Here is a 55,558-nt window from a genome sequence, read left to right as displayed (position 1 = left end):
GCGACATCCGGCCGGCCGAGATCATCGCCCCGCCGACGATGAGCGGCACCGCGACGGCACCGGCGTACATCGCGAGGACGTGCTGCAACCCGAGAGGGGCGAGTCTCCGCAGCGGCGGCACCTCGTCGACCGGGTGGACGCCGTGCTGAACCCGCAGTTCGCTCGCCATCACAGCACGCTGGCACGCGAACACCGGCGGCGGAACAGGCTGCACGGAACTCGCGTGTGAAGAGTGTGTTACACGGACCGTGTTCCGGGTGGGAGGTCCTCGGGGTGGTCGACGTCCGCAGCCGCCCCCGGAACCTCGACGGCCGTCCACGGGATCTCGCCGAACAGCGCGTTCAGACCGGACCCGGTGTCCGCGAGTTCCAGGGCGCGGGCCACGTGCTCGCGGCCGATCAGCACGGGGTGACCGGGACGTCCGCGCTCGACCCCCCGCGCGAGCACGGTCGGCGAGGCGAGTCCGAGCACGGCCCGCACCCCGGCCACGTCGATCCCGGGCAGGTCGACGAGGGTGATCAGCACCGTGTCCGCCTGCTGGGCCGATGGGTGCCGCAGCGCCCGGGCCAACCCCGCCCCCGGCCCGCGGGAGGCGTCCGGGACCTCGACCGCGACGACCCCGGAGGGCAGTTCCTGCCCGGCGCCCAGGGTGACCAGGACGGAGGAGCATCCCGCCGCCACCAGCAGCTCGGCGGTCGCCGCCGCGAACGTCCGGCCGTCGGGGTGACGCAGCAGGGCCTTGGGCGCACCCATCCGCCGGCCCGCCCCCGCGGCCAGCACGATCCCCACCACACCCACCCGCGGATCGAACCATGTTTCGGTCAGGTTTCCCCGCGCGGGTGGTCGGGGTCGGTTCTGGAGGTTCGTCCAAACCCGTGTGCCGGTGGACTGGGAACGTTGGTGCCCCGGAGGCTGCGCGCCGGGCGTCGCGCAGGTGACACTGGTCGCAGGAACGTGGAGAGAGGGAGGGTCCGTGGGCATCGGTGAGCTCGACGACGCCGGGACGGCGCGCTGCGAGGAGTTGCTGCGCACCTGCTGCGACGCGCCGGCCTGGGCGGCGCGGACGGCCGCGCGCCGCCCCTTCGGATCGCTGGTGAGCCTGCTGGAGATCGCCGACGAGGAACTCGCCGCGACCTCCGAGGCCGATGTCGACGTCGCCCTGGCCGCGCACCCCCGGATCGGGGAACGCTCCGAGAGCGCCGACTCCCGACGTGAACAGGCGGGCGCGCTGGCCGCCGGCTCCGAGGTGCTGGACGCGCTCGCGACGGGGAACCGGGCCTACGAGGAGAAGTTCGGGCACGTCTACCTGGTCTGCGCGTCGGGCAGGAGCGCCGAGGAACTCCTCGCGGTCCTGGACTCCCGCCTCGGCAACGACCCGGACACCGAGCGGAAGGTCCTGCGCGAGGAACTCGCCGCGATCACCCGGCTCCGGCTGACCCGGCTGGTGGCGTCGTGACCAGCCTCTCGACGCACGTCCTGGACGCCGTCACCGGAACCCCGTCCGCGGGGATGTCGGTGGTGCTGGCCGACGCCGACGGAACCCCCGTCGCGAGCGGGTCCACCGACGACGACGGCCGTGCCCGCCTGGCCGAGGAACTCGCGCCGGGGACCTACCGGCTCCTGTTCCAGACCGGGCCCTGGTTCGCCGCGGCCGGTCGTGAGACGTTCTACCCCGAGGTCGTCGTCGCCTTCTCCGTCGGTGCCGACCGGGCGCACCTGCACGTCCCCCTGCTGCTCTCACCGTTCGCCTACTCCACCTACCGAGGGAGCTGACACGATGGCCGTCTACCTGGCGGGTCACCAGTACGGCAAGGCGGAGAACCGCGTCGTGCGGTTCCAGCGCGACACCCCGCGCCACGAGATCGTCGACCTCAACGTCACCTCCACCCTGCGCGGCGACTTCGCCGACGCGTACCTCACGGGTGACCAGACGAAGGTCCTGCCCACGGACACGCAGAAGAACACGATGTACTCCTACGCCAAGGAGAAGGGCATCGCCAGCGTCGAGGGGTACGCCCTCGACCTGGCCCGGCACTTCGTCGACGACGTGGAACCCGTCAGCGGCGCCCGCATCGACGTCGACTCCTACCTGTGGACCCGCGCCACGGTGAACGGCGCGGAGCACGACCACAGCTGGACGCGCTCCGGCAGCGAGGTCCGTACGGCCGCGATCACGGTGTCCGGCAAGGGCTCAGAGCAGGAGACCCACGTCGTCGCCGGGCTCAAGGAGTTCACGCTGCTCAAGTCCACGGGGTCGACGTTCAAGGACTTCATGGTCGACGAGTACACGACGCTGGAACCCACCGAGGATCGCGTGATGGCGACCTCGCTGGTCGCGACCTGGCGCTACGACGCGACCTGCCTGCAGGAGGGGTTCGACTTCGACGCCGCCTACGACGCCGTCAAGTCCGCGATGGTCACCCAGTTCGCGACGGTTCACTCCAAGGCCCTCCAGCAGACGTTGTGGCTCATGGGCAAGGCCGCGATCGAGACCGTCCCGGCCGTCGCGGAGGTCCGGCTGGTGGCGCCGAACAAGCACCACTTCCTCTACGACCTGGCCCGTTTCGGCGTCCAGAACTCCGGTGAGGTGTTCCACGCCGACGACCGCCCCTACGGCCTGATCCAGGCCGTCGTGGCCCGCGACGACGCACCGCCCGCACCGATCGCGTGGGAACGGTGATGGACGACCAGAAGTTCCTCGACCTGGCGGTCGACCTCGCCGTGCAGAACGTCGCCGACGGGGGTGGCCCCTTCGGGGCGGTCGTCGTCCGCGACGGAGTCGTCATCGCGCAGGGCCAGAACCGCGTCACCCGTGACAACGACCCGACCGCGCACGCCGAGGTCCAGGCGATCCGCGCGGCCTGCCAGGAACTCGGCTCGTTCAGCCTCGCCGGCTGCACGCTGTACTCCAGCTGCGAACCGTGCCCCATGTGCCTGGCGTCCGCGTTGTGGTCGCGCGTGGACCGCGTGCTCTTCGCCGCCGACCGGGACGACGCGGCCCGCGGGGGTTTCGACGACCGTGCGTTCTACGAGTTGTTCGACACCCCGCGCTCCGCGTGGGCGGTCCCCGTCGTCCAGCAGCGCGACGGGAACTCACCCGCGCCCTTCGACGCCTGGCTCGCGAGCGTCGAACGTGTCGACTACTGACTCAGCTCCGGTCCAGCAGTCGCAGCGCGACCTGCAGGTCCACCACGTCGTCGACGTCGCGCAGGTCGCGGTCGAGCAACGACTCGACACGGCTGAGCCGGTAGCGCACGGTGTTCTGGTGGACGTGCAGCAGTGCGGCGGTGCGGGTGGGCGAGCGGCCCTCCCGCAACAGCGTCCGCAACGTCAGCAGCAGGTCGGGATCGTCCAGCACCCCGGCCAGGACGCGTTCGGCGAACCGCCGTCGCTCCTCGGCCGGGACGGAACGCAACAGGTCCTCGACGCCGCCGGTGTCGCGGTCGTGCTCCACGACGAGGCCCGGTCGGCTCCGGGCGGCCCGCAGTGCCCGCCGGGCTCCGGCAACCGCTTCGGCCGGGTCGTCGACGGGACGGCTGACCCCCACGACCAGGGGACGTCCCGTCCGGTGCAGCCGTCGTTCGAGCAGAGCGACGTCCTGCGTGAGCACGACGCCGTCCACGACCGCGTGCGGTCCGTCGGCGAGGGCGTCGAGGACGAGGTCGAGTTCCTCGGCCCCGACCCCCAGCACGGTTCCGGACGGGGCTGCGGGGTTCTCCGGCAGCCGCCGGTGCAGGGCGAGCACCCCGGCCAGCGCCGTCAGGGTCACCTCCGGCAGGCCGTCGGCGACCAGCCGCCACGGCGCGGGTCCCTCGCCGACGGGCCGCCCCGGTGGAGCCAGGGCGAAGAGGACGTCGACGTCGTCCTCGGTGAGCGCCCCGCCCGCGAGCAGTCGCCCGGTCGCGGACAGCACCCGCACCCCGGGCAGCCCCCCCACGACCTCCGGCAGCCCGCGGCCCGCGGCCAGCGCGGCGAGCAGGCGCTGCACGGTGTCGTCGCGCGGGCCCACGGCGGCGTCGACGAACGCGTTCACCCGGTGGAACGCGGTCTCGGCCGGGACCGCGAACACCGGCAGCCCCACGGCCTCCGCCGCGGCGACGACGTCCGCGGGCACCTCGCCGAGCAGTCCCTCGCCCACGGCCAGGGCGCACGCGCCCGCCGCCTCGACGGACGCGACGAAGGCCGGGCTGTCGTCGGCGTCGCGGCGCCAGGCCAGGCCGGTCAGCACGAGGTGGCCGACGGCCACGTAGCGGCCCGGGTCGCGCAGGTCGACGGTCGTCGTCCCCGTCACCGGGCGGTCCAGGGACGCCTGCGACCCGCCCAGCCACCGCAGCCCGAGGTCACCCCGGGAGAGGTCGGCCACCCGCACGCCAGCACCTCCGGAAGCAGCTCATGGACCTGAACACGATCGAGACCATCATCCCGGTCCGGGACCGGGACGCCCTCCGGCGGGCCCACGACGGCGATCCGACGACGTCGGTCCTGGCCGGTGGCACGTGGTTGTTCTCGCTCCCGCAGCCGCACCTGCGGACCCTCGTCGACCTGACGACGCTGGACTGGGAACCCTTCACGGTCACCGACGCGGGGCTGCGACTGGCCGCGACCTGCCCCATCGGGGCCCTGGAGTCGATCCCCGTCCCGACCGACTGGACCGCGCGGGCGCTGTTCCGGCAGTGCACCCGGGCGCTGCTGGCCTCGTACAAGGTGCGTTCGGTCGCGACCGTCGGCGGGAACGTCTGCGCCGCCCTCCCGGCCGGGGCGATGACGTCGCTGACCGCCGCCCTCGACGGGGTCGCGGAACTCTGGGTGGCCGACGGCGGGATCCGCCGGGTGCCGGTCGCGGAGTTCGTGACCGGCGACAACCGCACCGCGCTGGAACCCGGCGAGGTGCTGCGGGCGATCGACCTTCCCGTCACCGCGTTGCGCGCGACGACGTCGTTCCGCCGGGTGGCGCTGGCCCGGCTCGGCCGTTCGGCGTCGTTGGTCGTGGGACGGCGGGAGGAGGACGGCGGTTTCACCCTCACGGTGACGGCGTCCACCCCGTACCCGCTGGTGTTCTCCCACCCCTCCGTCCCGGACCCGCGGACCCTCGTCGCCGAGGTCGAGGAGCGGGTCGAGGCCGGGCCGGGTTGGTTCGACGACGTCCACGGCGCCCCCGACTGGCGCCGGGCGACGACGTTGCGCTTCGCCGCCGAGATCGTGGAGGAACTCTCGTGAAGATCGTGGTCAACGGGGAGACCCGCGACGTCCAACCCCGGGCGGGACAGTGCCTGCGGACGCTCCTGCGGGAGAGTTCGCACGTCGAGGTGAAGAAGGGCTGTGACTCCGGCGACTGCGGCGCCTGCACCGTCCTGGTCGAGGGGAACCCGGTCCACTCCTGCCTCTACCCCGCGCTGCGCGCGGCCGACCGGGAGATCACCACCGTCGCCGGACTGGGAACGCCGGAGGCGCTCAGCCCCGTGCAGCAGCGGTTCGTCGACGCCGCGGGTTTCCAGTGCGGTTTCTGCACCGCGGGCATGGTGGTGACGGCCTCGGCGTTCGACGACACCCAGCGCGCCGACCTCGCCGAGCACCTCAAGGGGAACCTCTGCAGGTGCACCGGATACCGCGCGATCCGCGAGGCGATCACCGGCGGCGACCTGGAACCGCTGCCCGCCAGCGGGAAGGTGGGGGAGCGGGTGGGTGCCCCCGCGGGTCGCCGCGTCGTCACGGGCCGCGAGCGCTACACCCTCGACCACGGCCCGGACGAGGTGCCCGGTGACGTCCTGCACGTCGCCGTTCTGCGCAGTCCGCACGCGCACGCCCGGATCACCCGCATCGACCCCGCGGCCGCCGAGGCCCTCGCGGGCGTCCACCTCGTACTGACCCACGAGAACGTCCCGCAGACGCTGTTCTCGACGGGCCGGCACGAGAACCGCCTCGACGACCCGGACGACACGCTGATCCTCGACCCGGTACTCCGCCACGTCGGGCAACGCGTCGCGGTCGCGGTCGCCGAGGACCTGGCCACCGCCGAGGAGGCGTTGCGCCGCATCGTCGTGGAGTACGAGGAACTCCCCGCCGTGTTCGACCCGGCCCTCGCCCGCGAACCCGGTGCCCCCCTGGTCCACGGCGACAAGGACGCCGCGGCCTCCCGCATCGGCGACCCGCAGCGCAACGTCGTCGCGGAACTGCACGGCGGGGTCGGCGACGTGGACCTGGCCCTCGCCCGGGCCGACGTGACGGTGTCGGGGACCTGGCAGACCCAGCGCGTCTCCCACGTCGCCCTCGAGACCCACGCGGCGGTGTCGTGGCTGGACGAGGACGGCCGGTTGGTCGTCCGGGCCAGCACCCAGGTGCCGTTCCTGGTGCGCGACGAACTCGCCCGCATCCTCGGGGTGGAGCCCGACCGGGTCCGGGTCCTCGCCGCCCGGGTCGGCGGGGGTTTCGGCGGCAAGCAGGAACTCCTCGTCGAGGACCTGGTCGGGTTGGCGACCCTGCGGACCGGACGCGCCGTCCAGTACGAGACGACCCGCGGCGACACCCTCTCGGCGATGCCGACCCGCCACCCGTTCCGGGTGTCCGTGCGGTTGGGGGCCACCCTGGACGGAACCCTCACCGCCCTGGCGTTGGAGGTGCTGTCCAACGCCGGCGCCTACGGCAACCACTCGCCCGGGGTGATGTTCCACGGCTGCCACGAGACGGTGGCGACCTACCGGTGCGAGAACAAGCGGGTCGACGCGCAGGCCGTCTACACGAACACCGTCCCCTCCGGTGCGTTCCGCGGTTACGGACTCGGGCAGGTCGTGTTCGGCCTCGAGTCGGCCATGGACGACCTCGCCCGCGAGCTCGGGATGGACCCCTACGAGTTGCGGCGACGCAACGTCGTGGTGCCCGGCGACCCGTTCGTGGTGACGTCCTACCCCTCCGACGGTTCCGAGGCCGACGACGGTCTGCGCTACGGCAGCTACGGACTCGACCAGTGCCTCGACCTGGTCGAGGAGGGCATGAGCCGGGACGGTGAACCCGCCCCGGAGGGTCCGCAGTGGCGGACGGGGTCCGGGATGGCGCTGTCGATGATCGCGACCACCCCGCCCCGGGGGCACTTCGCCGACACGAGCGTGCGGTTGCTGGCGGACGGGACGTGGGAGCTGAACGTCGGCACGGCCGAGTTCGGCAACGGGACGAGCACCGTCCACCAGCAGATCGCGGTCTCCGCCCTCGGGACGACCGCCGACCGTCTCCGCCTGCGCCAGAGCGACACCGACGTCACGCGGCACGACACGGGTGCGTTCGGCTCGGCCGGCTCCGTCGTCGCCGGCAAGGCGTTGCTGTCGGCGTGCGAGCAGGTCGCGGACCAGGTGCGGACGCTCGCCGCCGACCTGCTCGGGGTGGGGGTGCGGCAGGTGGAACTCGGCCCCGCCGAGGCGAGCGGCGGAGGCCGGTCGGTGACCCTGCCGGAACTCCACGCGGAAGGTCTGCGCCGCAACGGTTCAGCGCCCGGGGCTCACGGCGACGAGGACGCGGCGCTGCGCTCCGTCGCGTTCAACGTCCAGGGTTTCCGCGTCGCGGTGGACGTCGACTCCGGGGAGGTGCGGATCCTCCGCTCCGTCCACGCCGTCGACGCGGGAACCGTCCTGAACCCGGTGCAGCTGCGGGGCCAGGTCGAGGGCGGTGTCGCGCAGGCCATCGGGTCCTCGCTGTTCGAGGAGGTCCGCGTCGGGCCGGACGGTGTCAGCCCGACGGTGTCGTTGCGGGAGTACTACGTCCCCCGGATCGACGACCTGCCCGACACCGAGGTCCGCTACGCCGACACCTACGACACGATCGGCCCGCTCGGGGCGAAGTCGATGAGCGAGGCGCCCTACAACCCCGTCGCCCCCGCTCTGGCGAACGCGATCCGGGACGCGATCGGTGTCCGGTTGTTCGAGCTCCCGATGTCCGCCGACCGCGTCTGGCGAGCCATCCCCGACGCGTGATCCCGCTGGTGGTCCCAGCGGGATCACGGGTCGGTGGGGGTCAGGAGTGGACGGTGGTCCCGCCGAGGTGCAGGTCGGCGTCGGCGGGCAGTCCGTCGTCGACCCGGACGTCGCGGGTGGCGGGTTCCCAGCTCGAGGCCGTCACGGTGTAGTTCCCGCCGGCGACGTCGCTGAACTCGTAGCGGCCGTCGACGTCGGTGGTGGTGACCTCCGCGACCCGGCCGGTCGCGTCGACGAGGGTCACCGTCGCGCCGGCGTGGGCGGTGGAACCCGCGCCGGCGGTCACGGTCCCGGTCACCCGGCCGCCGCTGCTGAGGAGCAGCTCTACGACGAGCGCCTCGTCGTCCCCGACCTCGGTGGAACGGGCGGTCGGTCGGCTCCGACCGGAGCGGGTCGTGAGCACGTAGGTACCGCCGGACAACCCGTCGAACGTGTACCCACCCTCCGCGTCGGTCGTGGTGGAACCCACGACCCGGCCGGTGACGTCGGTCAGGGTGACGAGGGCGCCGGGGACCCCGGACCTCTCCTGCTGCACCCGGCCGGTGAGCGCGGAACGCCCGGCGAGGGTGACGTCGTGGGTCAGCGCGGAACTCCCGACGGCGACCAGCGTCGCGTGCGGGGACAGGTGCCCGGCCGCCGTGATGAGGAGGTAGGTGCCACCGGTGGGGACGGGGAGTTCGTAGGCGCCGTTCTCGCTGGAGGTTCCGCGCGCGACCTGGCGGCCGGCGGAGTCGGTGAGGGTCAGGACGGCCCCGGCCAACGGTCGGGAACCCCCGGTCGTGACGTTGCCGCGCACCACGAGGGCCGGGCTGGGCCGCTGCTGCGGGACCGAGGACGGTTCCGGGAGCGCGGGTTTCGTCGGAGTGGTGTCCACGGCGGCCGGAGCCTCCGTCGCCGGCTGGGCGCGCGGGATGAGCGCGGCGATGACCACGGCCAGCAGCGCGGCACCCGACGCGACGATCAGGATGGTCTTGAAACCCCGTTCCGCCGGGATGGCCACGCCCCCGGCGACGACGGCCGAGGAGGCCAGCACCGCGCCGGACACCGCACTGGCGACGGAGGAACCGATCGAGCGGACCAGGGTGTTGAAGCTGTTCGCGGAGGCCGTCTCGCGCACCGGGACGGCGGACATGATGAGCGCGGGCATCGAGCCGTAGGCGAAACCGACGCCGGCGCCGATGATCCCGGTCACGATCGAGAGCTGCCAGACCGCGTCCGTGAAGAACACGCCGACGGCGTAGCCGATCGCGACGACGAGACCGCCGATCATCAGGCTGACCTTGGGTCCGTGGCGACGGGTCACGTTCGCCGAGATCGGCGCGGTCACCATCATGACGAGGCCGGCGGGCAGCATCGCGAGGCCGGCGGTGAGCATCGACTTCCCCAGACCGTAACCGGTCTGCGTCGGCAGCTGGATGATCTGCGGGATGACCAGCGACATCGCGAACATGGCGAAACCGAGGGCGACGGAGGCGAGGTTCGTCAGCAGGACCTGCGGACGGGCGGTGGTGCGCAGGTCGACGAGGGGTTCGCGGCTGCGCAGTTCCCAGATCCCCCAGAGCACGGCGAGGACGGCACCGCCGATGAGGCAGCCCAGCGTCTCGCCGCTCGCCCAGCCCCAGTCCCTGCCCTTGGAGACACCGAGCAGGATCGCGACGAGGGTCACGGACAGGCCGACCGCGCCCAGCAGGTCGATCCGTCCGCCGTGGGCACCGGCCGCGGACGGGATGAGGGTCAGGACGAGCACGAACACGATCGCGCCGAGCCCGCCCGCGACCCAGAACAGCCAGTGCCAGTCGAGGTTGTCGGCGATGAGCGCGGCGCCCGGCAGACCGAGGGCGCCACCGACACCGAGCGAGGCGCTCATGAGCGCGGTGGCCGGCCCCAGCTTCTCGACGGGCAGGATGTCACGCATCAGGCTGATGCCGAGCGGGATCACGCCGGCGGCGAAACCCTGGAGGGCCCGGCCGACGATCATCGGCGTGAGGCTGTCGGAGAGGGCGCAGACGACGGAACCGATGACCATCGCGGCGAGGCTCGCGAGCAGCAGTGGCCGCTTGCCGAACATGTCGCCGAGGCGGCCGGCGATCGGGGTGGCGACCGCGCCGGCGAGCAGCGTGGCGGTGATCGCCCAGGAGGCGTTGGACGCCGAGGTCCCGAGGTAGACCGGGAGCTGACCCACGATCGGGATGACCAGGGTCTGCATGAGGGCGACGGAGATGCCGCCGAGGGCGAGGATCGCGACGATCACGCCGACGGGGCGTTCGGCGTGCCCGGGGGAGGCGGGGGCGGGTGCTGCTGCGGACATCGGGGTCCTTCAGTCGTCGAGTTAAGTCAAATGCTTGACTTAGTTGAGCACAGGGACAATGGTCGGTGCAAGGGGCGACCAGAGGGGGAGACGGTGGGATCAGCGGTGCGGAACGCTCCGAGGGGCGAGGCCACGCGGACGGCGATCATCGAGGCCGCCGAGCGGCTCTTCGCCGAGCACGGCCTGGACGGGGTGTCGCACCGCCAGATCAGCGCGGAGGCAGGACAGGGCAACAACGCCGCCGTCGGCTACCACTTCGGGACGACCCACGACCTCGTCACCGCCATCGTCGAGCGCCACAGCACGCCGATCGACGCCCTCCGAGGTGCCATGGCCGACCGCGTCGCGGGATCCACGGACATCCGGGACTGGGTGGACTGCCTCTTCCGGCCGATGGCCGAGCACCTGGAGTCCCTCGGCTCCCCCACGTGGTGGGCCCGGTTGTCCGCCCAGCTCGCCGCCGACCCCCGCCGGCACGCGCTCTACGTCGAGCACGTCCTGCGCTCGGAGGCGTTGAGGCGCACGGTCGCCGGTTTCACGGCCTGCCTGCCCGACCTGCCGGAACCCGTCCGGGAGGAACGCGCGGCCATGTCGCGGCTGCTCTCGGTGCACGTCTTCGCCGACCGCGAGACCGCGCTCGCCGAGGGGAGCCCCACCCCCCGGGCGAGCTGGTCCGAGACCGCCGACGGTGTCGTCGACGCGATGGTCGGGTTGTGGACGGCCCCGGTCACCCACCCCTCCTGAGCGCCCCCTCCCCCGCGGAAACAACACTTTCCGCCCTCGGTCGCCCCTCCGCGAGGGCGGAAAGTGTTGTTTCCGCGGGGACCGCGGTGGGCAGGCAGGATGGACGCGTGAGATACCTCGCCTCCTCCTCGCGCGTCTGGCACGCGGTGCTCGCCCTCGTCGTGCTCGCGGCGCTGGTCGCGCAGGTCGTCCTCCTGATCGGCGGCGGCCGGGACGCGAACTCCGGGCAGGCCACCGCTTCCACGGCGACCAGCCTGGTCCGCTTCGTCAGCTACTTCACGGTCCAGAGCAACCTGCTGGTCCTGGTCGCGGCGGTCTCGCTGGTCCTGGACCCGGCGCGCGACGGCCGGTTCTGGCGCGTCCTGCGGTTGACGGGGCTGCTCGGGATCACGGTCACGGGGCTGGTGTTCGGTGCGGTCCTCGCCCCGTTCGTGCACCACACCGGCATCGGCTGGTGGATCAACGCCGGGTTCCACTACGTCTCGCCGTTCATGGCGTTCCTCGGCTGGGCGGTGTTCGGGCCGCGACCGCGCGTCGACGGACGCACGGTGGCGTGGGCGGTGGCCTGGCCCATCGCCTGGGTCGTCTACACGCTGGTGCGCGGGGCGGTCGTCGGCTGGTACCCGTACCCGTTCCTGGACGTCGACGCCGTCGGGTACCTGATCGCCCTGCGCAACACCGGGTTCGTCGTGGTGCTGGCCCTGGTCCTGCTGACGGTCTTCCGCTGGCTCGACGGCCGGCTCCCCGCCCGCCGTGGAGAACCGCTCCCGCGCTGATCGAGGTCCCTCACGTCGGTCCGGGCCGGTCGAGGTGTTCCTGCGCCCACAACGCCGCGGCCGTGCGACCGCTGACCCCCAGTTCCCGCAGGACCCGGCCGACGTGGACCTTCACGGTGTGCTCGCTGATCCCCAGGCTCCGGGCGATCTGCTTGTTGGCCAAACCCTGGGCGATGAGGCGCAGCACGTCCCGTTCGCGCTCGCTCAGACCGGCGCCGAGGGGGGCGGCCGCCGGCCGTGCCGGCGCCGACCCCGGTAGCAGGGCCCGGGCCACCCTCGGGTCGAGCGGTGCGTGTCCGGCGGCGGCGGCGCGCACCCCGGCCAGGACGTCGCGCGGCTCGCTGTCCTTGAGCAGGTACCCCACGGCCCCGGCGGCCAGCGCCTGCTGCACCTGCGACTGGTCGATGAAGGACGTCAGGACCACCACGGCGGTGGTGGGAACTGCCGCCAGCACCGCGGTCGTCGCGGCGACCCCGTCCATCACGGGCATGGACAGGTCCATCAGGACGACGTCGGGTTCCGCCTCGCTCGCGCGCCGGACCGCCTCCGCCCCGTCGGCGGCTTCCGCGACGACGTCGATGTCGTCGGCGGCCTGCAACAGGGCGGCCAGCCCGGCCCGCACGAGACGGTGGTCGTCGACCACGAGGACACGGATCACGAGCGGGGAACCTCCAGGAGCCACCGGGTACCGGACCCGGGTGCGGTGGACAGGAACAGGTGCGCGCCGCCGTCCCGGGCGAGGTCGGGCAGCAGGCGCAGCCCGAAGTGCCCGTGTTCCGCGGCCTCCTGCGCCACCGTCGAGTCGAAACCCGCCCCGTCGTCGACGACCTCCAGCTGCACCGACCGCTCGTCGTAGCGCAGGTGGACGGCGAGGCTGCGCGCATCGGCGTGCGCCACGGCGTTGCGGACGGTCTCCTGGGCCACCTGGAACACGAGGCGCTCACCGGTGGTGTCGAGACCGCTCTCCTCGCCCGGACCGGGCAGGCGCAGGTCCAGCGTCAGGCCGTGCGAGCGCGCCGCGCCGGCCAGGTCCCCCACGGCGGTGGCCAACCCGGCGCTGCTCAGGCTCGGCGGGTAGATGTCGACCAGCAGCGACCGGAGGCCGGCGATGCTGCCGCGGACCGTGGCGGCCGCCTGCTCCAACCGGTGCGCCATCGGGGTCGCCCGGTCCCGTTCGGCCTCCTGGGCGGCGGCGGCCACCGAGTAGGACGCCGCCACGAGTTCCTGCACGACACCGTCGTGCAGCCTGGCGGCGATCCGCTGGCGTTCACGGGCCGAGGCGTCCACGGCGTCCTGGAGCAGGGCTTCGCGCTGGTCCTGGCTGCGGCGCAGCCGGTCCAGCAGCGCCCAGATCACGGGGACCAGCAGGACGACCAGCAGCAGCAGGCTCGACGCGAGGAGACCGGCGAAACTGCTCCACAACTGACCGGTGCGGTTGCTCACCTGCGAGTAGCGCGTGTACGTCTCGAAGAGCAACGGTTGCCCCGAGGGGGTCCAGACCGGGCGGTACACCTCCAGGAGCTTCCCCTGGTCCCGTTCGAGCTCGTTCTCGGGGCGGGTCAGGTCCGTGACCTCCGCCTCCAGGCGCGGGCTGTCCAGAGCCTCGAGCTCCTCCGCCTCCAACGGGTAGGAACGTCCGACGAGGCGGTCCTCGTCGGAGTACACGATGCGACCGTCGGAGGTCCACAACTTCACCCGCACGAGCGCTGCGGAGCTCAGCACGCGGTCGCCGACGCCGTCGCGCACCCGCGCTCGTGCCGCTGCGGCGGCGACCGGGTCGGCGGAGAGCAGGTCGTCGTCCAGGGCGCCCTGGACGACCGATTCGGCCAGGAGGTCGCTGACCTGGGCCGCGGCGCTGACCGCCTCGCGTTCCGCGATCTGACGGGCCAGCAGCAGGCTGGCCCCGACGACGGCCACGATGACGACGACGACCGCGGCGCCGACCTGCAGCAGCAGTCGTCGGCGACTGGGCCCGTCGGTCGCCGCGGCCCGTCGGGTGCCGTCGGCCAGCACCCGCCACGGCGGTGACGGGGTGACGTCTCGAACCACTGGATCCTCTCCTGACCGCTCCCGCCCATGGTCTCCTGCTGCGCCGCTGCCGGTCAGCGGAACGGGCGGAGTCCCCGCCTCCGGCCTAGTGGTGGTCGTCACCGCCGCCGCGGCCGCTCCGGTCGTCCCGGCCCCCGTGATCGCCGTCGTGCCCGGTCCGGTCCTCACGACCGCGCCCGTGACCGCCGTGGTCGTCGCCCGTCGTGGGTCGCGCCGTCGCCGTCGCTGCGCCGGAGGGGGTGGTGCGGTGGTCGGCCGGGGTGCCGTCGTCGCGGCCCTGACCGCCGCGTCGACCGCCCCGGTCGTCGCCGGGTTCGGCGTTGCGCGACGGCTGCGGGGTCACCGCCGGCGTCGACGTGGTGGGGATGCTCGTCGGGGAGGTGCCCGGGGTGGTGGCGTCGTCGCCGCCACGTCCCCGGCCGCCGTGGTCGTCGCCGGGCTCCGCGCCACGACTCGGTGCGGTGGCCGGAACGTTCGGGGAGGAGGTGCTCGGGGAGGTGCTCGGGGAAGAGGTCGCGGTGGGGACCTCGAGGGGCACGCTGTGGCTGAGCGCGGGGTTGCCGGTCAGGCCGATGACGGCGGGCACGAGGGCAGCACCTGCGGCGGTGGCCACGATGAGGAGGCGTCGCACGGGGTTTCCTTTCGTCGGTGGGACCTCCATTGGCGCTCGTGGCCGGTACGACCCGCAATCAGCTCTCCGAGCTACTACCTCCCGCGCCGTGCGAGGTGTGGTCGTCGCACACCAGCAGGACCCTCGCCGGGGTCGAGTCCTCGTTGCGCCAGCGGTGCGCACGGCTCGGGTCGATGGTCAGCGAGTCGCCGACGGGAACGCGGACTGCGCGCCGGCCCCGGCGCAGGCACTGCACCGCGCCCTCGAGCACGACGGCGACCTCCTCTCCCGGGTGGGTGAAGAACTCCTCGTCGCCACCGCCGGGCGGGACGCGGAGTTCGTAGACGTGCAGCGAGCGACCGGGGCCACCGGCGAGCAGTCGGATCGTGGTGGCGCCCGGGTCGCCCGGCATCTCCAGACCCCCCGAGGGGGCGGTGTCGGGGATCGTCGGCAGCAGCGCCGACGGGGGGATCTCGAAGGCCGCGGCCAGGTCGTACAACGTGGGGATGCTCGGCAGTTGGTCCCCGCGTTCGAGCTTGGTGATGAAGGGCTGCGACACCCCGGCACGACGGGCGAGTTCACGCATCGACCACCCCTTGGCGGTGCGGTGCGCGCGCACGGCGGCACCCACCTGACCCTGCGGTCCCTCCACGAGATCCTCCGTCCGCAACACGTTCGTAATAACCACTGGTTATCGTAGGCGACGTGACCAAGCAGATCGTCCTCGGGGCCTTCGAGGAGTTCACCCCCAACTTCATCAGCAACGCGTGGAGCCACGAGCTCAGCGACACGTCCGGTTTCGCGACCCTGCCCTACTGGCAGGAGATGGCGCGGGAACTCGACGAGGGCGGATTCGACTTCCTGTTCCTCGCCGAGGCCATCGGGTACCCGATGCGTGAGGACGGCAGCGTGCCCGAGGCCGTCGTCCGCGAGGCGGTGCAGATCCCCGTGCACGACCCGATGCTGCTCGTCAGCGGGCTCGCGGCGAGCACCGAGCGGCTGGGTTTCGTCGTCACGACCTCGACGACGGCCCACCACCCCAACCTCAACGCCCGCGCGTTCACCACCCTGGACCACCTGACGAACGGGCGCATCGCCTGGAACATCGTCACCTCCGACAACCAGATGGCGTTGACGCGGTTGCTCGGCTACCACGGGGTGACCCCGCACGACGAGCGGTACCGCAGGGCGACGGAGTTCCTCGAACTCTCCCTGAAGCTCTGGGAGGGCGGCTGGGAGGACGACGCCGTCGTGCACGACAAGGCCACCCGGACCTACGCCGACCCGTCGAAGGTGCACCGCATCACCCACCACGGCGAGTACTTCGACCTCGACGGGTACTTCACCGCGATCCCCTCGCCACAGCGCACCCCGTTCCTGCTGCAGGCCGGCACGTCACCGGCGGGTCGTGCGTTCGCGGGGCGGTTCGCCGAGTGCGTGTTCATCCAGGACCGCGACCTGCCCAGCGCCGCGAAGAACGTCGCCGACCTGCGCGCCAAGGCCCGCGCGAACGGCCGGGACGGCGACGACCTCAAGGTGCTCGTGTCGACCTCCGTGGTCGTCGGTTCCACCGAGGAGGAGGCCGCCCGGTTGCGGGCGAGCGTCGACGCGTCCGTCTCCCGCGCGTCGGCCGCCGCGCTGTTCCTCGGGTGGAGCGGGGTCGACCTCATGGCCTTCCCCCTCGACGCCACCCTGCAGGAGGTCCAGACCGAGATCGGGCAGTCGATGCTCGGGGTGTTCCAGCGGGTCGACGCGAGTCCGACGGTCGCGGAGATCCTCGACCAGCTCACCACCACGATCCCCGGTCTGCGCATCACCGGAACCCCGGAGTCGTGCGCAGACCGGCTGCAGGAGATCGTCGAGCGGACCGACCTCGACGGTTTCCTCGTCGAGCACACCCACGGCGGGCCGGGGGCGTACCGCGCGTTCATCGAGCACGTCGTGCCGCTGCTGCGTCAGCGCGGCCTGCTGCCCGAGGAACCCCGGACGGGATCGATGCGCCGCCGGGTGCTGGGTCACGACAGCGACCGGCTACCGCCCGGGCACCCGGGGCACACCTTCCGCCCGTGGTGACCCCGCCACGGGCCCGAGGAGGCGGCGGGTACTGCCAGGGCCTCCCGCCACCGCGCGCGCGGGCCTACCGTGGGGACATGGCCAGCCCCGACCCGTCGACCGACCCCCGGCTCGCCCACCGCGCGCAGGTGCGGGAGTTCCTCAGCAGCCGCCGGGCCCGGATCACGCCGGAACGGGCGGGTCTGCCCGCCTACGGTGGCAACCGCCGGGTCGCGGGACTGCGTCGCGAGGAGGTGGCGATGCTCGCCGGGGTGTCCGTCGACTACTACGTGCGGATGGAACGCGGCGACCTCGCGGGCGCCTCCGACGGCGTCCTCGACGCCCTCGCCAACGCGTTGCAGCTCGACGAGGCCGAACGCGAACACCTCGTCGCCCTCGCGCACGCCGGGCAGATCACCGCGAAGGCCCGTCGCCGCCGGCCCGGCCCGCTCACCGTCCGCCCCGCCGTGCAGCAGGTGCTGGACGCCATCACCGCGGCCCCCGCCTGGGTGCGCAACGCACGGCACGACATCCTCGCGATGAACTTCACGGCCCGGGCGCTCTACTCCCCGGTCCTGGCCTCGCCCGAGGCCGGGGTGGCGGGGAAGCGGCCGGCGAACACCACCCGTTTCGTCTACCTCGACCCCGCGGCCCGGGACTTCTTCGTGGACTACGACCGGATCGCCCGCGACGCCGCGGCGATGCTGCGCCTGGAGGCCGGGGCGAACCCGCACGACACCGACCTCATCGCCCTCGTGGGGGAACTCTCCACCCGCAGCGAGCTGTTCCGTCAGCACTGGGCCGCCCACGACGTGAAGTTCCACCGCAGCGGGAAGAAGCGGCTGAACCACCCCGCCGTCGGGATGCTCGACCTCGACTTCGAGAGCGTGGAACTCCCGTCCGAACCGGGGCTGCGGGTCAACATCTACACCGCCGCCGCGGACACCCCGACCGCGGACGGCCTGAAACTCCTCGTCAGCTGGGCGGCGAGCCGGGAGCCCGCGGCCAGGACCGGGATCCTCGAGGGGTAACGCTGGGGCCTGTCTCCCGGGACGCCACCTGCGTAGCGTCGGAGCATGGACGCAGAACTCATCCTCAACAACGGGGTCCGCATGCCGGCCCTGGGCCTCGGTGTCTTCCAGAGTTCCGCCGAGGACACCGCGGACGCCGTCGCGACGGCCCTGGAGGTCGGCTACCGCCACATCGACACGGCCGCCGCCTACCTCAACGAACGCCAGGTGGGGGAGGGTTTCCGTCGATCCGGGCTCGCCCGCGACGAGGTGTTCCTCGAGACCAAGGTCTGGGTCACCGACTACGGGCACGACGAGACGCTGCACGCCTTCGAGAAGGCGGTCCGCAAGCTCGGCGTCGACCAGCTCGACCTGTTGATCCTGCACCAGCCGATCCCCGAACGCTTCGACCGGACGGTCGCCGCCTACCTCGCTCTCGAGGAACTCCTCGCCGACGGCCGGGTGCGTTCCATCGGGGTCAGCAACTTCACCCCGGCCCACCTCGACGCGCTGCTCGAACGGACCTCCGTGGTGCCGGCCGTGAACCAGGTCGAACTGCACCCCTACTTCGTGCAGCCGGAGCTGCAGGCCGCCGACCGCGCGCACGGCATCCTGACCCAGGCCTGGTCACCCATCGGTGGCATCACGTTCTACCCCGGCTGGGGCGAGGAACGGCGCAGCGTCCTCGCGGACCCGACGATCGCGGCGATCGCCGCCGACCACGGGAGGTCGCCCGCCCAGGTCATGCTGCGCTGGCACCTGCAGCAGGGCCGCTCGGCCATCCCGAAGTCGACGAAACCGCAGCGGATCCGGGAGAACTTCGCGGTCATCGACTTCGCCCTGTCGACCGACGAGCTGGGGCGGATCGACGCCCTGGACACCGGGGTGCGCAGCGGACCGGACCCCGACGTCGTGCGGGCCGAACGTTTCGAACGCGTCATCCCGGAGGACTGAGGGCGGGACGGGCCCGCGCCGCGCGGGGGCTCGTCGCGCGACTCCCCGGGTCCCGCGCCAGACTGATCGGATGGCGGCCACGAGGAGTGCGGGGATCTTGCTGTACCGGCACGACGCGGGCGGCGGGGTCGAACTCCTGCTCGGGCACATGGGCGGACCGTTGTGGGCGTCCAAGGACGAGCACGGCTGGTCGATCCCGAAGGGCGAGCCGAACCCCGACGAGGAACTGCTCGACGCCGCGCACCGGGAGTTCGCCGAGGAACTCGGCCGGCACCTGCCCCCGACCGACCTGGTTCCGCTGGGTGACGTGCGTCAGTCGGGCGGGAAGGTCGTGTCGATCTGGGCCGGGCCGGGGGAGTTCGACGTCGACTCGATCCGGCCCGGGACGTTCTCGATGGAGTGGCCGCCGCGCTCCGGGAGGACCGCTGAGTTCCCCGAGATCGACCGGGCCGGCTGGTTCGCCCCGGAGGTGGCGCGGCTCAAGCTGGTGAAGGGACAGGTCGTCTTCGTCGACCGGCTGCTGGAGCACCTCGGCGGCTGAGGCTCCGCCGGACGCGTCGGTGGTTCACTCGGCGAGCCGCTCCCGCACCTGCCGGAGTTCGGCGACGGCGGTGTCCACGAGGTCCTCGCTCAGCGCCCCGGTGCTCTCGATGCGGACCTCGTTGCGGCCCGGGACGGTCTCGTACACGGTGACCGTCACGGTGCCGAGGACCGGGGTCGGCGCCGGCGGGTACGTCTCGACCGTGCTCGGTCGGGAGTCGTCGTAGGTGAGCGTGAGCGTGCTGGAGTACGCGCCGCTGCGGTCGCCGAAGACGGTCGTCCCGGGGCGCTGGCGGGGTTCGCCACCCCACGGCCAGGCGCGCGTGGCCCGGTACCCGAAACCGTCCTGTTCCCCCGCCTCCCAGGTGAAGGCGAGTTCCTGGCCGGCCCGGGGTCCGTCCCCGAAGGGAACTCCGACGTGGCTGTAGTGCACCCAGCACCCGCCGGGTGTGACGGGACTGTCGATGACCCCCCACCCCTCCTCGTCGTACCACTCCCGGACGATCCCCTTGTCGGTCACGGTGTCACTCTCCTCCGGTCAGGTGCACGAGCCCGGCGTCGGTGCGGCGGAACCCGCAGGCGTCGAGGTAGAACGGGGCCAGCTCGGGGAGGTGGTCGACGTGCAACCACTCGCACCCCGCCGCGCGGGCGTGCTCCTCGGCCACGCGGACGAGGTCCCGGCCGATCCCCCGGCGCTGGTGGCTGCCCCGGGTCTTGGTGTCGAGGAGGAACGCGTGGTCCCCGCCGTCCCAGGCGACGTTCACGAACCCCACGAGCAGTCCGGACTCGTCGCGGGCGGAGACCCAGCCGAGGCTGTGGTCGCGGATGCGGGGCCACCAGCCCGCCTGCGGGTCCCCGCCGTGCGACCGGACGAGGTCGAGCACCTCCTCGTCGGCGATCGGGCCGCGCCACTGCAGGTCCGTCGTGTTCGGCACGGACCCACTCTCGTCCGTCCCGGGGCCGGTGACCACCGGTTTCCGGGCGGCCGCGGAGCCCCGTCGACGAGGCCGGCGGGCCAGGCGTGAGGTGAGGCGTCGGTGCGACAGATCGGGTGTCATGGCACCCGGATCGGCGCACCCACGGCTCACTCCACGTGGTGACATCGGTGGGTGTGCCGGGTGGGCGATGAGGCGCCCGCGCCCCGCGGGCTACCCGCGGTCGAGGAGCCGGGCCGGCACGAACGCCTTCACCCGCGACTCCACGAGCACGGGGAGGTGGTCGGAACCGGCCTGCTGCAGGGTCCGGACGCTCTCGATGTCCATGCCCTCGGAGATCGCGAAGTCGAAGTGCCCGCGGAAGCGCTTGCGCACGTAGGTGGGCAGGTCGGAGTGGGAGACCTGGAAGCCCTGCTCGCCCAGGCGACGCGAGAGCGAGCTCGCGAACCAGGGGTAGTTGAAGTCGCCGACGACGAGGGCGGAGCTGCCGTGGGCGGCGGCCCGGATGGCGCCGAGGGCCTCGGTGATCTGGTGCCGGCGCATGGAGTTCGTCGCCGAGAGGGGGGCGGTGTGGATGGAGGCGAGGGTCAGCAGGGCGCCGTCGTCGTGCAGGTCCTCGAAGCGGACGGCGAGGAGCCGCTCGTGCGCGGGGGACAGGAAGCGGTCGTGCATCGAGCGGCGCAGCGGGCGCAGTTCGTGACCGTGGGCCTGCAGCCGGTCCGGTCGGTAGTAGAGGGCCAGGCCCAGACGGTTGCGCTGGGTGGCGCCGGCCAGCACCAACGGCCCCACCGTCTCGGGCAGTCGCAGCGTGTCGCACTCCTGCAGGCACAGCGCGTCCACGTCGTGCGTGGCGGCGAGCTCGGAGAGCTCCGTCGTCGCGCGACCCTCGTGGAGGTTGTAGCTGATCGTCCGCAGTGCACGGCCCTTGGCGACTCCCACCCCTCGAACCTACCGCCGGGCTAGGAGTCGCGCGCGGCTTCCACCGATCGCAGCACCCGCTCACCGATCTCGTGGAGCTGGCTGACCTGCGCTTTCGTGAGGGCGTCGAAGACCGCGCGGCGCACCGCGTCGACGTGGCCGGGCGCGGCTTCGACGACCTTCTCCCACCCCGACTCGCTCAGGGTGGCCAGCGTGTAGCGGCCGTTGGTGGGGTCGGGACGACGACTGAGCCAGCCCTTCTTCTCGAGCCGGCCGGCGACGTGGGAGAGCCGGGAGAGCGATCCGTTGGCCATCCCGGCCAGGCACCCCATCCGCAGGGTCCGGTCCGGGGCCTCCGAGAGCGCCGACAGCACCCCGTACTCGAAGTGGGTCAGGCCGACGTCGCGCTGCAGCTGGGCGTCGAGGGCGGCGGGCAGCACGGTGAAGAGGCCGGCGAGCCGGCGCCAGGCCTGCTGCTCGGTCTCGTCGAGCCATTCGGGTTCCATCACCCTCCAGTTGTTGACGCTTGAAGTTCCTCGGTCTACTGTCGATTGAAGCATCAAGTCACCGAGAACGGGAGTCCAACGTGTCGATCATGAACCCGGCCGTACCGGGAGGTGCGTTCGACGACTTCCTGATCCGCTCGGCGGACGCCGTCCGCGCCCAGCGGTCCTGGACCCCCGACGACGGGCCGATGCCTGCCTTCTACCTCAGCCACGGGGCTCCGCCCGTGTTCGACGACCCGTTGTGGATCCGCCAGCTCTCCGACTGGGCGCTGTCCCTGCCCCGCCCGACGGGGATCCTCATCGTCAGCGCCCACTGGGAGTCCGAGCGGGCCCTGCTCAGCTCACCCGCCGCCGGCACCCCGCTCGTCTACGACTTCGGCGGGTTCCACCAGCGTTACTTCCAGATGACCTACGAGACCCCGGACGCGACGGCGCTCGCCCACCAGGTCGCGGCGCTCATGCCCGACGACGAACCCCTCCACGTCGCCGGCGGCCGCGGACTCGACCACGGTGCGTGGGTCCCGCTGAAGGTCATGTACCCCGCCGCCGACGTCCCCGTCCTGCAGCTGAGCATGCCCACCCACGACCCGGTCCGGTTGATGGCGCTGGGGGCGCGGCTGAAGCCGTTGCGGGAACAAGGAGTTCTCGTCGTCGGTTCAGGGTTCATGACCCACGGTCTGCAGTTCGCGACGCGGGAGATGTTCCTGCACAACCAGGTCCCGAACTGGTCGCGGGAGTTCGACGGCTGGGTCGCCGAAGCGCTGTCGCGCGGCGACGTCGACACCCTCGCGGACTACCACCGTGCGCCCGGCATGCCGTACGCGCACCCGACCGTCGAGCACTACACGCCGCTCTTCATCACCCTGGGCGTCGCGGCCGACCCGACCGCCGTCCCCACCACCACCATCGACGACTTCCAGATGGGTTTCGCGAAGCGATCCCTCCAGGTCGTCTGAGGCGAGGAGACCACCATGAACGACACCCAGCTCGCCGCCGTCCGCACCGCTGTGGTCGTCCCGCTGCGCTTCCCGGACGGGTACCGCACCACGGCCCGGGTCCACACCTTCACCGGTTTGGTCGACGGCAAGGAGCACCTCGCCCTCGGGCTGGGGAACTACCACGAGGGAACCCCGCTCGTCCGCCCGCACAGCGAGTGCATGACCGGCGACGTCTTCGGTTCCGAGCGGTGCGACTGCGGTCCGCAGTTGCGCGAGGCCGTGGAACGCATCGCCACCTCCGGCGGGTTCCTGCTCTACCTGCGCCAGGAGGGTCGCGGCATCGGTCTCTACGAGAAGCTCGACGCGTACGCGTTGCAGGACAGCGGACTCGACACCTACGAGGCGAACCTGGCCCTCGGTCGCGGCGAGGACGAGCGCGACTACACCGTCGCCGCGCAGATGCTCGGCGCACTCGGGGTCGACCGGGTGAACCTGCTCAGCAACAACCCCGACAAGGCCGACCAGCTCGCCGCGCACGGCATCGCGGTGGAACACCGCGTCCCGACGGGCGTCCACCTCTCGGCGGCGAACGCGAGCTACCTGCGCGCCAAGCGCGACCACACCGCGCACACCCTGGACCTGGCCGGTTGATGTCGCCCCTGGACGGGCGGTTCGTGGGACGGGCCGTGGAACTCGCGGCGAAGGGTCTGGGGACGACCAGCCCGAACCCGGTCGTCGGGTGCGTGGTCCTCGACGTCGACGGGAACGTCGTCGGCGAGGGCTGGCACGAACGGGCGGGTGGCCCGCACGCGGAGGTGAACGCGCTCGCCGCGGCCGGCGAACGCGCCCGCGGGGGAACCGCGTACGTGACGCTGGAACCCTGCAACCACACGGGTCGCACCGGCCCGTGCGCGCAGGCGCTGCTGGACGCGGGGATCGCCCGTGTCGTGTTCGCCGTCCCGGATCCCGGCGCTCTCGCCGGGGGCGGTGCCGAGCGGTTGCGCGCGGCCGGCGTGGAGGTGACCGGTGGGGTCCTCGCCGCCGAGGCGGAACGCGTCAACGAGGCCTGGCTCACGGCCACCCGTTCGCGCCGTCCGCACGTCACCTGGAAGTTCGCCGCGACCCTGGACGGGCGTTCCGCGGCCGTCGACGGGACGAGCCGCTGGATCTCCTCCGTGGAATCGCGGGAGCAGGTCCACGACCTGCGCCGCCGCGTCGACGCGATCGTCGCCGGTTCCGGGACGGTGCTGGCCGACGACCCGCACCTCACCGCGCGCGAACCCGACGGGACGTCGTCGCCGCGCCAGCCGCTGCGCGTCGTGCTCGACCGCCGCGGACGGGTGCCGGCGACGGCGAAGGTCCACGACGCGGCCGCCTCGACCCTGGTCTCCACCGCCGCGACCCCCGCGGAACTCCTCGACGACCTGCACGGCAAGGGGATCGTCTCGGTGCTGCTCGAGGGCGGTCCGACGCTGGCGGGGGCCTTCCTCGCCGCCGGGCTGGTCGACCGGGTCACGGCCTACGTCGCGCCGACGCTCCTCGGGGCGGGGTCCCACGCCCTCGCCGGGACGGCGATCACCACGATCACCGACGCGATCGGTCTCGACGTCGACGACGTCGCGCTCGTCGGCGGCGACGTCAGGGTCTCGGGCCGCCCGCGGCGCTGAGCGCCGCCTCCCGCAGGGTTCGTCGGAACGCCTGCACCGCAGGTCGCCCCGCGGCCCCGCGACGGACCCGGGTGAACAACCGTCGCGCGGGGTGACCCGGCAGGTCGACCAGACGCAGCTGCGGTCGGCGTCCGGCCCAGGCGAGGTCCGGCAGCAGCGCGACCGCGTGACCCGTCTCGACGAGGTGCACGTGCAGCAGGACGTCGGGGCTGCTGATCCGCGCGTCCGGCTCGAAACCCGCGCGCCGGCACTCCGCGAGGCTCCACAGCCCGGGCTCGGTGTCCCGGGGTTCGACGACCCACGGGGCGTCGGCCACGTCGGCGAGCCGGCGCGCCTGCGACCAGGGGCCGGTGCGGGGGAGGGCCAGCCGGAGTTCGTCCAGCAGCAGGTCCTCGTCGTCGGTGTCCCCGCCGCGCCGCTGCGGGTAGCCCGGGTACTCCTCCCCGAGGACCAGGTCGACGTCGTGCGCGGCCAGCCGGGAGAACGCCGGTTCGGGCTCCTGCTGACTCAGTTCCACGCGCAGCGCGGGGTGCTGCCGCGCCAGCAGGGTGAGGGCGGCCGGGACGAGGGCGAAGAGCACCGACTGGAAGCTCGCGACCCGCAGGGTCCCGGTCACGTCGTCGTGCAGGGCGGCGAGGTCCGCCTCGGCGCGCTCCAGCTGCGCCAGGACGGCGTCGGCGTGCCCGACCAGCACGCGGGCCGGCGCGGTGAGCGTCACGCCGCGACCGAGCTTCTCCAGCAGGACGACGCCCGCCTCGGCCTCGAGCAGGGACAGCTGCTGGGACACCGCGGACGGGCTGTAGTTCAGGGCCGCGGCGACGGCGGCGAGCGTGCCGCGGCGGTCGAGTTCGCGCAGCAGGCGCAACCGGTGCACGTCCAGCACGACGACCCCAATCATCAGGAGAACTGAACGGTACCGCCCGGAGAGGTTCGCTGGACAGGACGGTCGGAGGTCGGTGACAGTGGAGCCGTGGGTTCGGTCCTCCTCGTCCTCGGCTCCTGCACCTCGCTGCAGATCGGCGCCGCTCTCGCGGTCCACCTCTTCGCCCTCGGCGGCAGCACCGGGACGACGTTCCTGCGGCTCGGTCTCGCGGCGCTCGTCCTGCTCCTCGTCGTCCGCCCGCGGGTGCGCCGGTGGACCGCGGTGCAGTGGAAGGCGTCCATCGCCCTGGGACTCGCCCTGGCCGGGATGAACCTGTCGTTCTACACCGCGTTGACTCGCGTCGACCTCGGGACCGCGGTGACGATCGAGTTCCTCGGCCCGCTGACCCTCGCCGCCGTGACGAGTCGCCGCGCCCGGGACCTCGTCTGGGTGGCGCTCGCGCTCGCCGGGGTCGGCGTCCTCGGGGTCGCCGGGGAGTCGCACAGCGGCGGTCTGGACCTCGTCGGCGTCGGGTTCGCGTTGCTCGCAGGGGCGTTCTGGGCGGCTTACATCCGGACCGGCGCGCGGCTGGGGCAGGTCGTGCCGGGCCACGGCGGGCTCGCCGTGGCCACGGTGGTCGCGGCGCTGGTCCTCGCTCCGGTGGGTGTCCCCGGTGCGGTGCAGGCGGTGACCGCGCCGAACGGCTGGTGGCTGGCGCTCGGGACGGCCGTCATGGCCTCCGTCGTGCCGTACTCGCTGGAGCTCGCGGCCCTGCGCCGGATGCCGCAGCGGACGTTCGGCGTCCTGCTCAGCCTCGAACCCGTCATCGCCTCGCTGGCGGGGTGGGCGCTGCTCGGTCAGGCCGTGACGGCCGCCGGGGCGGTGGGGATCGTGCTCGTCGTCGCGGCGAGCGCCGGGGCCACCTGGAGCGCCGGGACCGCCGAGCGGCAGCGCGCCCGGGGGATCCCGGACCAGGGACGGGCGGTCCCGCACACGCCGACATCGGCCGGCTCAACGGCGGACTGAAGCGTCGACGGAGCGTCACGACGGGTCGCCCGATCGGGCTACAGGTCTCGGGGGTCACGGCCGAGGCAGTGAGGGAGCCACCCCCCGCTCGACGCCCCCTCACCGCCCGGAGGTCCCCGTGGACACCACTGCCCGCACGTCCCGCCGCCCCCGCGTCCTGGGCTTCGCCGCCCTCATCGCTGCCGTCGCCGGTGCCGTCTCGGGAGCCGGTGCCGCACAGGCGGAGACGTCGGTCACCGGTGACGGGGATTCCGCCTGGCGCTCCTACGAACTCGTGAACGCGGCCCGTGCGCAGGCCGGTCTGCCCGCCCTCGGCCTCACCGAGGAGGCGAACCGGGTCGCGACCGACTGGGCGTTCCGGATGGCCGGCGAGGCGAACCTGCACCACAACCCGGAACTGTCCTCGCAGCTGCACGGCTGGTCCCTCGTCGCCGAGAACGTCGGCGTCGGCGCCGACAGCGACCAGCTCGCGGGTGCGTTCATGGCCTCCCCGGGCCACCGCGCGAACATCCTCCGCCCAGAGGTGAGCGTCGTCGGCCTCGGTGCTGTGCGGTCCGGCGACGGTCGCCTGTGGGTCGTGCAGGTCTTCGAGGAGCCCAACGGGCAGACCCCCGTGCCGTTCCTCCAGACCGCCGCCCAGCAGCCCGCCGCCGCGCCCCTGCCCGAGCCCGCCCCCGCCGCCCCCGCCCCGCAGGTCGTCCGCGACACCCGCGACGCCCGCTGACCCCACCCGTGATCTCGCTGGGTCTCCCAGCAAGATCACGGCCGGAGGTCACGCGGCCGCTCGGCTCGCGAAGACCTCCTGGCGCATGAGGGGTTTCAGCGTTCGGGCGAAAGCGCCCTCGCTCACGTACTTCCGCAGGGAGTCACCGGCGAGGGCGTTCCCGAGCGAGGCCATGACCATCCCCTGGTCCAGGGCGAGGTGGCGGCGGGACACCCGCCCGCTGCGGACGGCGACGGCGTCCAGGAAACCCCCGTCGGCCCAGCAGTCGAAGTCCGCCTCGAGGTTGGCGAGGTTGCGCAACGCCGCGTCCGGGGCGTAGCGCAGCGCGAGGAACGAGGCGTGCGGCGTGACGACGCCGTCGCCGTACCCGGTGGGGACCGCACCGCCCGCGCGGCACCCCGCGAACGCCTGGTCCACGGTGGTGCGTTCCTCGTCGGAGGTGTAGCCGGGGCCGTCCAGGCCGAGTTGGTCGACGCCGTACTCGCGGTACCCGCCGGCCGGGTCGTTCGAGGGGGAGAAACCCCAGTACCCGTACCTCGCCTCGTCCAGGCCGTGCTCGATCTGACCCTGGACGTAGAGCGGGTGGTTCACCCCCCAGGAGCGCCTGCCCCACTTCTCCTCGGGGACGAACAACGGCACCATGAGGGCCTCGAACATCGAGCCGCCCCAGGTCGGGACGATGAGCTTCCCGCGGTAGGGGAGCGCGCCCTCGAAGACGCGCTGACCCTCGTGATCGGCCCAGAACCCCTCGGGTCGCGTCTCGGTCCAGTCGTAGTCGCAGTTCTCGTTCGAGAACGTCCGCTGGGTCCCGAAGTAGTGCGCGGCCGGGATCTGACCCGCGGCGATGCCGAGGTAGGAGGCCATCCGGGGTTCGGTGTTGAAGGCCCCGTAGTGGTGGCCGGTGTACCAGACGGGTTTCCCGCCGCGGTAGTTCCCCACGACGGCCGCGTCCTCGTGGGGGTCCTCGTCCCAGAACCCCCCGCGCAACTGCCCGCCGGGGCCGTTCTCGGCGGCGTCGTGGTAGAACCCGAAGTCCATCGGCGTCCGCAGCGCGTCGGCGGCCCGGGCGAGACGGGGTTCGGCCCGCGCGGTGAGGAGCAGGGCCATCGCGAGCCAGCCGTTGTCGACCGTGGACAGGAAGGGTTTCACGACGTCACCGCTGGCCGGCCACGTCGTGAGGACCTCGCCCGTCGTCGGGGAGTACCAGTTGTAGAACTGCCCGCTCTGCTCGTGCCGGTCCAGTCGGCGCAAGGTGTCGAGGGTCTGCGCGAGCCGTCGGCACGCCTCGCCCCGGTCGATGATCCCGGTGTCGCGGGCGGCGACGGTGCTCCAGAGGTAGGCGCCGATGTTCGTCGGCGAGGTCTGGGCACCGCGGGAGGCGGGCGACAGGTCGTCGGCGATGTCGTCGGCGGCCAGGCCGGTCGCCGGGTCGACCATGGCGGCCATCGACCGCCAGGTCGCGGCGGCGTAGCGGCGCAGCACCCGCCGCGACCCCCCACTGGCCTGGGCGGACTGCGCGGTGGCGGCACCGAGGAGGGGGGTCGCGAGGGCGGCGGTGAGCAGGGATCGGCGGTGCATCGGGAACTCCAGACGAGTCGGCGGTGACGGTCAGGATGTATGCGCTTACGCCACACCCTCCCGCTCCTCGCGGGTTCCGTCAACCCGGTGGTCCCGGGTCCTGGGTCTCGCTCAGAGGTCGGGGGTGGGAGTCCTTGACCGGGCTCACCCCTTCCAGGAGCCCGGCGACGTGCAGGACGGTCGACTCGGCGTACCGGTTGGCGGCGATCTGCACCCCGATCGGGAGGCCGTCGGAACTGGTGCCGAACCGCATCGACAGGGCGGGCATGCCGGTGATGTTGAACTGCACGGTGAACGTCTGGACGTGCGTGGCGTCGACGGTCTGCCCGTCGATGACGAACTCCGTCGCGCCGTGCTCGTGGGCCGGGATCGGCAGCACCGGCAGCAGCAGCGCGTCGAACGTCGAGAAGAACTCGGCGTAGCCGTCGCGGATCCTCTCGAAGCCCTGCTCCGCCGCGACGTAGTCCGACGTCGAGGTGTCCGGGGTGGCCAGCATGCCCGTCGACATGGTGAACATCTCGTCCTCGTGACCGGCGGTGGCCTCGGCCATGGCCGGTTTGAGTTCCATGACGTGCTGGAGGTTGAACAGGGCGAGCGGGTTGTCCTGCAGCAGGGCCGGGATCGTGACCTCGTGCACCTCGATCCCCTGGTCCGCGAGGGCCTGCGCTGCAGCGCGGACGGTGGCCGCGACCTCGGGGTCGACGGGGCCGAGCCCGGAGTCGGTGTACCAGCCCACCCGCAGGGGCCGCGTCGGAGCGTCGCCGACGCCGGTGTCTTGGCCGGCGGGTACGACGGAGGCGCCGTCGTGGCCGTCGGGTCCGTTCAGGACGCCGTAGGCCAGGGCGAGGTCGCGGACGGTGCGGGCCATGGGGCCGACGTGCCAGTCGCGTCGCGGTGCGCGGGGCCAGACCCCCGTCATCGGGACGCGCCCGTGGGTGGGCTTGAGCGCGACGATGCCGGTCTGCGCCGCCGGGCCCCGGACGGAGATCGCGAGGTCGGTGCCGAGGCCGATCGGGCTCATCCCCGCCGCGATCGCGGCGGACTCGCCGCCGCTGGAACCCCCGGCGGTGCGTTCGAGGTTCCACGGGTTGTTCGTCCGCCCGGTCAGCAGGTTGTCGCTCTCGGTGGAGTAGGAGAACTCCGGGAGGTTCGTCTTGGCGAGCAGGATCCCGCCGGCGGCCTTCATGCGGGCGACGCTCGTGGCGTCCTGCTCCGGGGTGCGCCCGCGGAAGATCGGCGACCCGCGCTGGGTCAGGACCCCCGCGGTGTCGAGGGAGTCCTTCACGGTGAACGGAACCCCGTGCAGCGGCCCGACGGGTTCGCCCGCGGCCAGGGCGTCGTCCGCGGCCTGCGCTTCGGCGAGGGCGGCGTCGTTGAGGGAGACGATGGCGTTGATCGAGGGGTTCACGGCGGCGATGCGGTCCAGGTGCGCCTGGACGACCTCGACCGAGGTCACCTCTCCGCTCCGGATCAGGGCCGCGAGTCCGGTGGCGTCGGTGTGCAGCAGGTCGGTGTTCATGGTTCTCCTCAAATTAGTAGACCGGTCGTCTAGCGGAACCGGCAGGAACTGTGACGAGTGGTCGGGTGGGGTCGATCAGAGGTGGAGCAGGGCGCGCGTGTTCGTCATGGCCCGGTCCAGGGCGTCCGGGCGGCGCTGGATCTTCGCCATCACGCTGGCCCCGACCCAGAGGTCGTAGAGGGTGGCGGCCAGGGTCGGGGCGTCGAGGTCCGCCGACAGGGTGCCGTCGGCGACGCCACCCTCGATGAGCCTCTCGATGCGCGCGACGAGGCCGGTGGTGCCGACGTCGAGCTGGACGCGCATCGTCTCGGACAGGTCGGAGACCTCCGCGGCGAGCTTCACGACCAGGCACTTGCCCTGGTAGTCGTCGAAGCTCTGGAGGTCGTAGAACCGCTGCCAGTACTCCATGACGCGGTCGGCGCCGTTCCGGGAGGCGTCGTGGAGCAGGACGTCCATGGTGGACAGGTAGTCGGTGAAGTAGCTCTTCATGAGCGCCTCACCGAACGCGTCCTTCGACGGGAAGTAGTGGTAGAACGACCCCTTCGGAACTCCCGCGCCCGTGAGGATCTCCGTCAGACCGACTGCGGCGTAACCTTTGTGGGCCATGCAATCCTGGGCCGTGTCCAGGATGAGCTGGCGGGTGTCGACCTCCGTGGCGGGCATGACCCGACTCTAGCCGCCAATAGACCGGTCGTCTAGCCCCACTTCGAGACCCCCGCCCCGGAGTTCGGGGGGCCTACCGGCGCGCCACCAGCGAGAACATCAACGGGCACTCGGGGGCGCCCCGGGGCAGTTCCCACCCCCGCGTCGTCGCGACCATCGAGGGGAACGCCTTCCACGGCATGGTGCGGTGCTCGTGGAACGCCTCGATGCGCAGCCCGGCCGCGAGAACGGCCCCGAGGACCTCGCCCAGGTCGTGCGGCCACTGGTAGGTGACGGTGTTGCGCATCCGGGTGTCGCTGGCGTACGTCACGCCGTCGTCGAACCTCCGCGGTTCACCGGCCGCGAAGTACGGTTCGCCGAGCACCAGGAGGTCGTCGGAGCGGTCGTGCTGCAGGGCGCTCAGCACCGGGTGGGCGTCGTGCACGAGGAACACCCCGCCCGGGCGCAGGAGCCGGGCGACGGCGCGGGCCCAGCTCCCGAGGTCCTCCAGCCAGGTGAGCACGCCGACGGAGGTGAGGACCACGTCGAACTCGCGGCCCAGGACGTCGGGTGCGTCCTCGTTGCGGCACTGCACGAACGTCGCCGGCGCACCCGCCCGCTCGGCCAGCCTGCCCGCCGCCTCGATCGCGGCCCCGGACAGGTCGGTGCCGACGACGCGCGCCCCGCGGCGGGCCAGGCTGATGGTGTCGGTGCCGATGTGGCACTGCAGGTGCACCACGTCCAGACCGGCGACGGTGCCACCGGGCAGGTGCGGCGCGAGGACCCGGGTCTCCACCTCGACACCCACGGCGCTGCGGTCGTCGGCGAACGCCTCGGCCCCGTAGGCCACGAGGTGGTCGGGGACACGTTCGTCCCAGTTGCGCATGTTCGTGCTGACGGCGTCCGCGGGCACGGTTCCCCCTCCTCCGAGGCGTTCACGATCGTCACGGTCGGCCCGACCGGGCAACCTGTTTCCGGCGGCGCGCCCCTCCGCCCTCGGCGGTGACGAGCCAGGTGGCGAGGAGGGCCAGCGTCAGGCCCACGATCGTCACCGCGCTGACGGGTTCGCCGAACCAGAGCGCGCCCCAGGCCGTGGTCACCGGCGGGACGAGGAACAACAGGCTGTTCACGGTCGTCATCCCGACCCGTTGCAGCAGCAGCCAGTACAGGCCGTATCCGCCGAAGGTGGGGAAGGCGACCAGCCACGCGGTGGCCACCCAGAACGCGGGTTCGGGGGGCGGGACGGCCGTTCCGCGGACCAGGGCGATCAGGCTGAACACGACGGCGGACGTCGTGCAGTGGATCGTCAGGTTGCGCCACGGGGCCGGCGGGCCCGGGCTGCGACGTTCGAGGAACGTGGCCGCGACCAGGCACGCCATCCCGGCGAAGGGCACGACGTAGGCCCACGGTGCCGCGTGCGTCCCCGGGGCGCCGGCGTCGGCCCAGGTGACGGCGCCGACGGCCACCAGTCCGAGCAGCAAGCCGACCCGCTGGCGACCGCGCAACGCCACCCCCAGCAGTGGCCCGGCGAGGGCGGCGACGACGAGGGGCTGGGTCCCGTCGACGAGGGCCGTCGTGCCGGTGCTCACGCCCAGGTCGATCGCCCAGTAGACGGTGAGCAGGTACCCCGACTGCGACAGCAGGCCGATCACGCTCTGCCGCAGCAGTTCTGTCCGGCCCGGTCGGGTCCGGTCCCGGCGCAGCGCGGTGACGAGGAGGAGGACCCCCGCGAGCGGCAGGAATCGCCAGGCCAGCACCGTCGACACGGCGTAGGCCTGGGCGCCGAGCTTCGCGCCGACGAACCCCGAGGACCAGCAGACGACGAAGAGAGCCGCGAGTCCGGTGGTCACGGCGACTCGAGGTATACCGATCGGTATAGTCATGGTCCCGAGAGTAACCCGATCGGTATAGTGATGCGCGTGGAGAACGCCATCGACTGGACCCCCAAGGCGCGCGCCGTGCTCGACGCCGCCTCGGACCTCTTCTACGCCCACGGCATCCACGCGGTCGGGGTCGAGGCGATCGCCGAACGGGCGGGGGTCACCAAGAAGACGCTCTACGACCGCTTCGGCAGCAAGGAACGACTCGTCGTCGAGTACCTCACCGCCCGCGACCAGCGGTGGCGCACGCTGCTCGCCGGGCACCTCGAGTCGGCCGGTCCCGCCCCTGCGGAACAGGTCGACGCGGTCTTCGCCGCGTCGCAGGCGTGGTCCGCGACCGACGGGCCCAAGGGCTGCGCCATGATCAACGCGCACGCCGAGATCAACGACCCCTCGCACCCGGCCTACGCGGTCATCGTGGAGCAGAAGCGGTGGATGCTGCAGCAGTTCCGGGCCGCCGTGGGCGAGGAGGACCTCGCCCGGGAACTGTTCCTGCTCCACGAGGGCGCGCTCGTGACCCACGGCGTCGGCATCCTCGACGACGTCTTCGAGCGCGCCCGGACGGCGGCCGCGGCCCTGCTCGGTTAGGCGCGACCCCGACGTTTCCGGCGGTGTTCCACGAAGGCCTGGAGGTTCTCCCGGTAGTGGTCGGCGACGGCCTGGGCCGAGGCCTCGTTGCGGTACCCGTCGTCCACGCGGATGGTCACGTAGACCTCCCACGCGCCGTCACTGCGCCGACCCAGGCGCACTTCGGTCCACTCGTCGTCGAGGTGGGGCAGCAGCATGAGTTCGGGGAAGTTCGCGGGGTTCGCCAGCAGGTCGTCCTCCATCGGCCCAGCCTGGACCCATGAGCCGCGCCGGGCCCGCAGCGACACGTCAGGCCGACCCGTCAGACGTGGTGCAGCGGCTCCTCGATCGGATCCCTCGTCGACACCCCGGCGTGGACGGAACCCCGTACGCCAGGATGGGGCCGGTGATCCTCGAACAGGCCGTCCTCAGCGTCGTCCCCGGCCGTTCCGCCGAGTTCGAGGAGGCGTTCGCCCGGGCCAAGCTGATCATCTCCGCCGTCCCCGGGTTCCAGGGGCTGACCCTGTCCTCCTGCGTGGAGCGCCCCGACACCTACCTGCTGCTGGTGCGCTGGGACACCCTGGAGGACCACACCGAAGGTTTCCGCGGCTCGGCCGGCTACCAGGAGTGGCGTTCGCTCCTGCACCACTTCTACGACCCGTTCCCCGTCGTCGAGCACTACCGCGAGGTCGCCTCCGCCTGACCGTCCGAACCGCCCGCGCGCGCCACGTCGGAGAACTCGACGGCCCCGGCCGCACGGGTCCGAGGTTCGAGGACGACGACGTCGCCCGGTCCACGCCCGGCCACCGTGGTGTCCGAGGCCACCGCCGCGAGCCCGTGGGCGAGGAGCGCGTAGCACGGGGTCGTCGCGAGCAGGGTCAGCGCCGTCTGGTGGCAGCGTGCGACGTGGGTCGGGGACGACACCAGGGTGAGGTGTCGCGCTCCGAGCGACAGGGCGGTCTCGAACCCGGCGGCCACCTCGGTCCGGGTCGTGGCGCTGGTGCGTTCGCACCGGCTGCGCTCGTGCAGCAGTTCCCCGACCCGTGCGATCGCGGCGGACGGGAGGACCCGGCGGGCGAGGTCCTCGAGCTCGTGGCGGCGGGAGCGGGCGAACTCCAGCGTGTACTCGGACTCGAGCAGGCCGTCCCGCGCCGCGGCGCCGGTGCCGAAGAGCAGGACGGGGTCGGGGTGCCCGAGGGCGAGCAGGACGGCCCGCGGGACGCGGCCGAGACGGTCCTCCGCGGGTCGGCCCCAGACGACCTCCTCCCACTGCAGCGCGTCGACGTGGTAGCCGTGGACGAGGACCACCGACGTGGCGTCCGGGGGGTTCGGTCTCACCGCCGCAGTCTCTCGCGGGGCTCGGTGCTCGACCGCGCACGGGGATCGGCAGACTGCAGGGGTGGACGAGCGGATGCGGGTGGTGCTGGCGGGCGCGGACGTCGACGCCGTCGTGGACCTCGGCTGCGACCTCGCCGACGCCGGACGGCAGGAGGACGCGCTGGTCTGCTTCGAGCGGGCGGTGGAACTCGGCGGCGACTGGGTCTGGGGCAACGTCGGCAACACGCTCCTGGAACTGGACCGACCGCTCGAGGCGGCGGAGGCGTACCGCCGGGCGGCCGCGGCGGGGGAGACCGACGCGTGGGTCCACCTCGGCCACCTGCTGGAGTCGCTGGGCGACCTCGACGGCGCGGCGGGTGCCTTCGCGGCCGCGGGCGAGAGCGGTCTGCCCGAGGGTTTCGTCGAGCTCGCCCACCTGCGGCACGACCGCGGCGACCTCCCGGGCGCCGACGCCGCGCTGACCCGCGCGGGGGAGGACCCGCAGGCGTTCGCGCTGCGCGCCTGCTGGGAGTGGGAGGCCACGCTGGACGCGCAGCTCGAACCGCGGCTGCGCGCCGGAGCCGCGGTCTCCGGGGCGGCGCGCGCGGCCCTCGCCGCGCTCCTGCTGCTGACCCGCCGGGCCGGGCAGGCCCAGCAGCAACTGGAACTCGGCGCGAAGCTCGGCCAGCGCGAGTGCTGGCTCCCGTTGGGGAACCTGCTCGCGGAGAGCGACGTCGACGCTGCGGAAGCCGCCTACACCGCGGGGATCGCGGCCGGGGACGCATACTGCCACCACAACCTCGCGTTGCTGCTGCTCGAACGGGGTGACCTGCAGCGTGCCGAGTTCCACCTCGCCGCCGGCGCCGCGGCGGGAGACGACCTGGCCCGCCGCGCACTGCGCGACCTCCCCCGGGACTGAGTCAGCGCAGGACCTCGACGTCACCGAGTTCCGCGCGGACACGGACCTCGTCACCGGCGCGGGGTCGCACGAGGTGGGCGTGCTGCGCCTGGCGCAGCAGCGGCAGGTCACGGGCGTCGTCGGTGTAGGCGTGCGCCACCGGCAACCGGATCCCCGCCCGTCGCCGAGGCCGAGTTCCCGGCAGACCGCCCGGGCGAGGGGTTGCGCGCACGCCGTGGCGACGACGACCTCGTCGCCGGCCCGCACGTGGAGCACCAGCCGCTCGAGCGCGACCTCGACCCGTCCCCGGCGGACGTGGTCCGCGGCGAACTCCTCGAAGGCGCGCTGCAGAGCGGAAGGGCTGCGGCCGAGAGTGATCGAGGTGATGAGCAGGAGTTCCGCCCGAGCCCGACCACCGCGGCGCAGCCGCGCGGAACCCCAGAGCGGGGCGGTCAGGGCGAGGGCGAGGACGCGCAACGGGTTGCGCCGCGACGACCGCGTCAGGAAACCTCCGAACGCGTCGCCCGCGACCAGCGTGCCGTCGAGGTCGAAGACGACGATCGCCCCGCCCACCGGGGTGGTGGACGGGGCGACGTGGGAACGACGGTCGGTCAGGAGCGCGACTGCCCGCGCTCGGTCAGCCAGCCGAACGGTGCGGCGATCTCCTCGGCGGCCTCCGGACCCCAGGAACCAGGTTCGTAGGGCAGCAGTTCGGGGCGCTCGGCGAGCAGCGGGCAGGCCACCCGCCACGCGTCCCGCAAGCCGGCCGACGTCGTGAACAACGCGCGGTCGCCGATGAGGACGTCGCGCAGCAGCGCGGCGTACGGCGGGAGCGGTTCGGCGTTCGGCAGGGCCGCGAGGTCCAGGTACAGCTTGCCCGGCACCAGGTCGTCGGAGACGCCGGGACGACGAGCGGTGACGCCGGCCTCGACGGACCCGTTGCCGCTCAGGATGAACGTCAGCGTCTCGGGCACCGCGTCGTCGTCGTGCTGCGGGCTGTTCAGCGGGCGCTTGAACACCAGGGTCACGTGCTGGTGGCTCTCGGCGAGCTTCTTGCCCGTGCGCAGGACGAAGGGAACGCCTTCCCAGCGGGGGGTGTCGACCCACACCTTGGCCGCGACGAACGTGTCCGTCGTGGAACCCTCGCGGACGTCCTTGATCTCCTGGTACCCAGTGCCCTGGCCGAGGACGACCTCGGTGGGGTCCAGCGGACGGAACTTCGCCAGCACGTTCTCGCGGGCCTGGGCCAGCGCGTCGGAGGTCCAGTCGCTCGGCGGGTCGAGCGCGACCTCGGCCGCGACCTGCAGGAGGTGGGTGACGAGCATGTCCAGCGTGGCGCCGGTCTCGTCGTAGAACGTGGCGCGGTCGTCGACCCCGAGGACCTCGGGGACGTCGATCTGGACCTGCGCGACGTGCTCGTTGCTCCACAGCTGCTCGATCATGCGGTTGGCGAACCGCAGGACGTGCAGCTGCTGGGTCGCCTCCTTGCCGAGGAAGTGGTCGATGCGGAAGACCTGCTGCTCGTCGAAGACCGACTGGACCAGCTGGTCGAGTTCCTCGAACGACTCCGGGGAGGTGCCGTACGGCTTCTCGTAGACGACGCGGGAACCCTCGGCCAGGCCGTGCGCGGCGATCGCCTCGGTGTAGCCCTGGAAGGTGGAGGGCGGCAGGGCCAGGTAGTGGACCACCTGCGCGTCGTCACCGACCTCCTGCTTGGCCGCGGCGATCGCGTCCAGCAGCTCGCCCGGGTCGTCGGCCGTGAAACCGCCGCCGGCGAACCGCAGCCCCGGCATGATCGACTCGATGACGTCGTCGTCGACACCGTTCTTGCCGCGGGCGAACTCCTGCAGACCCTTGCGGACGTGGTCGCGGTAGGAGTCGTCCGGCTGGGCCTTGCGGCCACTGCCGATCAGGACCCACTTCTCGGGGAGGAGGTCCGCGGCGGCGAGGGCCGCGAAGCCCGGCATGACGAGACGTTTGGCGAGGTCACCCGTGGCGCCGTAGACGACGAAGACGGTGGGGCCGGCGCTCGTGGTGGTGGCGCCCAGCGCGTTGCTCATGTCCGTCTCCAACTCGATGGGGGGTCAATTGATGCCCACGCCTACGCTACCTGGCTGTGGACACGTCTCCGTGGGTGCACTGTCTCGGTCTGGGCCTCGCCGCAGTGGGCCGCCCCGCCTACATCACGCTCGGCCGCGACGAGGACCTCGCCGCCGCGCGGTCCGTCGAGGAGCTGGAGGCCCGGTCGCACCAGCTGCTCGACCGGGCCTTCGACCTCGGCGTCCGCTACCTGGACGCCGCCCGCTCCTACGGCTACGCCGAGCGCTTCCTCGGCAGCTGGCTGGCCGCCCGCCCCGGCGCTCGGGAGCAGCTGACCATCGGCTCGAAGTGGGGCTACGAGTACGTGGGGGAGTGGACGCTCGACGCCCCGCTGCACGAGCGCAAGGACCACAGCCCCACCGTCTTCGACCGGCAGTGGCCCGAGACCCTGGAGGCCCTCGGCACCACCCCGGACGTCTACCTGGTGCACTCGGTGACCCCGGACAGCCCGGCGCTGGGCGACGACGAGCTGCTGGACCGGCTGCGTGCGCTCGCGGCGGGCGGGGTGCGGGTCGGGATCTCCACCAGCGGCCCGGAGCAGTTCGCGGTCGTGCAGCAGGCCCTGGCGGTCCCCGACAACCCCTTCAGCGCGGTGCAGTCGACGTGGAACCTCCTCGAACGCTCGGTCGGGGCCGCGCTGGCGGAGGCGCACGACGCCGGCTGGCTCGTCGTCGTGAAGGAGGGGGTCGCCAACGGCCGGCTCACCGCCCACGGGGCGGAACCGGGCCTGGCGCAGATGGCCGCGCTCGACGGGCAGACCCTCGACGCCTTCGCGCTCGGTGCCGTGCTCGCGCAGCCCTTCGTCGACGTCGTCCTCAGCGGGGCGGTGACGCTGCCCCAGCTCGAGCAGAACCTCGCGGCGCGACCGCCGGCCGCGGTGCCCGAGGGGGTCGTCGAGGCGCCTGCGGCGTACTGGGCGACCCGGAGCGCGTTGTCCTGGGGATGACCTCGTGACCGCTCGAGCTGCCGAGGATCCCCGCCTCGCCGCGCTGGTCGTGGAGTCCTGCGACTTCTACGCCCGGAGGGTGGCCGGACGCGGTCCGAACGGTCCGGTCGAACTCGAACGGGTCCGTTCCGCGTCGACCCCACCGCCCGTGTCGCACCCCGCGCCGGCCGTGGAGGTGCTCGACGGGGTTCCCGTCCGGATCCACGCCCCGGTCGCTCGCGCGACGGGGGTCCTGCTGGAACTGCACGGTGGCGGTTTCTTCCTGGGGTCGGCGGCGGCGAGCGACGTCCGCAACCGCGAACTCGTCGACGCCCTCGGGGTCGCGGTGGTCAGCGTCGACCACCGGCTCGCCCCGGAGGACCCCTGGCCCGCCGCCCCGGACGACTGCGAGACCGTGGCGCGCTGGCTCGTCCGCAACGCCGCGGACCGGTTCGGCACGGAGAGGTTCCTCCTCACGGGTTTCTCGGCGGGATCGACCCTGGCCGTCGTGACCATGGTGAGACTGCGGGACAGGGGTTTCGACCACATCGGCGGCGCGGTGCTGCAGTTCGGGACCTACGACCTCAGCGGCTCCACCCCCGCCGGACGCCTCATCGCGGACGAGTACTTCCTCGACGCCTACGCGGGTTCCCTGGCCGACCGGACGCACCCGGACTTCTCACCCGTCTTCGCCGACCTGCGGGGCCTCCCGTCCGTCCTCCTGGTGGTGGGGGCCGACGACGTGCTGCTCGAGGACAACCTGGCGATGGCCGAGCGGTTCTCGGCCGCCGGGGTCGACGTCGACCTGCGCGTCTACCCCGCCTCGCCGCACGGTTTCACCGGGCACCCGACGTCGATGGCGCGCGCCGCGCTCGCCGACGTCGAGGACTGGCTCCAGGATCGCCTGGAACCCACCGCGGACCCCTTCCGCTGATCCCACGATGGACCCGTGCAGATCCGGCGGGTGGGAGCACCGGACGTGCGCCGACGTGGTCCACTGCCCCGGTGTCGCCACCGCTGAGCCCCGAGGTCGAGGACCGTCTGCTGACGGAACGCACCGTCTGGCTGACGACCCTGCGTCCCGACGGATCGCCCCACACGACCCCCGTCTGGTTCGTCCACGAGCCCGGCACCTGGTGGATCGGCAGCGGCGGGCGCAACGTCAAGGTGCGCAACCTGTCGCTCGACCCCCGGGTGTCGCTGGCCCTGCCGGACGGGGACCACCCGGTGGTCGCCGAGGGTGTCGCGCACGTGCACCGGGACGGCTTCCCGCGGCACGTCGTCCGGGGTTTCGCGGCCAAGTACGGCGGGTGGGACATCACCGTCCCGGCGCACCCCGGGGGAACGCAGGTGCTCGTCGAGGTGCCCGTCACCCGCTGGCTCCTGACGGGTGCCGCCCAGTAGTCGCGCACGCGACCGATGAGTCCGCGGGACCCGCCGGGTCCACCCTGCGAGCGGACCGACGACGACACCGGGAGGACGACGTGGGCCAGATCCACCTCGAGCTGTTCGCGACCCTCGACCTCGTGGGCCAGGCCCCCGGCGGCCCCGACGAGGACCCGGTCGGGTTCGGGTTCGGGGGGTGGCAGGCGCCGCTGCTGGACGAGGTCAGCGGGGCGCAGGTCGGTGCCGCCTACGAGGGCACGGACGCCCTGCTGCTCGGCCGTCGGACGTACGAGATCTTCGCCGGCTACTGGCCGGACCAGACCGAGGGCGACATCGCGACCCTCTTCAACCGCGTCCCCAAGTACGTGGCCTCACGCGGTCGGCCCGACCTCTCCTGGGCCGGCTCGACGCTGCTGGGCCGCGACCTCGCGGCCTCCGTCCGGGAGATCCGCGACCGGCACGAGAACGTCAAGGTCGTGGGGAGCCTGAACCTCGTCCAGACGCTGCTGCGCGAGAAGCTCTTCGACGTCCTCGACCTCTGGATCCACCCGATCGTGCTGGGGGAGGGCAAGAAGGTCTTCGACGGCGGCGCGGTGCCGACCAACCTCACCCTGCTCGAACCGCCGTCGGCCGGGCCCCAGGGCGCGGTGCACCTGCGCTACGGCCTCGCCGACGGGGTGCCCGCGACCGGCGACATGGGGTAGGGCCGGGCCCGCTGCCCCGGGGAGGCGTGTCCCTGCCTGCGGTCGTCACCGCCGGGCGATCACCCGGTCGAGCCACTCGACGAGCAACCGGCGCTCGCCCTCGCTGAGCACGTCGAGTTCCGGCGCGAGCGCGCGGAACGCGACGGCGATCGAGGCGTCCTCCACGGGGTCGGTGGCGTCGGTGAGGATCTGACGCAGGACGGCCTCGAACATCGCATCGGCCAGACCGGGGTCGCGCCGTTCCGGCGGGGAGGCGAGCAGGGTGGTGATGGTGCCGACCCCGGCGGCCTGGAAGAGGTCGACAGCGAGGGTTTCCGCGACGCGGAGGCGGCCGGTGGTGGCGAGCCGGTGGACCCGGGCCGCGAGGACCTGGCGTCCGGATTCGGCTGCGGGTGAACGCACCACGCGTTCCGGATCGCTCAGCAGGCGGAACAGGGTCGGGTTCGTGACCCCGAACTCGATCTGGGAGTTCCAGCCGCGGCGCAGGTCCGCCAGGGGGTCGACCTCCTCGGCCGTCGCGGCGGCCGCGACGGCGGCCTTCGCGGTGACGTAGCCGGCCATGACGTGCTCGGCGACGGCCTCGAGCAGCCCGTCCTTGTCCCCGAAGAGGCGGTAGATGGCGGGGGCCTGCAGGCCGGCGGCCTCGGCGACCCGACGGGTGGTCACGGCGGCGGGCCCCTGCTCGCGCAGGAGTCGGGCGGCGGCGTCGACGATCCTCGACCGGGTGTCGCTGCGGCGGTCGGTCGTCTCGGTCACGTTCCAACGGTAACGCACTCTTGCTATCGCCGAGATTCCGTGGTTACTCTGATTCAGATACCATCGATACCAGAGGAGTTCACCATGATCGTCGTCACCGGTGCGACCGGCGCCCTCAACGGCGTCACCGTCGACCACCTGCTCGAACGCGTCCCGGCGAGCGAGATCGCCGTCGTGGCGCGCGACGTCGCGAAGGCGCAGCGCTTCGCCGACCGCGGGATCGAGGTCCGCCGCGGCGACTACGCCGACCCGGCCTCGCTGCCCACCGCCTTCGCCGGGGCGGACCAGCTGCTGCTGGTCTCCTCCAGCGACCCGCGTGCCGATGCGGTCGCCCTGCACCGCAACGCCATCGGGGCCGCCGTGGCCGCCGGCGTCGGGCGGATCCTCTACACCAGCCACCAGGGGGCGGCCGCGGGAACCCCGTTCGGGCCGGGCCGTGACCACGCCGCCACCGAGGAACTGCTGGCCGGTTCCGGCCTGCCCTGGACCTCGTTGCGCAACGGGTTCTACGCGCACAGCCTGGGCTGGCTGAGCGGACCCTGGCGCGAGACCGGGCGGATCACCGTCCCGGCCGAGGGGCCCGTCTCCTGGACGGCGCGCGAGGACGCGGGGGAGGCGGCGGCGGTGGTCCTCACGTCCCCGACCCCGTTCGAGGGCCCGACGACCCTCACCGCGACCGTCGCCCCGACGTTCGCCGAGGTGGCCGAGACCGCCTCCGCGATCGCGGGACGCACGATCGAGCTCGAGGTCCTCGCGCCGGAGGCGTGGGTCGCCGCGCAGGTCGCCGCCGGCACCCAGGAGTTCATGGCCCGGTTCCTGCTGGGCATGTACCAGGCGGCCGAGCAGGGGTTCTTCGCCGGGACCGATCCATTGCTCGCCGACCTGCTGGGCCGGGAACCGCAGACCGTCCGGGACGTGCTCGAACGGCCTGCGGTGCACTGAGGTCAGGCCGTGAGGAACTGGCGGTAGAACTCGGCCGGGTCCTTGGCGAGGGAGGCCTTGATCATCTCGCTCCAGTCGTCGACGAGGATCTCGATCTTCCCCGCCACGATGCCGTCGAGGGTCGCGCGGGCCGCGTCGGCCGGGTCGATCTTGGGAACGTCGTAGCCCTTGGTCATGTCCGTCTCGGCCGACCCCAGGTGGACGGAGGTGACCAGGGTTCCCTGGCCGTGGAGTTCCAGGCGCAGGGCGTTGCTCATGTTCCAGTTCGCCGCCTTGGACACGGCGTAGGCGCCGGTGCCCGGGTAGGCGAACCAGGACAGCGCCGAGGAGACGTTCGCGATGGCCCCGCCGCCGTTGCGGGCCAGGACCGGGGCGAAGGCGCGGACCATGGACAGGGTCCCCCAGAAGTTGACGTCCAGTTCGGCACGGACGCCGTCGAGGTCGGCGTCGAGGAGGTTCGCACCGGTGGAGATCCCGGCGTTGTTCACGAGGAGGTTCACGTCGCCCGCCTCGCGGGCCGCGGCCGCGACGGCCTCGGGGTCGGTGATGTCGAGCGCGATCGCCCAGGCGCCGGGCAGGTCGATCGAGGCGGGGTTGCGGGCGGCGGCGTAGACCGTCGCGCCCCGCTCGAGGAGCTGGCCGGCGAAGTGGCGCCCGATGCCGCGGTTGGCGCCGGTGACGAGTGCCGTGGTGGTGCTGTCGATGTCCATGTCGGCTACGCTAAAACCTGACGTTGACGTGAGAGGCAAGTCGTGAGGGGCATTCGTGCGCATCGGTGAGGTCGCGAAGGAGGCGGGGGTGAGTGTCCGCGCTCTGCGCTACTACGAGGAGCAGGGGTTGCTGACCTCCGACCGCGCTCCGAGCGGACAACGGCACTACCCGGTCTCGGCCGTGGAACGGGTGAGGTTCATCCAGAACCTCTACACGGCGGGGCTGGGCAGCAAGGCGGTCCTGCGGATCCTGCCGTGCATGGAGCACGGGGTCCTCACCGACGAGATGCAGGACCGGCTGCTCGCCGAACGTGAACGCATCCAGACCCAGCTCGAGGAACTGACCGCGACCCGGGACAAGCTCGACGAGGTCATCCGCCTCGGGGAGGCCTACCGCCGCGACCCGGCTGCACCGGGCTGCGAGCGCGCGTCGTGAGCGCCCCCGACGAGCAGCTCGCCCGGTTGCGCAAGGAGGCGAAGGCCAAGGGCTGGACCCTGGAGGCCCCCACCTCGCGGCATCCCGGGTACCTGCTGACCAGCGGGAGACCCGGGGACAAGGACGCCCGGATCGCCTTCGGGGTGGCGGGTCCGGTGCTCACCCTCGCCGAGGTCGAGCAGTGGCTCCGGGAACTGCCACGGACCTGAGGTCGACGTCGTGCTGCTGGGGGGCCAGGACCTGCACGCCGAGGAGCACGACGTCGTCCTCGGCGTAGCCCTCGACCATCCTCAGCAGTTCGTCGCAGATCTGCTCCAGGTTGTGGTGGGGCATCCCGGACACGGTGCGCCGCAACCACTCCAGCCCGTCCTCGATGCTGGCGTCGCGACGTTCCACGAGTCCGTCGGTGAACAGCAGGACGCCCGCCCCGAGGGGCAGGACCAGCCGGTGGTCGCTGCGTCCGGTCTCCGGGTCGAGTCCCAGCAGGAGTTCCGGTTCCGGCTGCAACAGGGTCGCCGAACCGTCCGGCGAGCGCAGCAGCGGCGGCGGGGCGCCGGCGTTGCTCCAGCGCATCGTGCGTTCTCCCTCGCCCGGCCCCTCCTGCAGCGTGAGCAGGACGGAGGTGGCGAGGCCACCCACGTCGAGGTCCGCCAGGGCGTGGTCGAGGCGGGTCAGGACGGTCGCGGGCCCCGCCGTGCTGCAGTAGGCGATGCCGCGCAACAGGTTCCGGACCTGACCCATCACCGCGGCGGACTCCTCGTCGTGCCCGCTGACGTCCCCGACGACCAGCGTCGTGCGGCCGTCGGCGGTCCGGAAGCTGTCGTACCAGTCGCCGCCGATCTGGGCGCGCTGCGCGGCCGGTCGGTAGCGAGCGACGACGAGGACGTCCTCGGGCTGGCGCGGTTCGGTCAACAGGCTGCGCTGCAACGCCTCGGACATGCTGACCGCGTCCGCGGCGACGGCCTGCTCGGTCTCGCGGGCTCGGAGCCGGGCGACGGCCTGGCCGTACTGGACCGCGATCGTCTCCACGAGGTCCACGTCCACGTCGGGGATCGCCCGGGTCTCCGGCCAGCAGAAGGCCAGTGCGCCGAGCGGACCGTCGCCGGCGCTCAGCGGGACGACGACGCACTCGGGCTCGATCGAGCGCAGGCCGGTCCCGAGGGCGGTGGCGAGGTGGGAGACCTGGTCCCGGGACAGTGCGCCCCGGGTGGTCACCCGCCGCTCCGCCGTGGTCGTGACCTGCCAGAGGTCGAGGGGCCCGTCGGGATCGCCGAGCGGGACCAGGGCGATCTCGACGCTGGTCGCGCCCACGGCTTCCAGTCCCAGACCGGCCACCACCTCGATCAGCACCTCCTGGTGCTGAGCCTGAGCGAGGCGCAGCGCCGCGCCGCCGAGGGCACTGACCCGCTGCGCCGCCGAACGTTCCGCCGCTCTCGCCGATTCGACCTCGCGGAGGCGGACGAAGAGTTCGGCCTCCACGTCGCGGGTGTGCGAACGGTCCCGCACGTAGTCGGTGACGTCCTCGATGCGCTGCAGGACGTGGTCCGTGATCCCGTCCGCGCCCGGCAGTGGTGCGCAGACCAACGACCACCAGCGCTGGACGAGCTCCCCGGTGGTGGGGTCGCGGACGTCGTAGGTGAACAGCGGCAACGATTCCGTGCTGCCCTCGTCGCGGGTGCGCAGGAAGGCGGCCTCCAGTGGGTTCCCACCGTCCTCGGACAGGGACCCCGCCGTGGGCGGGAACGCGTCGAAGACGTAGCGCCCGACCAGCTGGTCCCGGTCGCGCCCGAGGAGTCGGCAGTAGGCCTGGTTCGCCTCGGCGATGACCAGTTCCCGGTCCATGACGAGGAACGCCGCCGGCAACCCGTCGAACAGCGCGGCGAAGTCACGCACGGCGTCGGCCATCCCCCACCCTCCGTCATCTAGACATCACTCTTAGCATGCAGCTGGGGGGCGCGGGAGCAGAACGGTGAAGATCACGTCCAGCTGGCGGTCACGCTGTTGCGCGCGAGCTGCGCCAGTTCGGCCTCGCTGAACCCGGCCTCGTCGCGCAGGCGCCGGTAGTTGTCGCCGACGTGGCCGCCGAAGTACGTCGGGTCGTCGGAGTTGACCGTCACCAGGGCTCCCGCGTCGAAGAGTTCCCGGATCGGGTGCGACGCCAGGTCGGGGACGACCTTGAGCCGGAGGTTCGAGACCGGGCACATCGTCAGCGGTACCTGGTCCCGAACCACCCGGTCCACCAGGGCGGGGTCGCTCGCGATCGCCACCCCGTGGTCGATCCGGTCCACGTGGCAGAGGTCGAGGGCCTCCCAGACGTAGGACGCCGGCCCCTCCTCACCCGCGTGGCAGGTCGTCCGGAAACCCCGCTCGCGGGCGGTCGCGAAGTAGTGGACGAACTTCGACGGCGGGTTGCCGAGCTCGGAGGAACCCAGGCCGAACCCCACGATGCGGTCGGCCCAGGGCATCACGGCCTCCAGCATCGCCAGCGCGTCGTCCTCCGAACGGTGGCGTTGCGCACTCGCGACGAGCGCGGCGTCGATACCGGTCTCCTCGTGGGCGCGGGCGAAGCCGTCGAAGAGCCCCTCGAGCTGGTCCTCGAGCGGGACGCCGTTGGCCAGGAACGTCTGCGGACCGAAGAAGACCTCGGCCCGGGTGACCCCGTCGGCCGCCGCCCGGCGCAGGTAGGTGGTGGCCAGGTCGGCGAAGTCGTCGCGACGGCGCAGCACCCGGCACCCCTGGAAGAACACGTCGAGGAAGGACTGGAGGCTGGAGAACTCGTACGCCGCGTCGACGTCCTCGACGTTCGTGTACGGCACGTCGACGTCGTTCTCCCGGGCCATCCGCAACAGCTCGGAGGCCTCCAGGGTCCCCTCGAGGTGGACGTGCAGTTCGGCCTTGTCGAGTTCCTCGATCACGTCCCGACCCTACCGAGGCGGGTTCAGTCCTGCGGGGGTTCTCCGCGGAGGCGTTCCATCTCGCGACGGTCGCGCTTGGTCGGACGTCCGGCCCCGCGGTCACGGGTGCCGAACGCGCCGAAGAACCCGTCCTTCGGGGGCGGTGGTGGGGAGTTGTCGACGTAGGCGGCCTGCGCGATCGGGGCGCCCACCCGCTTCTCGAGCAGCTGCACCACCTCGAAGACCTTCTCGTACCCCTCGACCCGCACGCGCACCTCGTCGCCGACGTGCACGCTGGTCGAGGGTTTCGCGCGTTCGTCGTTGACGCGCACGTGTCCCGCCTTCACGGCGGCGGACGCGAGCGAGCGGCTCTTGTAGAGCCGCACCGCCCACGTCCACTGGTCGATGCGGGTCAACTCGCGAGAACTCCGTCGACGAGTTCCTGCGCCTCGGCCTGCACCCGGGCGAGGTGCTCGGCGCCCTGGAAGGACTCGGCGTAGATCTTGTAGACGTCCTCGGTGCCCGACGGGCGGGCGGCGAACCACGCGGTCTCGGTGACGACCTTGAGGCCACCGATCGCCGCCCCGTTGCCGGGCGCCTCGGTGAGCTTCGCGACGATCCTCTCGCCCGCGAGTTCGGTCGCGCTGACCTGATCCGCGGAGAGCTTCGACAGCGTCGCCTTCTGCTCCCGGGTGGCGGCGGCGTCGGAACGCTTGTACTCCGGCGCCCCGAACTGCGCGGTCAGGTCGGCGTAGTGCTGGCTGGGGGTCCTCCCCGTCACAGCGGTGATCTCGGAGGCGAGCAGGGCCAGCAGGATGCCGTCCTTGTCGGTGCTCCAGACCGAACCGTCCTTGCGCAGGAACGACGCGCCCGCGCTCTCCTCGCCGCCGAAGCCGACGGAGGCGTCCAGCAGGCCCGGGACGAACCACTTGAACCCGACGGGGACCTCGAGCAGCGTGCGACCGAGGGACTCCGCCACGCGGTCGATCATCGAGCTCGACACCAGCGTCTTGCCGATGGCGGCGCTCTGCGGCCAGCCCTTCCGGTTGCCGAACAGGTACTGGATCGCGACGGCGAGGTAGTGGTTGGGGTTCATCAGCCCGTCGGGGGTGACGATGCCGTGGCGGTCGGAGTCGGCGTCGTTGCCGGTGGCGATCTGGAACTGGTCGCGCTTGGCGATGAGCGAGGCCATCGCGGACGGCGAGGAGCAGTCCATCCGGATCTTCTCGTCCCAGTCCAGCGTCATGAACCGCCAGGTCGGGTCCACCAGCGGGTTCACGACCGTCAGGTCGAGCCGGTGACGGTCCGCGATGGCCTGCCAGAACTCGACGCTCGCCCCGCCGAGCGGGTCGGCGCCGATGCGGATCCCCGCGTCGCGGATCGCGTCGATGTCCAGGACGTTCGGGAGGTCGTCGACGTAGGTGCCGATGAAGTCGTACCCCTGCGCGGCGGCGCGAGCCTTCGCGAACGGGACCCGCTGCACGCCCTCGAGGCCGGCCTCGAGGTAGGCGTTGGCCTTCCTGGCGATCCAGCCGGTCGCGTCGGTGTCGGCGGGGCCGCCGTTCGGCGGGTTGTACTTGAAACCACCGTCGCGGGGCGGGTTGTGCGAGGGGGTGACGACGATCCCGTCGGCCAGGCCGCTACCGGTCGTGCGGATCGAGGAGCCGTCGCGGTTCGCGCGCAGGATCGCGTGCGAGACCGCCGGCGTCGGGGTCCAGGAGTCACGGTCGTCGACGAGCACGGTGACGTCGTTGGCGACGAGGACCTCGAGGGCGGAGACCCACGCCGGTTCCGACAGCGCGTGGGTGTCGCGACCGATGAACAGCGGACCGTCGAAGCCCTGCTCACGGCGGTAGTCCACGATCGCCTGCGTGGTGGCGAGGATGTGGTTCTCGTTGAACGCCGCGTCGAGGCTGGACCCGCGGTGGCCCGAGGTGCCGAACGCGACGCGCTGCCCGACGTCGGAGGGATCCGGCTGGGTCGCGTAGTAGGCCGTGACGACGTGCGAGACGTCGATGAGGTCCGAGGGTTCTGCGAGCTGTCCTGCGCGCGATGTCGTCATGGCTTCCTCGTCACTCCTGCGGTTCCGGTGACACCGCGCTCTGCGGTCGAGACCGATGATGCTGCACCCGTGCCCGCCGTCCCGCCACCGCCCTGGCGTGGCGACCCGGGACGCTCAGGCCGGGAGGCCGTCCGTCCCGCGGGCCCGGGGCAGCTTCGCGGCGTACATGCGCCGGTCCGCCTCGGCGAGGGCGTCGGCGGCCGACCAGGTCCCGTCGCACACGAGGACACCGGTGCTCGCCCCCCACGCGACGACGTCCGAGGGTCGCTGCGCCCGGGCGAGAGCCTCCGCGTAGCGGGCCACGCACCCCTCGGCGTCGGCGGCCTCGTCGAGCTCGGCGCAGACGACGAACTCGTCCCCGGCCAGTCGTGCGACGGTGTCACCGCTGCGCGAACCGCTGAGCAGGTGCTGCGCGACGCGGTGCAGGACCTCGTCCCCGGCGGCGTGCCCCAGCCGGTCGTTGACGGCCTTGAACCCGTCGAGGTCGACGAAGGCCAGCAGCACGTACCCACCCCGGCGGGCCGCACCGCTCAGCGCCTGCTCGAGGCGGTCCATGAACAGCAGCCGGTTGGGCAGGCCGGTGAGGCCGTCGTGGGTGGCCACGTGGGCCAGGTGCTGCTCACGGCGGACGCGCTCGGTGACGTCGCAGGCCGTCACGACCACCGCGACCCCCTCGGGGAGCTCGATCGTGGTCTCCACCGACTCGATGCGGACCTCCTCGCCGCCGGGACGCAGGAGGGTGACCTCCGCCGACCCGGACAGCGCCCGCCCGCTCAGCAGGCGGGCGGTGCGGGCCTGGACCAGCTGGGCGGAGGCCGGGTGGACCAGGTGCGACATCCACAGGCCCACCGCCTGCCCCGGGCCCGTCCCGAGCATCTCCTCGGCGCAGCGGTTGGCGTAGACGATCCGGTCGTCGAGGTGGATCCACACCCCCATCGGCACCTGCTGGACCAGCTCCTCGAACGGCACGGTGACCCGTGGTCGCGACGGCACGCTGACGCGTCCGCTGTCCATCGGGTCTCCTCCCGTCCCCGCGCGTCACCGGCGGGTGCAGGGGACGGGTGGAGCAATGAGGTGACGCTACGTGATGCCTTCCTGGACGGAAAGTGGTTGAGTACCGCATCACCCGTTCGCAGCCCCACTCGCGGGAGCGCCTGTCCTCAGGGGGTCTCGCGCGCCTTGAGGTGGCCGAGGAGGGCGGCGAGCAGGGCGATGACCGCGGCGAGGGCCAGGCCCGCGCCGATGTGCCAGCGCAGCAGGGCCGCGCCGACCGCGGCCCCGGCCAGGATGAGGACGACCGCGCCGATCCGTCGCCGCCACCCTTCGCCCGTGCCCCCCGCGAGCCGGGAGTCGGCCGCGAGGCCGGTGAGCGTGGAGGTCACGACGACCGTGGTCACGTCCTTGACCGCGAGGCGGCGGGCGGCGGCGCCCTGACCACCCATGACCACCCCGAGCGTGCCGGTGACGGCCAGGGCGGCGGGCGGTGCGGTGGTGCCGGCCTCGACGGGGACGCCCTGCAGTCCGGTGACCACGGCGGCCAGCACGCCGAGTCCGACCCCGACGAGTCCGAAGACCACCGAGGAGGCCGTCGTCCAGCCCGTCGGCGCCTTCCGCAGCACCCGGCCGACGACGGTCGCGCCCACGAGGAACCCGAGCAGCGCGACGATCGGGCCGACGATCGGGAGGTCCTCCGCGCCCGTGAGGGCCATGCCGAGGATCACGACGTTGCCGGTCATGTTCGCCGTGAACACGCGGTCGAGGCCGAGGTAGCCGACGGCGTCGACGATGCCGGTCGAGAACGTCAGGACCAGCATGAGCGCCAGGTGCCACTTCTTCGCCACGAAACTCCCCGTTCCTCCAGGTGAGTTCCGGAAGATACCGGAGCGTCGGCAACACAGACGAAACAAAGTCGGAGTACGGTCCCCGATTGTATACGTTCCTGACCTGCTCGTCGGCGTCCCGAAGGTGTTCACATGAAGGTCCGCGTCCCGTGCTCGCTCGCCGCGCTGCTCCTGCTCACCGGCTGCGTGGCCGTCCAGCCCGTGCAGCCCGCCCCCGACCGCGAGGACGTCACCGGCGTCGCGATCGGTTCCCGTCCCGTCGCCGACGGCGGCGACCTGGTGATGGCGCTGTCGGCCGAACCCGACAAGCTCGACCCGACCACGTCCTCCTCGCTCTACACGCGCTACGTCATGAACGCCGTGTGCGAGAAGCTCTACGACATCGACGCCGACGGGAACCTCGTCCCGCAGCTCGCCGCGGCGCTGCCGACGATCTCGCCCGACGGCCTCACCGTCACGATCCCCGTCCGCACCGGCCCGGTGTTCGCGGACGGAACCCCCTTCGACGCCGCCGCCGTCGTCACGACGCTCCAGCGGAACCTGACCCTCGAAGGGTCCTCGCGCAAGAGCGAACTCGGACCCGTCGCCGACGTCACCGCACCCGACCCCGGGATGGTCGTCGTCACCTACAAGACGCCGTTCTCCCCGCTCACCGCGGCGCTCGCCGACCGGGCCGGGATGATCATGTCGCCCACGGCGCTGGCGGCCGAAGGGACGGACTTCGGGGCGCACCCCGTGTGCGTGGGGCCGTTCAAGTTCGTCGAACGCGTCCCGCAGACCTCCATCACCGTCGAACGCGACCCGCTGTACTACGCCGCCGACGAGGTCCACCTGGACACCATCACCTACCGCATCATGACCGACGCCAACATCCGCGCCGCGAACCTCCGCTCCGGTGACGTCCAGGTCGCCGACAGCCTCTCCCCGCAGGACGTCGACGCGCTGGCCCAGGAGAAGGACGTCGGGTTGCTGCAGACCGGATCGTTCGGCTACCAGGCGGTGACGTTCAACCTCGGCAACACCGAGGGGACCGGAAAACCGCCCGGCCGCATCGACACGCCGCTGGCCACCGACCCGCGGATCCGGGAGGCGTTCTCGCTGTCGGTGGACCGGACCGCGCTGGTGAACTCGGTGTTCAACAACTGGTACGAACCCGCCTGCTCGTTCGTCCCACCGGACAGCACGTACTCCACCGAGGCGAGCGAGGCCTGCCCCACCTACGACCCCGCCCGGGCCAAGCAGCTCCTCACCGAGGCCGGCGTCGAGCTGCCCTACCGGTTCACCATGGCGACCTCGAACACCGCGGACTCGTTGCGACTGGCCCAGGCCCTGCAGGCCAGCGTCGTCGCCGGCGGTTTCGACCTCACCATCCAGCCGGTGGAGTACTCGACGCTGCTGGACCAGCAGACCAGCGGTGACTTCGAGGCCGTGCAGCTCGGTTGGTCGGGTCGTGTCGACCCCAACGGCAACAGCGCGAGCTTCCTCAGCACCGGGGCCGGGAACAACTACTCCGGGTACTCCTCGCCCGAGGCCGACGACCTCGTCAAGGCCGCGGCCCGGGCCACCGACCCCGCGCAACGCGCCGAGCTCTACGGGAAGCTGGTGACCGTCGTGCAGCGCGACAACCCGATCGTCTACCTGTACCGGCAGCGCAGCATCACCGGGTACACCACCCAGGATCCCGGCGTGGCCGGGATCGAGACCTACGCCGACGGAGTGGTCCGGTTGTCCCGGGCCGCGTTCCTGGCCGGAGGGAAGTGACCGTGGCGAGATTCCTGCTCACCCGTTCGTGGCAGAGCGTCGTCACCCTCGTGCTCGCCTCGATGGTGGTCTTCGCCGGGGTCCGGGCCCTGCCCGGTGACCCGGCGCTCGCGGCCGCCGGCGAGGAGGCGACCCCCGAGGCCGTCGCGGCGATCCGGGTCCAGCTCGGCCTCGACCAGCCGATCTGGGTCCAGTACTGGCGGTTCGTGCGCAACCTCCTCTCCGGTGACCTCGGCACCTCGGTGCGCACCGGCACCCCGGTCACCGAACTCATCGGCGCCACGTTGCCGGTGACGGCCTGGCTGGCCCTCTACGCGATGGCGTTCGCCGTGGTCATCGGCCTGGTCGCCGGGACGCTCGCGGCGGTCCGGCGCGGAACCCCCCTGGAGTTCGGGTTGAACACGCTGTCGATCCTGGGGTTGTCCGTCCCCAGCTTCTGGCTCGGGTTGCTCGCGATCCTCTACCTCGCCGTCGGCCTCGGCTGGTTCCCCGCCTCCGGCTACGTCTCCCCGGTGGAGGACCCGTTGCGGGCGCTGCACCACCTCACCCTGCCCGCGGTGATCCTGGGGACCGGGATCGCGGCCGTCGTCATGCGCCAGACCCGCGCGTCGATGCTCGCCAACCTCGGCGCCGACTACGTCCGGACGGCCCGCGCGAAGGGCGCCTCCCGCGCCCGCGTCGTCGTCCGGTTCGCGCTGCGGAACTCCCTCGTCGTCGTCGTGACCCTCGTCGGGTTGCAGCTCGGCGGGTTGATCTCCGGCGCCGTCGTCACCGAACGCATCTTCGGCCTGCCCGGTTTCGGCAAGCTCACCCTCGACTCGGTGTTCAGCCGCGACTACCCCGTCATCGAAGGAGTCGTCCTCGTCGTGACCCTCGCCTACATCGTCATCAACCTGGCCGTGGACGTCCTCTACAGCGTCCTCGACCCCCGCATCCGGGTGGCGGGGGCGACCTCGTGAGCGCGGCGACGGAGACGCCCGTGGACCGGTTGTCGGTCGACCTCGGGTCCAGCCGCGGGCGGGTCCTGAAGAACCTGCTGCACGACCGCCTCGGTCTGACCGGTGGGATCCTGCTGCTGCTCGTCGTCGTGGCCGCGGTGTTCGCGCCGCTCATCGCGCCGCACCCGCCGACGCAGGTCCACTTCGAGACGCCGTTCCAGCAGCCCCGGACGGTGGGTTTCCCGCTCGGCACCGACGACCTGGGCCGCGACATCCTGTCCCGCGTGCTGTTCGGGACCCGGGCCTCGCTCGAGGTCGGGATCCTCGCCGTCGCGCTGTCCATCGTCGTCGGCGCACCGCTGGGGCTGGTCGCGGGCTACTGGCGCCGTCTCGACGCGGTCGTCTCCCGCCTCACCGACCTGACGCTGGCGTTCCCGTTCCTCGTCCTGGCCGTCGGGCTGGCGGCGATCCGCGGGGCGAGCCTGTCGAACGCGGCGATCGCGCTGGGCATCGCGCACGTCCCGCAGATGATCCGTGTGGTGCGCGCGGAGACCCTGCGGCTGAAGGGCTCGGAGTACGTCCTGGCCGCCCGGAGCATGGACGCCTCGGGAGCGCGGATCCTCGCCACCCACCTCCTGCCCAACGCCGTACCCTCGATCATCGTGCAGGCGACCGTCATCATGCCCGCCGTCGTCATCGGCGAGGCGCTGCTGTCGTTCCTCGGGCTGGGGATCCAGCCGCCCACCCCGAGCCTCGGGATCATGCTCTCCGACGCCCAGCAGTACATCTTCCGCGCGCCGTACGCGGCCCTCTTCCCCGGTCTGGCGATCGTCCTGGTCTGCCTGGCCTTCAACCTGTTCGGCGACGCGCTGCGCGACGCCCTCGAACCCGGAGGACACCGGTGAGCCCCTTCTCGCCCGACTTCACGCAACCGTCCGACGAGACCACCCGCCCCACGCTGCAGGGCACCTTCGGCATGACGGCGACGACGCACTGGATCGCGACGGCCGTCGGGCAGTCCGTCCTCGAACGCGGCGGCAACGCCTTCGACGCCGCCGTCGCCGCGGGTTTCACCCTGCACGTCGTGGAACCCCACCTCAACGGCCCGGGCGGGGACATGACCGCCGTCCTCGCCACCGCTGCGGACCCGACGCCCGTCGTGCTGAACGGGCAGGGGCCGGCGCCCGCGGCGGCGACCGTCGCGCACTACCGCGGGGAGGGACTCGACCTCGTGCCCGGCGCCGGTGGGCTCGCGGCGGCGGTCCCGGGCGCGGTCGACGCGTGGATGGTCCTGCTGCGCGAGCACGGCACCTGGGAACTCGCCGACGTCCTCGCGCCGGCCATCGGCTACGCCCGCGACGGGCACCCCGTGCTGCGCCGGGTCGGGCGGACGATCGCCTCCGTCGAGCAGCTGTTCCGCGACCACTGGCCCACCTCGGCCGCGTTGTGGATGCCGCAGGGTCGGATCCCGGAACCGGGCGAGGTCGTCACCAACCCCGCCTGGGCCCGCACCCTGGAACGCCTCCTCGAGGCCGGGAAGACGGAGACCACCCGCGAGGGCCGCATCGAGGCGTTCCGGCGGGAGTGGCGGGAGGGTTTCGTCGCCCGCGAGGCCGTCGAGTTCCTGCGCACCCCGCACCGCCACTCCTCCGGCACCGACCACGCCGGGGTCATCGAGGTCTCCGACTTCGCCGGGTTCTCGGCCGGTCTCGAGGAGGCCGTCACGATCGAGTTCCGGGGGACGACCGTCGCCAAGACCGGGCCGTTCGGCCAGGGCCCCGTCCTGCTGCAGGCGCTGCGGATCCTCGACGGGTTCGAGGACGCCGACCTCGACCCCTCGACGGAACGCGGGGCGCACACGGTCCTCGAGGCGCTGAAGCTCGCCCTCGCCGACCGGGACGCCTACTACGGGTCGCAGGCCGATCCGGCGGTGCTGACGCAACTGCTCTCGCCGGAGTACGCGGCCACGCGACGCGCGCTCATCACCGACCGCGCCTCGCACGAGTTCCGCCCCGGTGTCGTCGCGGGCGCGGAACCGTTCCTCCCGCCGCTGGCCACCGAGGCCCCCGACGCGGTGGGGGTGGGTGAACCCACCGTCGGTGAGCCCACGGTGGAGGCCGGCGGGACGACCCGCGGCGACACCTGCCACCTCGACGTGGTCGACCGCTGGGGGAACATCGTCTCCGCCACGCCGTCGGGAGGGTGGCTGCAGTCCTCCCCGACGATCCCGGAACTCGGCTTCTGCCTCGGGTCGCGGTTGCAGATGACGTGGCTGGAGGAGGGTTCCCCCTCCGCCCTCGCCCCGGGGGAACGACCGCGCACCACGCTGACCCCAACGCTGCTGCTGCGCGACGGGGTTCCCGTCGCGGCGCTGGGAACCCCCGGCGGCGACCAGCAGGACCAGTGGCAGTTGCTCTACCTGCTCCGGACCCTCGTCGGCGGGTACTCGCCGCAGCAGGCCATCGACGCCCCCGCGCTGCACACGACGTCGATGCCGGGGTCGTTCTGGCCCCGGACGTGGACCCCGGGGGGTGCCGTCGTCGAGGACCGGATCGGGGCGGACGTCGTCGCCGGTCTGCGGGCCCGCGGGCACGAGGTGACCGTCGCGGGCGGGTGGACGCTCGGGCGGTTGTCCACGGTCGAACGGGACCCGGCGACCGGAGTGATGCAGGCCGCCGCGAACTCCCGCGGCGCCCAGGGTTACGCGGCGGGGCGGTGAGCAGGGTGGACGAGCTGCTGAGGATCGAAGGACTCGACGTCGCCTACGGCACGAACACCGTCGTCCACGGGGTGGACCTCACCGTCGGCCGCGGCCAGCGGGTCGCGGTGGTGGGGGCCTCGGGGTCGGGCAAGTCGACCACGGCCGCCGCGGCGATCGGGTTGCTGCCGGGTCGGGGCCGCATCACCGCCGGGCGGGTCCTCTTCGACGGTGAGGACGTCACCGCGGCCGTGCAGGGCCGGGACGAACGTCGCGCCGCCCGGCTGCGCGGACGCCAGATCGGCCTCGTCCCGCAGGACCCGATGTCGAACCTGAACCCCTCCGCGCGGGTGGGGCGACAGGTCGCGGAGACCCTGGTCATCCACGGGATGGCCCGCGGGGCGGCGGCGCGGACGCGAGCGGTGGA

General features: G+C 72.6%; 62 protein-coding genes and 1 pseudogene (2 of these 63 cut by a window edge). 32 read left to right on the top strand and 31 right to left on the bottom strand.

Translation table 11 applies throughout. The features are described from left to right. Both SJY07_RS12560 and SJY07_RS12555 read right to left on the bottom strand, forming a co-directional pair. Nucleotides 1-169 carry the 5' end (the start) of a nucleobase:cation symporter-2 family protein gene (locus tag SJY07_RS12560; RefSeq protein WP_380159501.1) on the bottom strand. It extends 1,211 nt beyond the left edge of the window, so 169 of the gene's 1,380 nt are visible here — the first part of the coding sequence; its start codon is at nt 167-169; its stop codon lies beyond the left edge, outside the window. A 68-nt stretch (nt 170-237) separates the two neighbouring features. Next, nucleotides 238-798 carry an NTP transferase domain-containing protein gene (locus SJY07_RS12555; protein WP_380159500.1) on the bottom strand — a complete coding sequence of 187 codons (561 nt, stop codon included), beginning with the start codon at nt 796-798 and terminating at the stop codon, nt 238-240. Between the two features lie 175 nt (nt 799-973). Between SJY07_RS12555 and uraD the strand changes: the two genes are divergently transcribed. Genes uraD through SJY07_RS12535 form a run of 4 tightly spaced genes read left to right on the top strand, consistent with a single transcriptional unit; the run spans nt 974 to nt 3,147 of the window. Continuing rightward, nucleotides 974-1,456, top strand: coding sequence for a 2-oxo-4-hydroxy-4-carboxy-5-ureidoimidazoline decarboxylase (uraD, locus tag SJY07_RS12550; protein WP_380159498.1), 483 nt, complete (start codon nt 974-976; stop codon nt 1,454-1,456). Next, nucleotides 1,453-1,773 carry a hydroxyisourate hydrolase gene (gene uraH, locus SJY07_RS12545; RefSeq protein WP_380159495.1) on the top strand — a complete coding sequence of 107 codons (321 nt, stop codon included), beginning with the start codon at nt 1,453-1,455 and terminating at the stop codon, nt 1,771-1,773. The genes uraD and uraH overlap by 4 nt, the downstream gene beginning before the upstream one ends. A gap of 4 nt (nt 1,774-1,777) precedes the next feature. Beyond that, nucleotides 1,778-2,680, top strand: a complete 903-nt coding sequence (gene pucL / locus SJY07_RS12540; RefSeq protein ID WP_380159493.1) for a factor-independent urate hydroxylase — start codon at nt 1,778-1,780, stop codon at nt 2,678-2,680. Further along, entirely contained in the window at nt 2,680-3,147 is a 468-nt protein-coding gene (locus SJY07_RS12535) for a nucleoside deaminase (RefSeq protein ID WP_380159491.1), read from the top strand. The genes pucL and SJY07_RS12535 overlap by 1 nt, the downstream gene beginning before the upstream one ends. Nucleotide 3,148: 1 nt before the next feature. Here the strand turns inward: SJY07_RS12535 and SJY07_RS12530 are convergent, their stop codons facing one another. Then, on the bottom strand, nt 3,149-4,369 hold the full coding sequence (locus SJY07_RS12530; RefSeq protein WP_380159489.1) for a helix-turn-helix domain-containing protein: 1,221 nt from the start codon (nt 4,367-4,369) through the stop codon (nt 3,149-3,151). A 23-nt stretch (nt 4,370-4,392) separates the two neighbouring features. On the opposite strand from SJY07_RS12530, the gene SJY07_RS12525 reads away from it, so the two are divergent. Beyond that, the gene (locus SJY07_RS12525; RefSeq protein WP_380159487.1) at nt 4,393-5,217 is read left to right on the top strand and encodes an FAD binding domain-containing protein; all 825 of its coding nucleotides are present in this window, start codon (nt 4,393-4,395) and stop codon (nt 5,215-5,217) included. Further along, complete coding sequence (locus tag SJY07_RS12520; RefSeq protein WP_380159485.1) at nt 5,214-7,958, top strand: molybdopterin-dependent oxidoreductase; 2,745 nt, start codon at nt 5,214-5,216, stop codon at nt 7,956-7,958. The genes SJY07_RS12525 and SJY07_RS12520 overlap by 4 nt, the downstream gene beginning before the upstream one ends. A 40-nt stretch (nt 7,959-7,998) precedes the next feature. Here the strand turns inward: SJY07_RS12520 and SJY07_RS12515 are convergent, their stop codons facing one another. Beyond that, entirely contained in the window at nt 7,999-10,266 is a 2,268-nt protein-coding gene (locus SJY07_RS12515) for an MFS transporter (RefSeq protein WP_380159483.1), read from the bottom strand. A gap of 105 nt (nt 10,267-10,371) precedes the next feature. On the opposite strand from SJY07_RS12515, the gene SJY07_RS12510 reads away from it, so the two are divergent. Continuing rightward, nucleotides 10,372-11,010 (top strand): TetR/AcrR family transcriptional regulator, encoded by a 639-nt coding sequence (locus SJY07_RS12510; protein WP_380159481.1) that lies wholly within the window; start codon nt 10,372-10,374, stop codon nt 11,008-11,010. Nucleotides 11,011-11,117: 107 nt separating this feature from the next. Then, nucleotides 11,118-11,786, top strand: coding sequence for a Pr6Pr family membrane protein (locus SJY07_RS12505; protein ID WP_380159479.1), 669 nt, complete (start codon nt 11,118-11,120; stop codon nt 11,784-11,786). A 10-nt stretch (nt 11,787-11,796) separates the two neighbouring features. Here SJY07_RS12505 and SJY07_RS12500 read toward each other — a convergent pair whose 3' ends face one another. The 4 genes from SJY07_RS12500 to SJY07_RS12485 form a co-directional block, all read right to left on the bottom strand. Continuing rightward, the gene (locus tag SJY07_RS12500; protein WP_328293915.1) at nt 11,797-12,444 is read right to left on the bottom strand and encodes a response regulator transcription factor; all 648 of its coding nucleotides are present in this window, start codon (nt 12,442-12,444) and stop codon (nt 11,797-11,799) included. Next, nucleotides 12,441-13,835, bottom strand: coding sequence for a sensor histidine kinase (locus tag SJY07_RS12495; protein ID WP_380159477.1), 1,395 nt, complete (start codon nt 13,833-13,835; stop codon nt 12,441-12,443). The genes SJY07_RS12500 and SJY07_RS12495 overlap by 4 nt, the downstream gene beginning before the upstream one ends. 85 nt (nt 13,836-13,920) lie before the next feature. Further along, nucleotides 13,921-14,466, bottom strand: coding sequence for a hypothetical protein (locus tag SJY07_RS12490; RefSeq protein ID WP_380159475.1), 546 nt, complete (start codon nt 14,464-14,466; stop codon nt 13,921-13,923). A 58-nt stretch (nt 14,467-14,524) separates the two neighbouring features. Next, complete coding sequence (locus SJY07_RS12485; protein WP_380159473.1) at nt 14,525-15,097, bottom strand: helix-turn-helix domain-containing protein; 573 nt, start codon at nt 15,095-15,097, stop codon at nt 14,525-14,527. A gap of 53 nt (nt 15,098-15,150) precedes the next feature. Here SJY07_RS12485 and SJY07_RS12480 point away from each other — a divergent pair, with 53 nt between their 5' ends. The 4 genes from SJY07_RS12480 (at nt 15,151) to SJY07_RS12465 (ending at nt 19,002) form a co-directional block, all read left to right on the top strand. Next, a complete protein-coding gene (locus tag SJY07_RS12480) occupies nt 15,151-16,518 on the top strand; it encodes an NtaA/DmoA family FMN-dependent monooxygenase (RefSeq protein WP_380159471.1) in 1,368 nt (455 codons plus the stop codon). Between the two features lie 77 nt (nt 16,519-16,595). Next, complete coding sequence (locus SJY07_RS12475; protein WP_328293920.1) at nt 16,596-17,528, top strand: helix-turn-helix transcriptional regulator; 933 nt, start codon at nt 16,596-16,598, stop codon at nt 17,526-17,528. A gap of 45 nt (nt 17,529-17,573) precedes the next feature. After that, nucleotides 17,574-18,461, top strand: a complete 888-nt coding sequence (locus SJY07_RS12470) for an aldo/keto reductase (RefSeq protein WP_380159468.1) — start codon at nt 17,574-17,576, stop codon at nt 18,459-18,461. 70 nt (nt 18,462-18,531) lie between these two features. Beyond that, a complete protein-coding gene (locus tag SJY07_RS12465; RefSeq protein WP_380159466.1) occupies nt 18,532-19,002 on the top strand; it encodes an NUDIX domain-containing protein in 471 nt (156 codons plus the stop codon). Nucleotides 19,003-19,026: 24 nt separating this feature from the next. Here the strand turns inward: SJY07_RS12465 and SJY07_RS12460 are convergent, their stop codons facing one another. From SJY07_RS12460 to SJY07_RS12445, 4 genes are all read right to left on the bottom strand, one after another. Further along, the gene (locus SJY07_RS12460) at nt 19,027-19,521 is read right to left on the bottom strand and encodes a hypothetical protein (RefSeq protein ID WP_380159464.1); all 495 of its coding nucleotides are present in this window, start codon (nt 19,519-19,521) and stop codon (nt 19,027-19,029) included. 4 nt (nt 19,522-19,525) lie between these two features. Further along, nucleotides 19,526-19,936 (bottom strand): GNAT family N-acetyltransferase, encoded by a 411-nt coding sequence (locus SJY07_RS12455; RefSeq protein ID WP_328293924.1) that lies wholly within the window; start codon nt 19,934-19,936, stop codon nt 19,526-19,528. A 213-nt stretch (nt 19,937-20,149) separates the two neighbouring features. Next, complete coding sequence (locus tag SJY07_RS12450; RefSeq protein WP_380159462.1) at nt 20,150-20,875, bottom strand: endonuclease/exonuclease/phosphatase family protein; 726 nt, start codon at nt 20,873-20,875, stop codon at nt 20,150-20,152. A 20-nt stretch (nt 20,876-20,895) separates the two neighbouring features. Beyond that, complete coding sequence (locus SJY07_RS12445; RefSeq protein WP_380162303.1) at nt 20,896-21,360, bottom strand: MarR family winged helix-turn-helix transcriptional regulator; 465 nt, start codon at nt 21,358-21,360, stop codon at nt 20,896-20,898. A gap of 89 nt (nt 21,361-21,449) precedes the next feature. Here SJY07_RS12445 and SJY07_RS12440 point away from each other — a divergent pair, with 89 nt between their 5' ends. Genes SJY07_RS12440 through ribD form a run of 3 tightly spaced genes read left to right on the top strand, consistent with a single transcriptional unit; the run spans nt 21,450 to nt 23,965 of the window. Next, a complete protein-coding gene (locus tag SJY07_RS12440) occupies nt 21,450-22,316 on the top strand; it encodes a class III extradiol ring-cleavage dioxygenase (RefSeq protein WP_328296243.1) in 867 nt (288 codons plus the stop codon). Nucleotides 22,317-22,331: 15 nt separating this feature from the next. Next, nucleotides 22,332-22,949, top strand: coding sequence for a GTP cyclohydrolase II (gene ribA, locus SJY07_RS12435; protein ID WP_328293926.1), 618 nt, complete (start codon nt 22,332-22,334; stop codon nt 22,947-22,949). Continuing rightward, a complete protein-coding gene (gene ribD, locus SJY07_RS12430; protein ID WP_380159460.1) occupies nt 22,949-23,965 on the top strand; it encodes a bifunctional diaminohydroxyphosphoribosylaminopyrimidine deaminase/5-amino-6-(5-phosphoribosylamino)uracil reductase RibD in 1,017 nt (338 codons plus the stop codon). The genes ribA and ribD overlap by 1 nt, the downstream gene beginning before the upstream one ends. Here the strand turns inward: ribD and SJY07_RS12425 are convergent. Then, entirely contained in the window at nt 23,937-24,863 is a 927-nt protein-coding gene (locus SJY07_RS12425) for a LysR substrate-binding domain-containing protein (protein WP_380159458.1), read from the bottom strand. The two genes, ribD and SJY07_RS12425, sit on opposite strands and share 29 nt — an antisense overlap. A gap of 72 nt (nt 24,864-24,935) precedes the next feature. Between SJY07_RS12425 and SJY07_RS12420 the strand changes: the two genes are divergently transcribed. Further along, nucleotides 24,936-25,853 (top strand): EamA family transporter, encoded by a 918-nt coding sequence (locus tag SJY07_RS12420; protein ID WP_328293929.1) that lies wholly within the window; start codon nt 24,936-24,938, stop codon nt 25,851-25,853. 118 nt (nt 25,854-25,971) lie between these two features. After that, complete coding sequence (locus SJY07_RS12415; protein WP_380159455.1) at nt 25,972-26,577, top strand: CAP domain-containing protein; 606 nt, start codon at nt 25,972-25,974, stop codon at nt 26,575-26,577. A 48-nt stretch (nt 26,578-26,625) separates the two neighbouring features. Here SJY07_RS12415 and SJY07_RS12410 read toward each other — a convergent pair whose 3' ends face one another. The 5 genes from SJY07_RS12410 to SJY07_RS12390 all read right to left on the bottom strand — a co-directional run bounded on the left by SJY07_RS12410 (nt 26,626) and on the right by SJY07_RS12390 (nt 32,166). Next, the gene (locus SJY07_RS12410; RefSeq protein WP_380159453.1) at nt 26,626-28,155 is read right to left on the bottom strand and encodes a glucoamylase family protein; all 1,530 of its coding nucleotides are present in this window, start codon (nt 28,153-28,155) and stop codon (nt 26,626-26,628) included. 79 nt (nt 28,156-28,234) lie between these two features. Continuing rightward, complete coding sequence (locus SJY07_RS12405) at nt 28,235-29,674, bottom strand: amidase (protein ID WP_380159451.1); 1,440 nt, start codon at nt 29,672-29,674, stop codon at nt 28,235-28,237. Between the two features lie 75 nt (nt 29,675-29,749). After that, the gene (locus tag SJY07_RS12400) at nt 29,750-30,337 is read right to left on the bottom strand and encodes a TetR/AcrR family transcriptional regulator (protein WP_380159449.1); all 588 of its coding nucleotides are present in this window, start codon (nt 30,335-30,337) and stop codon (nt 29,750-29,752) included. Nucleotides 30,338-30,410: 73 nt separating this feature from the next. Further along, nucleotides 30,411-31,229, bottom strand: a complete 819-nt coding sequence (locus SJY07_RS12395) for a class I SAM-dependent methyltransferase (protein ID WP_380159447.1) — start codon at nt 31,227-31,229, stop codon at nt 30,411-30,413. Nucleotides 31,230-31,260: 31 nt separating this feature from the next. Then, on the bottom strand, nt 31,261-32,166 hold the full coding sequence (locus SJY07_RS12390) for a DMT family transporter (protein ID WP_380159445.1): 906 nt from the start codon (nt 32,164-32,166) through the stop codon (nt 31,261-31,263). Between the two features lie 63 nt (nt 32,167-32,229). Here SJY07_RS12390 and SJY07_RS12385 point away from each other — a divergent pair, with 63 nt between their 5' ends. Further along, a complete protein-coding gene (locus tag SJY07_RS12385; protein ID WP_380159443.1) occupies nt 32,230-32,784 on the top strand; it encodes a TetR/AcrR family transcriptional regulator in 555 nt (184 codons plus the stop codon). On the opposite strand, the gene SJY07_RS12380 is transcribed toward SJY07_RS12385, so the two are convergent. Further along, the gene (locus SJY07_RS12380) at nt 32,781-33,026 is read right to left on the bottom strand and encodes a hypothetical protein (protein WP_328293951.1); all 246 of its coding nucleotides are present in this window, start codon (nt 33,024-33,026) and stop codon (nt 32,781-32,783) included. The genes SJY07_RS12385 and SJY07_RS12380 overlap by 4 nt on opposite strands. A gap of 134 nt (nt 33,027-33,160) precedes the next feature. Here SJY07_RS12380 and SJY07_RS12375 point away from each other — a divergent pair, with 134 nt between their 5' ends. After that, entirely contained in the window at nt 33,161-33,466 is a 306-nt protein-coding gene (locus tag SJY07_RS12375; protein WP_380162300.1) for an antibiotic biosynthesis monooxygenase family protein, read from the top strand. Here the strand turns inward: SJY07_RS12375 and SJY07_RS12370 are convergent. Further along, a complete protein-coding gene (locus SJY07_RS12370) occupies nt 33,442-34,101 on the bottom strand; it encodes a hypothetical protein (RefSeq protein ID WP_380159441.1) in 660 nt (219 codons plus the stop codon). The genes SJY07_RS12375 and SJY07_RS12370 overlap by 25 nt on opposite strands. Nucleotides 34,102-34,162: 61 nt before the next feature. On the opposite strand from SJY07_RS12370, the gene SJY07_RS12365 reads away from it, so the two are divergent. After that, nucleotides 34,163-34,999: a UDP-N-acetylglucosamine-peptide N-acetylglucosaminyltransferase gene (locus tag SJY07_RS12365; protein ID WP_380159439.1), complete on the top strand. Its 837-nt coding sequence runs from the start codon at nt 34,163-34,165 to the stop codon at nt 34,997-34,999. Between the two features lies 1 nt (nt 35,000). Here SJY07_RS12365 and SJY07_RS12360 read toward each other — a convergent pair whose 3' ends face one another. The 3 genes and pseudogenes from SJY07_RS12360 to SJY07_RS12350 form a co-directional block, all read right to left on the bottom strand. Then, the gene (locus tag SJY07_RS12360; RefSeq protein WP_328293954.1) at nt 35,001-35,210 is read right to left on the bottom strand and encodes a hypothetical protein; all 210 of its coding nucleotides are present in this window, start codon (nt 35,208-35,210) and stop codon (nt 35,001-35,003) included. Further along, nucleotides 35,204-35,551 (bottom strand): annotated as a pseudogene (locus tag SJY07_RS12355) (HAD family hydrolase); the annotation flags it as partial. The gene SJY07_RS12360 and the pseudogene SJY07_RS12355, both read right to left, overlap by 7 nt. A 38-nt stretch (nt 35,552-35,589) precedes the next feature. Further along, on the bottom strand, nt 35,590-37,038 hold the full coding sequence (locus SJY07_RS12350) for a glucose-6-phosphate dehydrogenase (NADP(+)) (RefSeq protein ID WP_328293955.1): 1,449 nt from the start codon (nt 37,036-37,038) through the stop codon (nt 35,590-35,592). A 56-nt stretch (nt 37,039-37,094) separates the two neighbouring features. Here SJY07_RS12350 and SJY07_RS12345 point away from each other — a divergent pair, with 56 nt between their 5' ends. The 4 genes from SJY07_RS12345 to SJY07_RS12330 all read left to right on the top strand — a co-directional run bounded on the left by SJY07_RS12345 (nt 37,095) and on the right by SJY07_RS12330 (nt 40,093). Beyond that, nucleotides 37,095-38,024 (top strand): aldo/keto reductase, encoded by a 930-nt coding sequence (locus SJY07_RS12345; protein ID WP_380159436.1) that lies wholly within the window; start codon nt 37,095-37,097, stop codon nt 38,022-38,024. 4 nt (nt 38,025-38,028) lie between these two features. Beyond that, the gene (locus SJY07_RS12340; protein WP_380159434.1) at nt 38,029-38,937 is read left to right on the top strand and encodes an alpha/beta hydrolase; all 909 of its coding nucleotides are present in this window, start codon (nt 38,029-38,031) and stop codon (nt 38,935-38,937) included. Between the two features lie 71 nt (nt 38,938-39,008). Continuing rightward, entirely contained in the window at nt 39,009-39,407 is a 399-nt protein-coding gene (locus SJY07_RS12335) for a pyridoxamine 5'-phosphate oxidase family protein (protein ID WP_380159432.1), read from the top strand. A gap of 80 nt (nt 39,408-39,487) precedes the next feature. After that, nucleotides 39,488-40,093: a dihydrofolate reductase family protein gene (locus tag SJY07_RS12330; protein WP_380159431.1), complete on the top strand. Its 606-nt coding sequence runs from the start codon at nt 39,488-39,490 to the stop codon at nt 40,091-40,093. Nucleotides 40,094-40,138: 45 nt separating this feature from the next. On the opposite strand, the gene SJY07_RS12325 is transcribed toward SJY07_RS12330, so the two are convergent. After that, nucleotides 40,139-40,849, bottom strand: a complete 711-nt coding sequence (locus SJY07_RS12325) for a TetR/AcrR family transcriptional regulator (RefSeq protein WP_380159429.1) — start codon at nt 40,847-40,849, stop codon at nt 40,139-40,141. A gap of 84 nt (nt 40,850-40,933) precedes the next feature. Between SJY07_RS12325 and SJY07_RS12320 the strand changes: the two genes are divergently transcribed. Continuing rightward, nucleotides 40,934-41,791, top strand: coding sequence for an NAD(P)H-binding protein (locus SJY07_RS12320; RefSeq protein WP_380159428.1), 858 nt, complete (start codon nt 40,934-40,936; stop codon nt 41,789-41,791). 2 nt (nt 41,792-41,793) lie between these two features. On the opposite strand, the gene SJY07_RS12315 is transcribed toward SJY07_RS12320, so the two are convergent. After that, nucleotides 41,794-42,501, bottom strand: a complete 708-nt coding sequence (locus SJY07_RS12315; protein ID WP_380159426.1) for an SDR family oxidoreductase — start codon at nt 42,499-42,501, stop codon at nt 41,794-41,796. Nucleotides 42,502-42,556: 55 nt separating this feature from the next. On the opposite strand from SJY07_RS12315, the gene SJY07_RS12310 reads away from it, so the two are divergent. After that, nucleotides 42,557-42,937 carry a MerR family transcriptional regulator gene (locus tag SJY07_RS12310; protein WP_380159424.1) on the top strand — a complete coding sequence of 127 codons (381 nt, stop codon included), beginning with the start codon at nt 42,557-42,559 and terminating at the stop codon, nt 42,935-42,937. Then, complete coding sequence (locus SJY07_RS12305; protein WP_380159422.1) at nt 42,934-43,146, top strand: hypothetical protein; 213 nt, start codon at nt 42,934-42,936, stop codon at nt 43,144-43,146. The genes SJY07_RS12310 and SJY07_RS12305 overlap by 4 nt, the downstream gene beginning before the upstream one ends. Here SJY07_RS12305 and SJY07_RS12300 read toward each other — a convergent pair. From SJY07_RS12300 to SJY07_RS12275, 6 genes are all read right to left on the bottom strand, one after another. Next, nucleotides 43,097-44,842 carry a SpoIIE family protein phosphatase gene (locus tag SJY07_RS12300; RefSeq protein WP_380159420.1) on the bottom strand — a complete coding sequence of 582 codons (1,746 nt, stop codon included), beginning with the start codon at nt 44,840-44,842 and terminating at the stop codon, nt 43,097-43,099. The two genes, SJY07_RS12305 and SJY07_RS12300, sit on opposite strands and share 50 nt — an antisense overlap. A 71-nt stretch (nt 44,843-44,913) precedes the next feature. Beyond that, entirely contained in the window at nt 44,914-45,852 is a 939-nt protein-coding gene (add, locus tag SJY07_RS12295; protein WP_380159418.1) for an adenosine deaminase, read from the bottom strand. Nucleotides 45,853-45,875: 23 nt separating this feature from the next. Continuing rightward, nucleotides 45,876-46,247: an RNA-binding S4 domain-containing protein gene (locus SJY07_RS12290; RefSeq protein WP_380159416.1), complete on the bottom strand. Its 372-nt coding sequence runs from the start codon at nt 46,245-46,247 to the stop codon at nt 45,876-45,878. Beyond that, entirely contained in the window at nt 46,244-47,893 is a 1,650-nt protein-coding gene (pgm, locus tag SJY07_RS12285; RefSeq protein WP_380159414.1) for a phosphoglucomutase (alpha-D-glucose-1,6-bisphosphate-dependent), read from the bottom strand. Before pgm ends, SJY07_RS12290 begins: the two co-directional genes overlap by 4 nt. Before the next feature lie 114 nt (nt 47,894-48,007). After that, complete coding sequence (locus SJY07_RS12280) at nt 48,008-48,907, bottom strand: diguanylate cyclase domain-containing protein (RefSeq protein ID WP_328293969.1); 900 nt, start codon at nt 48,905-48,907, stop codon at nt 48,008-48,010. Nucleotides 48,908-49,053: 146 nt separating this feature from the next. Continuing rightward, nucleotides 49,054-49,707, bottom strand: coding sequence for a YoaK family protein (locus SJY07_RS12275; RefSeq protein WP_380162298.1), 654 nt, complete (start codon nt 49,705-49,707; stop codon nt 49,054-49,056). A gap of 159 nt (nt 49,708-49,866) precedes the next feature. Here SJY07_RS12275 and SJY07_RS12270 point away from each other — a divergent pair, with 159 nt between their 5' ends. The 5 genes from SJY07_RS12270 to SJY07_RS12250 form a co-directional block, all read left to right on the top strand. Further along, the gene (locus SJY07_RS12270; protein ID WP_380159411.1) at nt 49,867-51,495 is read left to right on the top strand and encodes an ABC transporter substrate-binding protein; all 1,629 of its coding nucleotides are present in this window, start codon (nt 49,867-49,869) and stop codon (nt 51,493-51,495) included. Nucleotides 51,496-51,497: 2 nt separating this feature from the next. Then, entirely contained in the window at nt 51,498-52,454 is a 957-nt protein-coding gene (locus SJY07_RS12265; protein WP_328293972.1) for an ABC transporter permease, read from the top strand. Then, nucleotides 52,451-53,338 (top strand): ABC transporter permease, encoded by an 888-nt coding sequence (locus SJY07_RS12260; protein ID WP_380159409.1) that lies wholly within the window; start codon nt 52,451-52,453, stop codon nt 53,336-53,338. Before SJY07_RS12265 ends, SJY07_RS12260 begins: the two co-directional genes overlap by 4 nt. Nucleotides 53,339-53,409: 71 nt before the next feature. After that, nucleotides 53,410-55,152 (top strand): gamma-glutamyltransferase family protein, encoded by a 1,743-nt coding sequence (locus tag SJY07_RS12255; protein ID WP_380162296.1) that lies wholly within the window; start codon nt 53,410-53,412, stop codon nt 55,150-55,152. 5 nt (nt 55,153-55,157) lie between these two features. Then, a protein-coding gene (locus tag SJY07_RS12250) for a dipeptide ABC transporter ATP-binding protein (protein ID WP_380159407.1) crosses the window boundary here: on the top strand, nt 55,158-55,558 show its 5' end (the start). It continues 1,159 nt past the right edge of the window; 401 of the gene's 1,560 nt are visible here — the first part of the coding sequence; its start codon is at nt 55,158-55,160; the stop codon falls past the right edge of the window.

Origin of the sequence: Kineococcus sp. R86509 (assembly GCF_042466365.1) — a bacterium.
Taxonomy (GTDB): domain Bacteria; phylum Actinomycetota; class Actinomycetes; order Actinomycetales; family Kineococcaceae; genus Kineococcus.
Note: the sequence above shows the minus strand (reverse complement) of the source record. Positions and strands in the feature narration are given on the sequence as shown.

Coding starts and splice junctions, on each gene's coding strand:
- pucL (WP_380159493.1), top strand. CDS start 1,778: ATGGCCGTCTACCTGGCGGGTCACCAGTACGGCAAGGCGGAGAACCGC.
- SJY07_RS12535 (WP_380159491.1), top strand. CDS start 2,680: ATGGACGACCAGAAGTTCCTCGACCTGGCGGTCGACCTCGCCGTGCAG.
- SJY07_RS12525 (WP_380159487.1), top strand. CDS start 4,393: ATGGACCTGAACACGATCGAGACCATCATCCCGGTCCGGGACCGGGAC.
- SJY07_RS12515 (WP_380159483.1), bottom strand. CDS start 10,266: ATGTCCGCAGCAGCACCCGCCCCCGCCTCCCCCGGGCACGCCGAACGC.
- SJY07_RS12475 (WP_328293920.1), top strand. CDS start 16,596: ATGGCCAGCCCCGACCCGTCGACCGACCCCCGGCTCGCCCACCGCGCG.
- SJY07_RS12470 (WP_380159468.1), top strand. CDS start 17,574: ATGGACGCAGAACTCATCCTCAACAACGGGGTCCGCATGCCGGCCCTG.
- SJY07_RS12465 (WP_380159466.1), top strand. CDS start 18,532: ATGGCGGCCACGAGGAGTGCGGGGATCTTGCTGTACCGGCACGACGCG.
- SJY07_RS12445 (WP_380162303.1), bottom strand. CDS start 21,360: ATGGAACCCGAATGGCTCGACGAGACCGAGCAGCAGGCCTGGCGCCGG.
- SJY07_RS12440 (WP_328296243.1), top strand. CDS start 21,450: ATGAACCCGGCCGTACCGGGAGGTGCGTTCGACGACTTCCTGATCCGC.
- ribA (WP_328293926.1), top strand. CDS start 22,332: ATGAACGACACCCAGCTCGCCGCCGTCCGCACCGCTGTGGTCGTCCCG.
- ribD (WP_380159460.1), top strand. CDS start 22,949: ATGTCGCCCCTGGACGGGCGGTTCGTGGGACGGGCCGTGGAACTCGCG.
- SJY07_RS12425 (WP_380159458.1), bottom strand. CDS start 24,863: ATGATTGGGGTCGTCGTGCTGGACGTGCACCGGTTGCGCCTGCTGCGC.
- SJY07_RS12410 (WP_380159453.1), bottom strand. CDS start 28,155: ATGCACCGCCGATCCCTGCTCACCGCCGCCCTCGCGACCCCCCTCCTC.
- SJY07_RS12405 (WP_380159451.1), bottom strand. CDS start 29,674: ATGAACACCGACCTGCTGCACACCGACGCCACCGGACTCGCGGCCCTG.
- SJY07_RS12400 (WP_380159449.1), bottom strand. CDS start 30,337: ATGCCCGCCACGGAGGTCGACACCCGCCAGCTCATCCTGGACACGGCC.
- SJY07_RS12385 (WP_380159443.1), top strand. CDS start 32,230: ATGCGCGTGGAGAACGCCATCGACTGGACCCCCAAGGCGCGCGCCGTG.
- SJY07_RS12380 (WP_328293951.1), bottom strand. CDS start 33,026: ATGGAGGACGACCTGCTGGCGAACCCCGCGAACTTCCCCGAACTCATG.
- SJY07_RS12375 (WP_380162300.1), top strand. CDS start 33,161: ATGGGGCCGGTGATCCTCGAACAGGCCGTCCTCAGCGTCGTCCCCGGC.
- SJY07_RS12350 (WP_328293955.1), bottom strand. CDS start 37,038: ATGAGCAACGCGCTGGGCGCCACCACCACGAGCGCCGGCCCCACCGTC.
- SJY07_RS12320 (WP_380159428.1), top strand. CDS start 40,934: ATGATCGTCGTCACCGGTGCGACCGGCGCCCTCAACGGCGTCACCGTC.
- SJY07_RS12315 (WP_380159426.1), bottom strand. CDS start 42,501: ATGGACATCGACAGCACCACCACGGCACTCGTCACCGGCGCCAACCGC.
- SJY07_RS12300 (WP_380159420.1), bottom strand. CDS start 44,842: ATGGCCGACGCCGTGCGTGACTTCGCCGCGCTGTTCGACGGGTTGCCG.
- pgm (WP_380159414.1), bottom strand. CDS start 47,893: ATGACGACATCGCGCGCAGGACAGCTCGCAGAACCCTCGGACCTCATC.
- SJY07_RS12280 (WP_328293969.1), bottom strand. CDS start 48,907: ATGGACAGCGGACGCGTCAGCGTGCCGTCGCGACCACGGGTCACCGTG.
- SJY07_RS12275 (WP_380162298.1), bottom strand. CDS start 49,707: ATGCTGGTCCTGACGTTCTCGACCGGCATCGTCGACGCCGTCGGCTAC.
- SJY07_RS12270 (WP_380159411.1), top strand. CDS start 49,867: ATGAAGGTCCGCGTCCCGTGCTCGCTCGCCGCGCTGCTCCTGCTCACC.
- SJY07_RS12255 (WP_380162296.1), top strand. CDS start 53,410: ATGACGGCGACGACGCACTGGATCGCGACGGCCGTCGGGCAGTCCGTC.